The sequence below is a fragment of the Nakamurella flava genome, assembly GCF_005298075.1.
Classification (GTDB): domain Bacteria; phylum Actinomycetota; class Actinomycetes; order Mycobacteriales; family Nakamurellaceae; genus Nakamurella; species Nakamurella flava.
Map to the genome: position 1 here is coordinate 1,436,649 of NZ_SZZH01000001.1, position 57,537 is coordinate 1,494,185.

Annotated in this window: 52 protein-coding genes and 4 tRNA genes (2 of these 56 running past the window's edge); 18 read left to right on the forward strand and 38 right to left on the reverse strand. The window is 71.4% G+C overall.

Annotated features, from left to right (window positions below; translation table 11 throughout):
* From FDO65_RS06465 to FDO65_RS06480, 4 genes are all read left to right on the forward strand, one after another.
* Positions 1-990 carry the 3' portion of a hypothetical protein gene (locus FDO65_RS06465; protein WP_137448562.1) on the forward strand. The gene continues 381 nt to the left of window position 1, outside the view, so 990 of the gene's 1,371 nt are visible here — the last part of the coding sequence; its start codon lies beyond the left edge, outside the window; the stop codon is at positions 988-990.
* A gap of 210 nt (positions 991-1,200) precedes the next feature.
* Positions 1,201-2,856 (forward strand): DEAD/DEAH box helicase, encoded by a 1,656-nt coding sequence (locus tag FDO65_RS06470; RefSeq protein WP_240757459.1) that lies wholly within the window; start codon positions 1,201-1,203, stop codon positions 2,854-2,856.
* Positions 2,857-2,922: 66 nt separating this feature from the next.
* Positions 2,923-3,813, forward strand: a complete 891-nt coding sequence (locus tag FDO65_RS06475; protein ID WP_205849815.1) for a putative protein N(5)-glutamine methyltransferase — start codon at positions 2,923-2,925, stop codon at positions 3,811-3,813.
* A 4-nt stretch (positions 3,814-3,817) separates the two neighbouring features.
* Positions 3,818-4,636: a shikimate 5-dehydrogenase gene (locus FDO65_RS06480; RefSeq protein ID WP_205849816.1), complete on the forward strand. Its 819-nt coding sequence runs from the start codon at positions 3,818-3,820 to the stop codon at positions 4,634-4,636.
* Positions 4,637-4,660: 24 nt separating this feature from the next.
* Here the strand turns inward: FDO65_RS06480 and FDO65_RS06485 are convergent, their stop codons facing one another.
* Entirely contained in the window at positions 4,661-5,215 is a 555-nt protein-coding gene (locus FDO65_RS06485; RefSeq protein WP_166442058.1) for a single-stranded DNA-binding protein, read from the reverse strand.
* A 214-nt stretch (positions 5,216-5,429) separates the two neighbouring features.
* On the opposite strand from FDO65_RS06485, the gene FDO65_RS06490 reads away from it, so the two are divergent.
* Complete coding sequence (locus FDO65_RS06490; protein ID WP_137448564.1) at positions 5,430-7,397, forward strand: acetoacetate--CoA ligase; 1,968 nt, start codon at positions 5,430-5,432, stop codon at positions 7,395-7,397.
* A 146-nt stretch (positions 7,398-7,543) separates the two neighbouring features.
* Here the strand turns inward: FDO65_RS06490 and FDO65_RS06495 are convergent, their stop codons facing one another.
* The 6 genes from FDO65_RS06495 to FDO65_RS06520 all read right to left on the reverse strand — a co-directional run bounded on the left by FDO65_RS06495 (position 7,544) and on the right by FDO65_RS06520 (position 13,796).
* On the reverse strand, positions 7,544-8,170 hold the full coding sequence (locus FDO65_RS06495) for a GNAT family N-acetyltransferase (RefSeq protein ID WP_205849817.1): 627 nt from the start codon (positions 8,168-8,170) through the stop codon (positions 7,544-7,546).
* Positions 8,167-10,224 (reverse strand): bifunctional copper resistance protein CopD/cytochrome c oxidase assembly protein, encoded by a 2,058-nt coding sequence (locus FDO65_RS06500; protein WP_137448565.1) that lies wholly within the window; start codon positions 10,222-10,224, stop codon positions 8,167-8,169. Before FDO65_RS06500 ends, FDO65_RS06495 begins: the two co-directional genes overlap by 4 nt.
* A 240-nt stretch (positions 10,225-10,464) precedes the next feature.
* Positions 10,465-10,538: transfer RNA gene (locus tag FDO65_RS06505), tRNA-Arg, on the reverse strand.
* Positions 10,539-10,595: 57 nt separating this feature from the next.
* Complete coding sequence (locus tag FDO65_RS06510; RefSeq protein ID WP_166442059.1) at positions 10,596-11,075, reverse strand: ArsR/SmtB family transcription factor; 480 nt, start codon at positions 11,073-11,075, stop codon at positions 10,596-10,598.
* Positions 11,059-11,859 carry a hypothetical protein gene (locus FDO65_RS06515; protein WP_137448567.1) on the reverse strand — a complete coding sequence of 267 codons (801 nt, stop codon included), beginning with the start codon at positions 11,857-11,859 and terminating at the stop codon, positions 11,059-11,061. Before FDO65_RS06515 ends, FDO65_RS06510 begins: the two co-directional genes overlap by 17 nt.
* Before the next feature lie 149 nt (positions 11,860-12,008).
* Positions 12,009-13,796 carry a helicase HerA-like domain-containing protein gene (locus tag FDO65_RS06520; protein WP_137448568.1) on the reverse strand — a complete coding sequence of 596 codons (1,788 nt, stop codon included), beginning with the start codon at positions 13,794-13,796 and terminating at the stop codon, positions 12,009-12,011.
* A gap of 275 nt (positions 13,797-14,071) precedes the next feature.
* Between FDO65_RS06520 and orn the strand changes: the two genes are divergently transcribed.
* The gene (orn, locus tag FDO65_RS06525) at positions 14,072-14,698 is read left to right on the forward strand and encodes an oligoribonuclease (RefSeq protein WP_166442060.1); all 627 of its coding nucleotides are present in this window, start codon (positions 14,072-14,074) and stop codon (positions 14,696-14,698) included.
* A gap of 56 nt (positions 14,699-14,754) precedes the next feature.
* Here orn and FDO65_RS06530 read toward each other — a convergent pair.
* Together FDO65_RS06530 and trpS are read right to left on the reverse strand one after the other, a co-directional pair.
* Positions 14,755-14,827 (reverse strand) — tRNA-His (locus FDO65_RS06530).
* Between the two features lie 106 nt (positions 14,828-14,933).
* Entirely contained in the window at positions 14,934-16,001 is a 1,068-nt protein-coding gene (trpS, locus tag FDO65_RS06535) for a tryptophan--tRNA ligase (RefSeq protein WP_137448570.1), read from the reverse strand.
* Positions 16,002-16,330: 329 nt separating this feature from the next.
* On the opposite strand from trpS, the gene FDO65_RS06540 reads away from it, so the two are divergent.
* Complete coding sequence (locus FDO65_RS06540) at positions 16,331-16,777, forward strand: hypothetical protein (protein WP_137448571.1); 447 nt, start codon at positions 16,331-16,333, stop codon at positions 16,775-16,777.
* 65 nt (positions 16,778-16,842) lie between these two features.
* Here FDO65_RS06540 and FDO65_RS06545 read toward each other — a convergent pair.
* A tRNA-Lys gene (locus FDO65_RS06545) sits at positions 16,843-16,915 on the reverse strand.
* A 213-nt stretch (positions 16,916-17,128) separates the two neighbouring features.
* Between FDO65_RS06545 and FDO65_RS06550 the strand changes: the two genes are divergently transcribed.
* The 4 genes from FDO65_RS06550 (at position 17,129) to FDO65_RS06565 (ending at position 22,520) form a co-directional block, all read left to right on the forward strand.
* Complete coding sequence (locus FDO65_RS06550) at positions 17,129-18,778, forward strand: sigma-54-dependent Fis family transcriptional regulator (protein ID WP_137448572.1); 1,650 nt, start codon at positions 17,129-17,131, stop codon at positions 18,776-18,778.
* Positions 18,779-18,970: 192 nt separating this feature from the next.
* Positions 18,971-20,452 carry an aldehyde dehydrogenase family protein gene (locus FDO65_RS06555; RefSeq protein WP_137448573.1) on the forward strand — a complete coding sequence of 494 codons (1,482 nt, stop codon included), beginning with the start codon at positions 18,971-18,973 and terminating at the stop codon, positions 20,450-20,452.
* A gap of 251 nt (positions 20,453-20,703) precedes the next feature.
* The gene (locus FDO65_RS06560; RefSeq protein WP_166442061.1) at positions 20,704-21,948 is read left to right on the forward strand and encodes an acyl-CoA dehydrogenase family protein; all 1,245 of its coding nucleotides are present in this window, start codon (positions 20,704-20,706) and stop codon (positions 21,946-21,948) included.
* 65 nt (positions 21,949-22,013) lie between these two features.
* Complete coding sequence (locus FDO65_RS06565) at positions 22,014-22,520, forward strand: PGPGW domain-containing protein (protein ID WP_137448575.1); 507 nt, start codon at positions 22,014-22,016, stop codon at positions 22,518-22,520.
* A gap of 90 nt (positions 22,521-22,610) precedes the next feature.
* Here FDO65_RS06565 and FDO65_RS06570 read toward each other — a convergent pair whose 3' ends face one another.
* The 8 genes from FDO65_RS06570 to FDO65_RS06605 all read right to left on the reverse strand — a co-directional run bounded on the left by FDO65_RS06570 (position 22,611) and on the right by FDO65_RS06605 (position 32,745).
* On the reverse strand, positions 22,611-23,741 hold the full coding sequence (locus tag FDO65_RS06570) for a glycerol dehydrogenase (protein WP_137449551.1): 1,131 nt from the start codon (positions 23,739-23,741) through the stop codon (positions 22,611-22,613).
* Between the two features lie 166 nt (positions 23,742-23,907).
* Complete coding sequence (locus FDO65_RS06575; RefSeq protein ID WP_137449553.1) at positions 23,908-24,792, reverse strand: DMT family transporter; 885 nt, start codon at positions 24,790-24,792, stop codon at positions 23,908-23,910.
* 96 nt (positions 24,793-24,888) lie between these two features.
* Positions 24,889-25,266 (reverse strand): hypothetical protein, encoded by a 378-nt coding sequence (locus FDO65_RS06580; protein ID WP_137448576.1) that lies wholly within the window; start codon positions 25,264-25,266, stop codon positions 24,889-24,891.
* A 71-nt stretch (positions 25,267-25,337) separates the two neighbouring features.
* Positions 25,338-26,258: a ParA family protein gene (locus FDO65_RS06585; protein WP_137448577.1), complete on the reverse strand. Its 921-nt coding sequence runs from the start codon at positions 26,256-26,258 to the stop codon at positions 25,338-25,340.
* A 247-nt stretch (positions 26,259-26,505) separates the two neighbouring features.
* Positions 26,506-28,029 carry a catalase gene (locus FDO65_RS06590; protein ID WP_137448578.1) on the reverse strand — a complete coding sequence of 508 codons (1,524 nt, stop codon included), beginning with the start codon at positions 28,027-28,029 and terminating at the stop codon, positions 26,506-26,508.
* A gap of 116 nt (positions 28,030-28,145) precedes the next feature.
* Positions 28,146-28,634, reverse strand: coding sequence for a Fur family transcriptional regulator (locus FDO65_RS06595; RefSeq protein ID WP_137449555.1), 489 nt, complete (start codon positions 28,632-28,634; stop codon positions 28,146-28,148).
* A 112-nt stretch (positions 28,635-28,746) separates the two neighbouring features.
* The gene (locus FDO65_RS06600; RefSeq protein ID WP_137448579.1) at positions 28,747-30,732 is read right to left on the reverse strand and encodes a S9 family peptidase; all 1,986 of its coding nucleotides are present in this window, start codon (positions 30,730-30,732) and stop codon (positions 28,747-28,749) included.
* 33 nt (positions 30,733-30,765) lie between these two features.
* Positions 30,766-32,745 carry an ABC1 kinase family protein gene (locus FDO65_RS06605; protein WP_137448580.1) on the reverse strand — a complete coding sequence of 660 codons (1,980 nt, stop codon included), beginning with the start codon at positions 32,743-32,745 and terminating at the stop codon, positions 30,766-30,768.
* A 145-nt stretch (positions 32,746-32,890) separates the two neighbouring features.
* On the opposite strand from FDO65_RS06605, the gene ppk2 reads away from it, so the two are divergent.
* A complete protein-coding gene (gene ppk2 / locus FDO65_RS06610) occupies positions 32,891-33,757 on the forward strand; it encodes a polyphosphate kinase 2 (RefSeq protein ID WP_137448581.1) in 867 nt (288 codons plus the stop codon).
* A 33-nt stretch (positions 33,758-33,790) separates the two neighbouring features.
* Positions 33,791-34,747: a DUF389 domain-containing protein gene (locus FDO65_RS06615; protein WP_137448582.1), complete on the forward strand. Its 957-nt coding sequence runs from the start codon at positions 33,791-33,793 to the stop codon at positions 34,745-34,747.
* A 13-nt stretch (positions 34,748-34,760) separates the two neighbouring features.
* Here the strand turns inward: FDO65_RS06615 and urtE are convergent, their stop codons facing one another.
* The 8 genes from urtE to FDO65_RS06655 form a co-directional block, all read right to left on the reverse strand.
* Positions 34,761-35,453, reverse strand: coding sequence for an urea ABC transporter ATP-binding subunit UrtE (gene urtE, locus FDO65_RS06620; protein WP_137448583.1), 693 nt, complete (start codon positions 35,451-35,453; stop codon positions 34,761-34,763).
* On the reverse strand, positions 35,453-36,328 hold the full coding sequence (gene urtD, locus FDO65_RS06625; RefSeq protein ID WP_137448584.1) for an urea ABC transporter ATP-binding protein UrtD: 876 nt from the start codon (positions 36,326-36,328) through the stop codon (positions 35,453-35,455). Before urtD ends, urtE begins: the two co-directional genes overlap by 1 nt.
* Positions 36,328-37,470, reverse strand: a complete 1,143-nt coding sequence (urtC, locus tag FDO65_RS06630) for an urea ABC transporter permease subunit UrtC (protein WP_137449557.1) — start codon at positions 37,468-37,470, stop codon at positions 36,328-36,330. The genes urtD and urtC overlap by 1 nt, the downstream gene beginning before the upstream one ends.
* The gene (gene urtB / locus FDO65_RS06635) at positions 37,470-38,354 is read right to left on the reverse strand and encodes an urea ABC transporter permease subunit UrtB (protein ID WP_137448585.1); all 885 of its coding nucleotides are present in this window, start codon (positions 38,352-38,354) and stop codon (positions 37,470-37,472) included. The genes urtC and urtB overlap by 1 nt, the downstream gene beginning before the upstream one ends.
* A 102-nt stretch (positions 38,355-38,456) precedes the next feature.
* Entirely contained in the window at positions 38,457-39,716 is a 1,260-nt protein-coding gene (gene urtA / locus FDO65_RS06640; protein ID WP_205849958.1) for an urea ABC transporter substrate-binding protein, read from the reverse strand.
* A gap of 483 nt (positions 39,717-40,199) precedes the next feature.
* The gene (locus FDO65_RS06645; protein WP_137448586.1) at positions 40,200-41,534 is read right to left on the reverse strand and encodes an amidohydrolase family protein; all 1,335 of its coding nucleotides are present in this window, start codon (positions 41,532-41,534) and stop codon (positions 40,200-40,202) included.
* Positions 41,535-41,556: 22 nt separating this feature from the next.
* Entirely contained in the window at positions 41,557-42,849 is a 1,293-nt protein-coding gene (locus FDO65_RS06650) for a L,D-transpeptidase (protein ID WP_137448587.1), read from the reverse strand.
* 133 nt (positions 42,850-42,982) lie between these two features.
* Positions 42,983-43,204 carry a DUF3618 domain-containing protein gene (locus FDO65_RS06655; RefSeq protein ID WP_137448588.1) on the reverse strand — a complete coding sequence of 74 codons (222 nt, stop codon included), beginning with the start codon at positions 43,202-43,204 and terminating at the stop codon, positions 42,983-42,985.
* 165 nt (positions 43,205-43,369) lie between these two features.
* On the opposite strand from FDO65_RS06655, the gene bcp reads away from it, so the two are divergent.
* The 4 genes from bcp to FDO65_RS06675 all read left to right on the forward strand — a co-directional run bounded on the left by bcp (position 43,370) and on the right by FDO65_RS06675 (position 45,546).
* On the forward strand, positions 43,370-43,855 hold the full coding sequence (gene bcp / locus FDO65_RS06660; RefSeq protein WP_137448589.1) for a thioredoxin-dependent thiol peroxidase: 486 nt from the start codon (positions 43,370-43,372) through the stop codon (positions 43,853-43,855).
* A 99-nt stretch (positions 43,856-43,954) separates the two neighbouring features.
* Positions 43,955-44,028: transfer RNA gene (locus FDO65_RS06665), tRNA-Leu, on the forward strand.
* A gap of 67 nt (positions 44,029-44,095) precedes the next feature.
* On the forward strand, positions 44,096-44,716 hold the full coding sequence (locus FDO65_RS06670; protein WP_137448590.1) for a trimeric intracellular cation channel family protein: 621 nt from the start codon (positions 44,096-44,098) through the stop codon (positions 44,714-44,716).
* Positions 44,717-44,835: 119 nt separating this feature from the next.
* A complete protein-coding gene (locus FDO65_RS06675; protein WP_137448591.1) occupies positions 44,836-45,546 on the forward strand; it encodes a hypothetical protein in 711 nt (236 codons plus the stop codon).
* Positions 45,547-45,608: 62 nt separating this feature from the next.
* Here the strand turns inward: FDO65_RS06675 and rdgB are convergent, their stop codons facing one another.
* From rdgB to clpS, 12 genes are all read right to left on the reverse strand, one after another.
* Entirely contained in the window at positions 45,609-46,223 is a 615-nt protein-coding gene (gene rdgB / locus FDO65_RS06680; protein ID WP_137448592.1) for an RdgB/HAM1 family non-canonical purine NTP pyrophosphatase, read from the reverse strand.
* Positions 46,220-47,002 carry a ribonuclease PH gene (gene rph / locus FDO65_RS06685; RefSeq protein ID WP_137449561.1) on the reverse strand — a complete coding sequence of 261 codons (783 nt, stop codon included), beginning with the start codon at positions 47,000-47,002 and terminating at the stop codon, positions 46,220-46,222. The genes rdgB and rph overlap by 4 nt, the downstream gene beginning before the upstream one ends.
* Before the next feature lie 55 nt (positions 47,003-47,057).
* Positions 47,058-47,870 carry a glutamate racemase gene (gene murI, locus FDO65_RS06690; protein ID WP_137448593.1) on the reverse strand — a complete coding sequence of 271 codons (813 nt, stop codon included), beginning with the start codon at positions 47,868-47,870 and terminating at the stop codon, positions 47,058-47,060.
* Between the two features lie 29 nt (positions 47,871-47,899).
* Entirely contained in the window at positions 47,900-48,523 is a 624-nt protein-coding gene (locus tag FDO65_RS06695) for a dihydrofolate reductase family protein (RefSeq protein ID WP_137448594.1), read from the reverse strand.
* 64 nt (positions 48,524-48,587) lie between these two features.
* Positions 48,588-50,081, reverse strand: coding sequence for a flavin-containing monooxygenase (locus FDO65_RS06700; RefSeq protein ID WP_205849822.1), 1,494 nt, complete (start codon positions 50,079-50,081; stop codon positions 48,588-48,590).
* Between the two features lie 26 nt (positions 50,082-50,107).
* Complete coding sequence (cofG, locus tag FDO65_RS06705; RefSeq protein ID WP_476739043.1) at positions 50,108-52,444, reverse strand: 7,8-didemethyl-8-hydroxy-5-deazariboflavin synthase CofG; 2,337 nt, start codon at positions 52,442-52,444, stop codon at positions 50,108-50,110.
* Between the two features lie 49 nt (positions 52,445-52,493).
* Entirely contained in the window at positions 52,494-53,237 is a 744-nt protein-coding gene (locus tag FDO65_RS06710) for a rhomboid family intramembrane serine protease (protein WP_205849823.1), read from the reverse strand.
* Positions 53,238-53,345: 108 nt separating this feature from the next.
* Positions 53,346-54,308, reverse strand: coding sequence for a PLP-dependent cysteine synthase family protein (locus FDO65_RS06715; protein WP_137448596.1), 963 nt, complete (start codon positions 54,306-54,308; stop codon positions 53,346-53,348).
* 46 nt (positions 54,309-54,354) lie between these two features.
* A complete protein-coding gene (locus FDO65_RS06720) occupies positions 54,355-54,633 on the reverse strand; it encodes a MoaD family protein (RefSeq protein WP_137448597.1) in 279 nt (92 codons plus the stop codon).
* 104 nt (positions 54,634-54,737) lie between these two features.
* Positions 54,738-55,169 carry a M67 family metallopeptidase gene (locus FDO65_RS06725; RefSeq protein WP_137448598.1) on the reverse strand — a complete coding sequence of 144 codons (432 nt, stop codon included), beginning with the start codon at positions 55,167-55,169 and terminating at the stop codon, positions 54,738-54,740.
* A gap of 77 nt (positions 55,170-55,246) precedes the next feature.
* Complete coding sequence (locus tag FDO65_RS06730) at positions 55,247-55,789, reverse strand: DUF2017 domain-containing protein (protein ID WP_137448599.1); 543 nt, start codon at positions 55,787-55,789, stop codon at positions 55,247-55,249.
* A gap of 12 nt (positions 55,790-55,801) precedes the next feature.
* Entirely contained in the window at positions 55,802-56,146 is a 345-nt protein-coding gene (gene clpS / locus FDO65_RS06735) for an ATP-dependent Clp protease adapter ClpS (protein ID WP_205849824.1), read from the reverse strand.
* A 161-nt stretch (positions 56,147-56,307) separates the two neighbouring features.
* On the opposite strand from clpS, the gene FDO65_RS06740 reads away from it, so the two are divergent.
* Positions 56,308-57,537: the 5' portion of a nicotinate phosphoribosyltransferase gene (locus FDO65_RS06740; RefSeq protein ID WP_137448600.1), read on the forward strand. 69 nt of this gene lie beyond the right edge of the window; only the first 1,230 of its 1,299 coding nucleotides appear in the window; its start codon is at positions 56,308-56,310; the stop codon falls past the right edge of the window.

The window sequence follows — 57,537 nt, forward strand, 5'->3', positions numbered from 1 at the left end:
CCGGCCCTGTCGGCAGACGGCGGCCGGGTGTTCAGCCTCGTCTACGGCAGCGGCATCGCCGACGAGGACCTGGTGACCAAGTACGACGCTCTGGTCGCCACGGTCCGGCCAGACGAGGTGACCTTCTTCGGCAGCAGCATGGGCGGCGACATCGCCCTCAACCTCGCTGCCCACGCCCACAAGCTTCGGCAGCAGCAACTCGACGCCCGGGCGGCCGAGCGCCTCCGGGCCTCCGCCGGGCCCTTCGCCGACGCGCCGGTCCTCGACGGCGCCGCCCTCCGCGCCCCGGCCACGGGCGGAGTCTCCCCGGGGGACGCAGCCCCCTCGACGGACCCGTCCGCCACCACGCAGGGCACCGCCGGCCCCGCACCGGCCCCCCGGGTCAGCACGGTCTACCTGGACTGCTCGCCGTTGGCCGCGGACGACGTCCGCGATCGCAGCCGGACGTCCGCCGACATCCTGACGACGTTGACCGAGGCCGCCGGGACCGACGGCGGCGCGGCGACCCGTGTGGTGGTCGAGGTGATGGCCCAGCGTCGGCAGTGGTCGTCGGGACTGCTGCCCGCGGTGTCGGTCCGCGGCGACGATCTGCTCTTCAAGTACCGGCAGGTGATGAGGGAGAAGATCAGCTCGCCCGGCATCTCGACCGCACTGGTCAAGGACCAGTACGGGGTGATCCGGCGGATGGACGCCGAAGCCCGCTTCGCCGAGTTGGGGGCCGGTGCGGAGCCTGTCCGCATCGTCTACTTCCGACCCGTCGTCGCGGCCGCGGACACGGTGGTGGCGGTCGAACGGGTCACGCGGGAGCTGGGGCGGTTGGCCGCGGCGCACGGGGTGGAGGTGCGCGCCGTCGGGGTTCCCGACGGTCATCACGCCAGCGCTCAGACGGTCCCGCAGGCCTACCTCGCTGCGCTCGCCACGCCGTTCCCCGGAGTCGAACTGATCGGGGAACCCACCCAGGTCACGGTGCTGGCGGCCGGTCGTCGATGAGTCCCGGGTAAGATGTGAATCGGACCCGTCGACGCCGACGGTCGTCCGAGGTCGTTTGCTGTGACGCCCAGCCTGTGGCGTCGTCTCCCTCTTGACCCCCCTCGTCCTGTTCGAGGTCTTCGAGTCGGCCAGCACCGCGGCCAGTCCGTCCGCCTTCGCTGCGCCTTCGCGCAGCTGCCTGCGGATTCCTCGACAGCGACAGGAACCACCATGCCTGCACCCTTGTTCTCCGCCCCCGGCCAGACCGGCGCACCGTCCGCTGCCCGTGAGGACGGTCGCAGCGGCGACCGCCGCCGCCGGCCGTCCCGTTCCGGTGGCCAGGGCGCACCCGCCCGCCGGGAGGCCGACGGCGCTCGCCGCGACCGCTCGGCCGCCGATCGCTTCGACACCACCGGCACCGACCGACGTCGCGGTGGGGACGCCGGCGGTCGTTCCCGCTCGGACCGTTCTTCCTCGACCGGGACCTCCTCCCCTTCGCGGAACGCCCGATCGGGCGGCGAGCGCACCCCGGGGGCCGGGGCGCGGTCCGCTCCCGCCTCGGGCCGTTCCGGTCAGGACCGGATGGACGACGGGTCGGCCCGCCGCCGGCCCCGTCGCCGACGCCCCGAGGGCGCCGTTCGCGGGGCCGCCCCGGCGGCCCGCACCGCGCCCGTCGATGCCGCGGACACGATGATCGCCGCTGCGGAGCCCGCCTTCGCTCCCATCACCGCCGTCACGTCCACGGAGTCGTTCGCCGAACTGGGCGTCCCCACCACCCTGCTGCCGGCGCTGACCGGGCTGGGTGCGGTGTCGCCGTTCCCGATCCAGGCCGCCACCCTCCCGGCCACCCTGGCCGGGCGGGACGTCCTGGGCCGCGGCCGCACGGGTTCGGGGAAGACGATCGCGTTCGCCGTGCCGCTGGTCGCCCGCCTCGCCGGCCGGCGCAGCCGCCCCCACCAGCCCCGGGGACTGGTCCTGGTGCCCACGCGTGAGCTGGCAACCCAGGTCGCCCGCACCGTGGAGGCGCTGGCCACTCCGGCGGGCCTCAAGGTCGCCGTGGTGTTCGGTGGGGTGGGCTACGGCCCGCAGACCGACGCCCTGCGGCGCGGGGTGGACATCCTCGTGGCCTGCCCGGGTCGACTGTCCGATCTCGTCGAACAGGGCTCGGCGGATCTGGGTTCGGTCGAGATCACGGTGCTGGACGAGGCCGATCACATGGCCGATCTGGGCTTCCTGCCCGGCGTCCGCCGGCTGCTGCGCCGTACCCCGGCCGGGGGCCAGCGACTGCTGTTCTCCGCGACCCTGGACAACGGCGTGTCCGTGCTGGTGGACGAGTTCCTGTCCGATCCGGTGCGTCATTCGGTCGACGAGGGCAGCACCCCGGCCGCGGCCATGACCCACCACGTCTTCGCCGTCACCCGCGACGACCGGGCCCAGGTGGTGCGCGAGATCGCCACCGGAACCGGCCGTCGGGTGCTCTTCACCCGCACCAAGCACGCCGCCCGCAAGTGGGCGCGGCAGCTCACCACCAATGGCATCCCGGCCGTCGACCTGCACGGCAACCTGTCGCAGAACGCGCGCACCCGCAACCTCGCGGCCTTCGCCGACGGGTCGGCACGCGTGCTGGTCGCCACCGACATCGCCGCCCGGGGCATCCATGTCGACGACGTGGAACTCGTCGTGCACATCGACCCGCCCGCCGAGCACAAGGCCTACCTGCACCGCTCAGGCCGGACCGCTCGGGCCGGGGCGGCCGGCACCGTGGTGACCATGATGCTGCCCGAGCAGTCCGACGAGCTGCGGATTCTCATGCGGCAGGCCGGGATCCGCCCGTCCACGACGACGATCACCCCGGGGCACCCGATGATCGCCCAGGTCACCGGCTGACTCTCGATTCACCCGTGCCGACCGGTCCTGGTGCGGGACACCAGGACCGACCGGCAGGATGAAGCCGTGGCACCCCGCGGATCGGCCGATCCCGAGCCGGCCCGCGGACCGGGTGAGCCGCCCGCCGGGGCGATGGCATCGGCGCAGCTGATCGGCCGCCTGCGGGCGGCCGGCTGCGTGTTCGCCGAAGAAGAGGCCCAGATCCTCGTTCGCGCCGCCCGGGATCGGGCCCAACTCGAGGCCTGGTGCACCCGACGGGTCGCCGGCGAACCCCTGGAACACGTCGTCGGTGAGGTCGCCTTCGCCGGCAGGACGTTCCTGGTGGGACCGGGGACCTTCGTTCCCCGGCGGCGATCGGAGTACCTGGTCGAACGGGTCCTTCGTGCGGCCGCCGCACCGACCGGTGCTTCGCTCACCCTCGTCGAGATGTGTTGTGGGGTCGGTGCCATCGGCCTGTCGGCCGCACAAGAACTGCACCGCAGGGGTGTCCGGGTGGACCTGCACCTGGCCGATGTCGATCCGGTCGCCCTGTACTGGGCCGAACGCAACGCGCATCGAGCGGGGCTCCCGGCCGTCCGTCTGCACCGGGGCGACCTGTGGTCGGCGCTGCCACCGGAGTTGCGGGGCGCCGTGGATGTGGTGATGGCGAATGCGCCCTACGTCCCGACCAGCGAGATTGTTCTGTTGCCCCCGGAGGCCCGGTTGCATGAACCCGTCGCTGCGCTCGACGGCGGGCCGGACGGCACCGATCTGCACCACCGTCTCGCCGACGACGCCCCACGATGGCTGCGACCGGGAGGCGTTCTCGTCATCGAGACCTCGGACGGGCAGGCTGCGGTCACCGCCGAGCTGATGGAAGCGGCCGGGTTGCGCGCTCGTATCGACCGCGCTCCCGCCCGCTGGGGCACCGCGGTCACCGGGCGGCAAGCCGGTCCGGGGAGCGGTAGGCCAGGATGAACCGATGCGGATGATCACCAAGGACACCCAGTTGTGCATCTCGCTGGCTGCCCGCCCGAGCAACATCGGTACCCGCTTCCACAACCGGCTCTACGAGGAGCTGGATCTCGACTTCGTCTACAAAGCCTTCGCCCCGGCAGATCTCGCCCAGGCCATCGCCGGCATCCGCGGTCTGCCCATCCGCGGGGCGGCTGTCTCCATGCCCTACAAGTCGGACTGCATGCCGCTGCTCGACGAGATCGACCCCTCGGCCGCCGTCATCGAGTCGGTCAACACCATCGTGAACACCGACGGTCACCTCGTCGGCTACAACACCGACTACCTCGCTGTGGCCGCACTCCTGCAGACACACGGCGTCCCGGCCGACCGCGAAGTCGTCGTCCTGGGCAGCGGCGGGATGGCCAAGGCCGTCGTGGCCGCGCTGCGCGACCACGGGGTCGAACACGGCACGGTCGTCGCCCGGAACGCCACCACCGGCTCGCAGCTGGCCGACCAGTACGGCTGGCGGTGGGCGGCGGAACTGGCCGATCGGCGCCCGGCCGTCCTGGTCAACGCCACACCCACGGGCATGGCCGGCGGCCCCGACGCCGAGCGTTCGCCGGCACCGGAGCAGACCGTCGCGGCCGCGACGGTCGTCTTCGACGTCGTCGCCTTCCCGTCCGAGACCCCGTTGATCACCACCGCCCGGCGGAACGGAGTCGCCGTCGTCACCGGAGCCGAGGTGATCGCGCTGCAGGCCGCCGAACAGTTCGCGCTCTACACCGGTGTCCGACCCTCCGCGGAACAGGTGGCCGCCGCCTCCGCCTGGTCGCGTGAGACCTGACGGAACCGCAGTCGACCTCTGCGATCACCCGGTGACCACGGCCGGCTCCGGGCGGGCAGTGGCGATCAGCGCGTCCTCGTGGTCGCCGTCGTAGGAATCGGCGGGCGGTTCACCCGACTCCAGTTGGTCGGCCCAGTCCTCGGATGATGGACCCCCGGAGTGGTCGGCCGTCCCGGTGTCGCCGGGAACCCGTTCGTCGCCGCCAGACCGCTCGGCGATCGGGCGGCGCATCCACCGTCCCGCGCCGCCCCGACCGAGGTCGAGAGCGACCGCATCGGCACGGATGTCGGTCCAGTAGTCGGTGCCGCCGGTCGATCGCTCGAACTGTCGTGAGCTGATGCGCCCGATGACGATGACCGGGTCGCCCTTGCGGACCAGCCCGATGACCGACGTGGCCAATTGCCCCCAGCACACGACGGTGACGCCGAACTGGTCGCCGTCCACCCACTCCCGGGTGTCCGGAACGAAACGGCGCTCGGTGGACAGGATCCGGAAGGTCACCCGGTCACCGCGCTCCCCCAGGCTGACCGTCGGATGAGCCGTCACCCGACCGGCCAGCCGAACCTCTGCCGCGTTCATGTCAGTCCTCTCCGCCGACGGTCGCACACCGCCGCGCTGGCCACCACGGTCGCGGTCGGACGGTGAAGCCGGTAGAGCGGGAAAACAGATGTGGACAGATGTACGAGATGTGGATCGATCGCGCGGTGATGGCCCCTCGCCGGGACGGCCGTCGGAGCCGGAGGGCATCATCGACCCACCACGCCCCACCGTCGGGGCCAGGAGGAGGCAACCGATGCAGCAGCAGGACCCGACCGTGCTCTGGTCTCCCACCGATGCGCAGCGGGCCGGCGCCGCCATCACCGACTTCGCCGCCGTGGCCGGCGATCGTTCGGGGCAGGACCTGTCCGATTACGCCGATCTGTGGCGGTGGTCGACCGAGGACCTCGAGGGGTTCTGGGGGACCCTGGCCGAGTACGTGGACCTCATCTGGCACGACCGTCCGACGGCGGTCCTGCCCGAGGCGGTCATGCCCGGCGCGCACTGGTTCCCCGGCGGCACGCTGAACTACGCCGAGCACGCGCTGCGGGACACCGGACCGGCGGACACGGTGGTGGTCATCGCGGTGGCCGAGGACGGCTCCGAGGTGACCCTGACCCGTTCGCAGCTGCGCGCCCGGGTGGGGGCGGCCCAGGCCGGTCTCGCCCGACTGGGCGTCGGCGCGGGCGACCGGGTGGTCGCCCTGGTACCCAACTCGATCGAAGCGGTCGTCGGTTTCCTGGCGACCGCGGCCCTGGGTGGCGTGTGGTCGTCGTGTTCACCGGACTTCGGCGCCCACGCCGTCCTCGACCGCTTCACCCAGATCGAGCCCACCGTGCTGCTCGCGGTCGACGGATACCGCTACGGGGGCCGCGAGTTCGCCGTCGACGCGACAGTCGCCGCGCTCCGCGAGCGGCTGCCGTCCCTCGCCGGGGCCGTGCACATCCCCACCCTCGGCTCGGACACCCCGGACGGGATGGTGCCATGGTCGGAGTTGACCGCCCAGGCCGCGGAACCGACGTTCACACCGGTGCCGTTCGAGGCACCCCTGTGGGTGCTCTACTCGTCCGGCACGACCGGACTGCCCAAGCCCATCGTGCAGTCCGTCGGCGGCATCCTCGTCGAGCACTACAAATCCCTGCGGCTGCAGTGGGACATCGGACCCGGTGACCGGTTCCTGTGGTTCACCACCACGGGCTGGATGATGTGGAACTTTCTCGTCGGTGGTCTGCTGGTCGGGGCGGGCGTCGTCCTGTACGACGGCAGCCCCGGCCACCCGGACCTGATGACGCTGTGGCGGGTGGTCGAACGACACCGGGTGAACGTCTTCGGAATGTCGGCGGCGTTCGTCGGGGCCTGCGCCAAGGCAGGCGTGACGCCGGGCCGGGACGCCGACCTGTCGTCGGTCCGGGTGCTGGGCTCCACCGGTTCTCCGCTGGACGACAACGGGTTCCGCTGGCTGGCCGACAATCTCGGACCCGATGTCCCCATCGTCTCGTTCTCGGGCGGCACCGACATCTGCACCGGCATCGTCGGTGGGGCCCCGACCGTTCCCGTCTGGCTCGGCGAGATCTCCTGCCGGGCGCTCGGCGCGAAGGTGGAAGCGTTCTCCCCCGAGGGCACACCACTCATCGGCGAGGTCGGCGAACTGGTCATGACGGCCCCATTGCCGTCCATGCCGGTTGCCCTCTGGGGTGACACCGATGGCTCCCGCCTGCGGGAGGCCTATTACGACGACTTCCCCGGGGTCTGGCGGCACGGTGACTGGATCCGCATCACCGGTCGCGGGTCCTGTGTCATCGAAGGCCGGTCCGACGCCACGCTGAACCGGGGCGGCGTGCGCATGGGCACCGCCGAGTTCTACCGGGTGACCGAGGGGGTGGCCGAGGTCCGCGATTCACTGGTGGTCGACACCTCAGGACCGCATGGCGAGGGCGATCTGATCCTCTTCGTGGTCCTCGACGGCGCCGGCGACGAGGAACAGGTGCGGCAACGTCTGCGCGCCGAGATCAAGCGGGAGCTGTCCCCCCGGCACGTGCCCGGCCGGATCATCCCGGTGCCGGCGATCCCCCGCACCCTCAACGGCAAGAAGTGCGAGGTACCGGTCAAGCGCATCCTCGCCGGCACGCCCGTGGAGTCGGCGATCTCCCGGGACGTGCTGTCGGACCCGGAGGGTTTCGACGCGTTCCTCGCGGCGGCCTCGTCGGCGTTGAACGGGAGCTGAACCGTTCCGCCCGCCGCGCGGCCCGCGGACCCGAGCGACGGGCGGACCGGAGCAACGGTTTGGCCGTCGGGGCTCGCCGCGCGCCGAGGCTCCCGCCGCCCCCTCCCGCCCGGGTGCCCGGGCGGCGCGCCACACTCCGGCGTCGGTCAGAGATCGTCGAACGGTGGGGCGTACCGGTACCGGCCGACCATGGTCGGTACGTGACTGCCCAGCGTGCGGACCTGGAAAGCGTCCCCCCAGCCGTCGTCGGGCGCGAGGATGCCGGCAGGGGCTGCGGGCTCGAAGCCGAACCGCGCGTAGAAGTCCGGCTCGCCCAGTAGCACCAGAGCCGGTTCGTCCAAAGCCTCCGCGGCACCGATGACCGCGTGAAGCAGCGCGGACCCGACGCCCCGCCGCTGGAACCCGGGGTCCACCGCCAGCGGCCCCAGCCCGACCAGGGGGAGGTCCGGGGCGCCGTGCGGACTGACCAACGCGCCCCGGCTGGCGGTCAGCTGGCCGACCACGACCCCGTCGACCTCGGCCACCAGAGTCAGTCGCGCCTCGAAGGCGGGGTCGGCCCGCAGCGCGTCGACCAGGATCGCCTCTGCGGCGAGCTCGTCCTCGGCGATCTGCTCGACTTCCCCCTCCTGCACGCCGACGTACTCGATGTCCAGGACGTCCGCGTCGGGCTCACGGTGCGAACCCGCCGGCGGAAGGGCGCGAAAGGCGGCGTCCATCAGGTCCCGGACGACGTCGACGTCGGCGGCCGCCTCGCGGCGCAGACGCAGGATCACGGCTCCACCCGGCGGTCCGGACGATCGTGGTCGCGTACGGCCAGCTCGGCCAGCATCCGGTTGTAGGCGTTCAGTTCGGCGTCGGAATCCCGGTCGGCCTGCCGATCGGTCCGGTCGGCCTCCCGCTGATCGCTGCGGGCCCACTGCGCGACCAGCGCGATCAGGACGATGAGCAGGGGAATCTCGGTCGCCCCCCACGCGATGGCGCCGCCCAGGCGTTGGTCACCGACGAGGTCGGTCACCCACGGCAGTCCCAGCCGGTTGTAGTGGTCGGCGGCCAGCGCGTTGCGCCCGTTCATCAGGGCCAACCCGAAGAAGGCGTGGAACGGCAGGGCACCGATCAGCAGGGCCAGTTTCGCGTAGGGCGGTACCCGCCGCGGTGTCGGATCGACGCCGATGATCACCCAGTAGTAGAGGTACCCGGTGATCAGGAAGTGCACCTTCATGAGCAGGTGCCCGAGGTGGGCCTCCATCAGCGTGCCGAACAGCGGGCTGAAGTACACCGCGTAGAACGACCCGATGAACAGGACGAACACCACCAGCGGATGGGTGATGAACCGGGAGAAGCGGGAGTGCAGGGCGCTGACAATGCCCTCCCGCAAGCCCGGCGGCTGGCCCCGCCCGGCCGCCGGAAGAGCACGCAGGGCCAGGCTGACCGGTCCGCCGAGCACCAGCAGGATGGGCGCCACCATGCCCAGACCCATGTGCTCGATCATGTGGATCGAGAACTGCGCCGCGGAGTAACGGCCCAGACCGGACGAGGTGGCCACCAGCAGGGCGGCACAGCCCAGCAGCCAGGCGACGGTCCGGCCGACGGGCCAGCTGTCCCCCCGCTGACGGAGGCGACGCACCGCCACCAGGTAGAGCGCGGCACCGACGAGCGCGGCGGTGCCGAGCACCCAGTCGAACCGCCACTGGGTCAGCAGCGACCAGAACGTCGGCGGACCGTCGAGGTCGTATCCCAGGGTCAGGGCGATGTCGCTCGGCGCCGCCCCGCTGGGCGGCGGCGTGGCGGTCCGACCCAGGGTGGCGGCCACCCCGATGGTCGCGGCCATCACGAGCACCTCACCGGTGGCCCAACGGATCAGCGGTCCACGCTCGCCGGAGGACACGGCCGGCAGGGTGCGACGGCGGTGCCACCATCCGACGGCGCCCAGCCCGACCAGCAGCACGAACTTGGCCAGGACCAGCCGCCCGTAGGGGGTGGTCCACAGGTCGGACAGGTAGGCGATCCGGATCCAGGCGTTGGCGACCCCGGAGACCGCCACGACGACGAACGCCACCAGGGCGATCGCCGAGTACCGCCGGGCCACGACGTCCAGATGCTTCACCCGTTGACGCGCCAGCCCGAGGAACGCGATCAGGCCACCGACCCAGACCGTCACCCCGATGAGGTGGTAGATCATCGAGTCGACGGCGACGTCATGATCGCCCGACTGGGACGAGTGGCCGGTGTCGGCCAACGCGAGCATGGCTGCGGCCGCCCCGGCGAGCAGCACGGCGGCCCACCCCGGGGCCAGCACGATGCGGGCCAGCACCGCGATCAGGGCGGCGACGACGGCGACGATCAGGTAGGCGCGCAGCGACCCGAGGACGGACAGTCCGCGCAGGATCCACTCCGGCGTCATCGCGACGTCCAGGGACCGCCCCATCGTGTCGGACAACGTCAACGGGATGAGCGCGAGCGCGGCGGCCGCCCAGACGGCGGCCGCGGTGGACGCCGCCCGCACCGCACGGTATCCCCCGACGTCCAACACCCCGCTGCGTTGCGGCGGCACGAGGAACGCCGCCGCCAGCAACCACCCGACGGTCGCAGCAGCGGCCAGATCGAAGAGGGCCTTCACCGCGGGCAGACCCACCGCGGTCAGTTGCCCGGCACTGGGCAGTCCCGGGATCTCGGTGCGGGCGGGAACGAGGGCGGACAGCCCCATCGCCAGGCAGAACGCGGTGACCCCGGCCGTGACGACCACCGTCGCCACCGACCAGGCTCCGGCTGGACTGTCGGTGGTGACGGAGCCGGACGGCTGCTTGCCCGGGGCGCCGGTGGCGGGCATCGGCGGCGCCGCGGAGCCGGGAGCGAGCGAGGCCGATGATGCTGCCCCGGCCTCGAGCCCACCAGGCTGCGCCGACGGTTCGGCGGGGATCGAGGGGAACGAAGAGGTGTCCCCGGAGGACCTGCGCACACTCACTCTGGGGCACATCCCCGCACGTCGGACATGTCGGCCACGATACTGCGGCGCCAGAGATGCGCGGCCGCCGCGAAGCGGGCACCACGTTCCCAGACCTGCTCAGAGCGCGCCCGGCAGGATTCGAACCTGCGACCGGGAGATTAGAAGTCTCCTGCTCTATCCAGCTGAGCTACGAGCGCCTGACCGCCGCGAGCCTAGCGAATCCGCAGCGCGACTCCGCCCGTCGCCACGAACGGTCAACGAGAGGGTCCGTCCGCCGACCCCTCTTGTTGCCGCGCCGCGGCCTGCTCGTCCAGGCGGCGCAACGCCGCGGCGACGGCCGGGTTGGTCCACGCAGCAACGGACGGCGTGCGCCGTCGACCCGGTGTCGACAGCGATCCCTGGCCGGCGGGCGATGCGGTACCGGCGGGTGTGCCCGGGCCCGGCCCACGGCGCAGGCGTCGACCCAGAGCCCGGATGCCGGTGAGCGCACCGCCGTCCCAGCGGTACTCGGTCGGGCCGGTCGGCACCCGTGGGCGTTCGGTGACGACCAGCCCGGCCGCGACCAGACGGTCCAGTTGCCCCTGCACCTGCGGCTCGGTCAGGTCCAGGTAGGCGGCCAGCGATGGCGCGGTGGTCGGCCGGGACCGCAGTCCTTCCAGGACGCGGCGGGCGGTCGGGTCGGCCAGGACTACGACCGCGTCATCGGGCGCCTCGTCGTCAGAAGTCGAACCCACCGCCGAAATCTCCTCCGCCGTCGAAGCCACCACCGTCGAAGCCGCCACCGTCGTAGCCGCCCGGGTCGTAGCCCGGGTCGTAGCCCCCGCCGTCGGCGGCATAGTCGCCGCCGTCGGCCCCGCCGGCGTCGGCCATGCCGGCCTCGTAGCCGGCGTCGTAGCCGCCGTCCCAGTTCATCCCGGCCATCCCGCTGAACAGCGTGGACGCGACCAGGTAGGTGCCGACACCCCACGCGCCGGCGACCAGCGCCGGCTTCCACCACGGCTCGGAGTACCAGCCCCGCGGCACGGGCTTGCCGGCGACCATGCCACCCGGGTAGTAGTGCCGGGTCCGGTCACCGGGCTGCGGGGACGCCTCGTACTGGTGCCCCTCGACGTCGACCCGCCGGTCCTCGGTGACGGCACCGGCCTGCTGTTGGCCGGGCATGGCCGGGATCTCCGGACCGGGATCCAGACCGAGCGAGGTCCGGGCGGCCCGCACGTAGTACAGCCCCTCGTAGGCGGTCTGCTGGGCGAGCCGGTACTGCTGCACCGACTTGGCCTGTTCCACCTGGGAGCCGGCAGCGGTGTAACGCTCGGAGGCATCGGCGATCGCCTGCTTGGCCGCCGGGTCGTCGCGCGGGTCCAGGGCGTACACCTGGCCGCCCAGGCGTTCGACCCACCGTCGGGCCTCGGCCGCGGCGTCGTCGAGATCGGTGGACGATGACTTCCCGCGTTGCTGGCTCCACCACACCGCGGCGCCGATCAGCGCCACGACGATCACGATCCACAACAGCGTGCTCACGACGCCCTCCGATCTTCCGTGCGCGGGTGCAACGGCCCCGCTTCGTCGAATGGTGAACGACCCGCCCGCCGCGATCGTTCCACCCGGCGGCTCTGGAAGCCGCTTCTCGCCGGGGCCGGCGACCCCGCGGACGCGCTACCCGCCGGGCGTCAACGCCGTCGGCGGGTCGGCTTGCTACGGGTACCGAAGATCGAGCGCCCCAGGGCGCCGCCGGCCGCCGTACCGAGCGAGCGGAAGAACGACGTCACCATCGGGCTCTCCAGGACATCGGAGATCGTGGACCGCGGCTGTGGCTCCGGGTAGTCGGCCGGGGCGGGCCGACGGGTCTTGGCGGTACTGCGCGACCGGGTCCGGACCGGCGGTTGGGGGTCGAGAGTCGGGTAGGTCATGGCGATGCCCGGATCGAGCGTCGGCCAGCCGTCGGCCCCCAGTGACGGCGCGGACGGTACCCGGGCCGGGGCCGCCGGCCCGGTGGAGACGGGCCCGGTCCACGGCGCGGTCGGTGGCAGCGGCACGGTGGGGACGGAATTCGGCGCCTCCTCGGGCGTGGTGACCCGGGCGGCGAGGATCTCGTAGGCCGACTCGCGGTCGACCGCCGTGCCGTACTTGGCGGTCAGCGCGGAGGCGGCGACGGCCTGCGTGAGGAGTTCCGCCGGGGCGGGGGCCATCAGGGATCGGGGCGCGCGCACCCGGGTCCAGGCCACCGGGGTGGGCGCACCGCGCTCGGACAGCACCGTCACGATCGCCTCACCGGTCCCCAGGCCGGTCAATGCCGTGGACAGGTCGTAGTCGTCGGTGAACGGGTAGGTCTTGACCGTCGCCGAGAGGGCCTTCTGGTCCTCGGGGGTGAACGCGCGCAGGGCGTGCTGGATCCGGGCACCAAGCTGGGAGAGGACCGGCCCGGGCACGTCGGTCGGCATTTGGGTGCAGAAGAAGACGCCGACGCCCTTGGAGCGGATCAGCTTCACGGTCTGCTGAACCGCCTGCAGGAACGCCTTCGAGGCGTCCGCGAACAGCAGATGGGCCTCGTCGAACAGGAACACCAATTTGGGCGCGTCGACGTCACCGACCTCGGGCAGGGCCTCGAACAGTTCGGCGAGCAACCACATGAGGAACGTCGAGAACAGCACCGGTTTGGTCTGCAGCGCGGCGCACTCGAGCAGGGTGATGACCCCGCGACCGTCCGGCGCCTGCCGGAGCAGGTCGGCGATGTCCAGCTCTGGTTCGCCGAAGAACTGGTCCCCGCCCTGGGCGTCGAGGTTGGTGACATTGCGCAGGATCACCCCGGCGGTGGCCTTGGACACCCCGCCCAGTTCCTTGAGGTCGGACTTCCCCTCGTCGCTGGTCAGATACATGATCACGGCCCGCAGGTCCTTCAGGTCCAGCAGCGGCAACTGCCGGGCGTCGGCCCAGTGGAAGATCAGGCCGAGGGTCGACTCCTGGGTCTCGTTGAGCCCCAGCACCTTGGACAGCAGGATGGGTCCGAACGAGTCGACGGTCGCCCGGACCGGGACCTCCGCTCCCTGGCCGGCCAGGGTCAGGAACTCCACCGGGTAGCCGGTACCGACCCAGTCGTCACCGGTCTCGGCGGCGCGCTGCTCGATCCGGGTGTTCGGAGACCCGGGGAGGGCCAACCCGGTGAGGTCGCCCTTGACGTCGGGGAGGAACACCGGCACCCCAGCCGCGGACAGCTGCTCGGCGATCACCTGCAGGGTCTTGGTCTTGCCGGTCCCGGTGGCCCCGGCGACCAGCCCGTGCCGGTTGAACATCGACAACGGCATCTGCACCAGCGCCGTGGGGTCGACCGTTCCGGCGTCGCTGGTCCCGGAACCGGTGACCACCGAGCCCAGGACGACCGACGCCGAGGTCGTGGCGTACCCGGCGGCGATGCGCTGGGCGGCGGTCGGCCCGGTTCCGGAACCCGTCGGTGTCGTCATCTGCCGTCTCCTGCTCGGTGTCCGCCGCGTGCTGCGGGGGCGCTGGCTGACCTGTCGCCCGGTCGCCGGGCGAGCGCCGGTCCCGGTTCTCACTCCGGGCGGGCCGGTCGCCCGGAGCGTAGCGACCACCGACCGGATCCGTCGGGAGGGGCACCGTCCGGTCCCCTTATCGGGTCCCCCGCCCCCGATCGGCGGGCCGCCCCTCGCCCGCGGGTCGTGCGGACATCGGAACCGGGGCGCGCACGGCATTTCGGGCACTGTCGGACCCCGCGGCTATGGTCGGACCCGTGAGCGACAGACTGGTATGGATCGACTGCGAGATGACGGGCCTGAACCTGGGTTCGGATGCCCTCATCGAGATCGCGGCCCTGGTGACCGACAGCGACCTGAACATCCTGGGAGACGGCGTCGACGTCGTCATCCACGCGGACGAGGACGCCCTGACCGGCATGCCGGACGTGGTGAGCGTGATGCACGCCAAGTCCGGGCTGACCGAGGCGGTCCGGCAGTCGACCGTCACGCTGGCCGAGGCAGAGCAGTTGGTGCTGGCCTACGTCAAGGAGCACGTCCCCGACCCGCGGTCGGCGCCGCTGTGCGGCAACTCGATCGCCACCGACCGCGGCTTTCTCACCCGGGACATGCCCGCCCTGGACGGCTATTTGCACTACCGGATGATCGACGTGTCCAGCATCAAGGAACTGTCCCGCCGCTGGTATCCCCGCGTCTACTTCGCCCAGCCCCAGAAGGGCATGGCGCACCGGGCGCTGGCCGACATCAAGGAATCGATCCGGGAACTGGCCTACTACCGGCGGACGGTGTTCGTGCCCCTGCCCGGTCCGACCACCGATCAGGCCGTGGCCGCCGCGGCCGAGGTCTCCGCCGAAACCCCCGCCGGGAATTGATCGAGCGGAACGACGAAGGCCCGGCCCTGGAATCCAGGGCCGGGCCTTCGCACCGGGGTGAGCGACGGGACTCGAACCCGCGACAGCCGGCACCACAAGCCGGGGCTCTACCAACTGAGCTACGCCCACCATTGCCGCGTTCGGAAGCCGGGGCTCCGCGATCAGGGCTGTGGAAGTCTATCCGATCCCGGAGAGTGCTCGTGCACCAGTCCGGACCGGTCGGGTGGGTGAGCCGTCACACCACCGGCGACAGGTAGTCCATTCCCATGGCGGCCCGCACCCGGTCGAGTACCCCGGTCACCTGCTCGGTGGCGGCCGCGATGCCGTCGACCAGGACCGCGTCCAGGTAGGACGGATCGGCCAGCAGCTCCGCGCGGCGGGCCCGGATCGGGGCGAGCGCCGAGTTCACCACCTCGGTGGTCACCTGCTTGAGCCGGGCCGCTCCCCCGTCGCCGATCTCCGCGGCCACGTCCCGCGGGTCGCGATCGCTCAGGGCGCCCACGATGGTCAACAGGTTCCCGACCTGCGGCCGTCGCGCCGGGTCGAAGGTGATGTGTCGCTCGGAGTCGGTGCGGGCCGCTCGGATGACGGCGGCGGTCTCGTCGGCACCGGCCCCGAGGGCGATGCTGTTGTGCCGTGACTTGGACATCTTGGCGCCGTCGGTACCCAGGACGACCGGCGCACTGGACAGCAGCGCCGCGGGCGGGGTGAAGAGCGTCTCCCCGCCCGCGTACCGGTCGTTGAACCGGCGGGCGATGAGCCGGGCGACTTCCAGATGCGGGAGCTGGTCCTTGCCCACCGGGATGAGAGTGCCTCCGCAGCCGAGGATGTCGGCAGCCTGATGGACCGGGTAGGTCAGGAGCAGACCACTCGTGGAGTTCTGACGGGAGGCCATCGCCTCGGCTTTCACCGTCGGGTTGCGGCGCAGCTCGCCGTCACTGACCAGCGAGAGGAACGGCACGAGCAGCTGGTTGAGGGCCGGTACGGCGGAGTGCGGGAAGATCACCGTGCGCTCGGGGTCCAGACCGACGGCCAGGTACTCCGCGACGAGCGTGCGGACGCGGTCGCGCAGCGGGCCGATGTCGTCGCGATCGGTGATGACCTGATAGTCGGCGATGATCACCGTCACGGGGATTCCGAGATCCTGGAGGCGGACCCGGTTCTGGAGGGTGCCGACGTAGTGGCCGAGGTGCAGGCCGCCGGTGGGGCGGTCGCCGGTGGCGACCCGCTCGGCCGGCCCGAGGGTGGTCTCGCCGGTCAGGGTCGGGGCGAGCTCGGTGCCGAGGGTGAGAGTTGCGGTCATGGTCAGCTCCAGGGGGCAGTGGTCACCGCGGAGGAGCTGGGTCGGGCGCCGTCAGGCAAGCCCGGAGGGAACGACCCGGCCGCTGCGCGGCGGCCGGAGGTCGAGGACATCACGGAACGCCGTCAGGCGGTCCGCCACCAGGACAGGTGCAAGGACGTCATGGGTCCAGCGTAACAACCTCGTCCGGACGGACGGACGTCCGCCGCGAACCCGGTCCGGTGAATCTGACCGGTGAACCTCCGGGGGCTCGGAGCGCGCTCTGATACTCGACGTGCGGGCGACGGCCGAGCCGTCCATCTCACGCCTGCTCAGCGGATTCGGGGGGATCCATGTCGACGGCGTCCACACCGTGGTCGGCCCAACGGGCCGCCGCAGAATCGGTACGGCCCGCGTCGGTTCTGGTGTGGCCGTGGTTCGCCGCGCTCGCCCTGTTCCTGATGGGCATCGGCGCGACCCTCGGGGGCATCGGGGGCGCCGCTGAAGGGTCGAAGCGTCCGGCGGCGGTGGTGGACGCCGCCGCGCAACAGCAGGCGCGGTCGTTGTCGGGCCCGTTGACGGCGATCGAGCCGGGCCTGGCCGGACTCAGCGCCGAACGCCTCTCCGCGTCGGCGGCCCTGACGTGCGCCGATCTGCAGGCCGGGTTGGCGTCCCAGGATCTGACGTCACGGACGATGGCCCGGTTCGGTGGGAGCGGGTACCTGCTGACCGAGCAACAGGCCGGGCGGATCATCGCGACCGTGCGGGCCGAGTCCTGCGGGTCGCCCGCCTACGGGTGACGGTCAGCACAGACCGGGCCAACGACAAGACCCCCACCGGGATCCGGTGGGGGTCTTGATCTGTGTGCGCCATCAGGGACTTGAACCCCGAACCCGCTGATTAAGAGTCAGCTGCTCTGCCAATTGAGCTAATGGCGCCCGGCCCGACTTCCCGGGCCGCAGAGAACTTTACATGGCGCCAGCACGGAAACTGAAATCGGCAGCTCAGAGGCCTACGGCACACCACCTGGCCTGGTCCCGACCCGCTCCCGTGCACCGTCGTCTCGCACGCACACAGCCCCGGTTCGCTTGCGTCCAGCTGTCATCATCGGCGGACACGGCAACGACGCCGATCACGTGGAGGTAAGACCGATGGCCCGCGACGAGGGCGACGAGGTGACGGTCCGACCGGAGATCCGACAGTCCTGGCGACGGTCCGAACTCCACGGCGTCGGCCAGGACTCCGTGGTCTCGGTCGTCGTCCGAGACGTCAACCGGGGTAGCCGGCTGATGGCGGCCGCGCAGCCCGTCCTCGACCACCTGATGACAGAGATCGGCTCCGAACCCGTGTCGCTGATGCTGGCCGACCGGGAATGCCGCGTGGTCTACCAGCGTTCCGGCGCGCGGTTCCTCGGCGCGTCGTTGGAGTCGAACGGTGTCCTGCCGGGGGCCACCCTCGACGAGGGCGTGGCCGGGACCAACGGCCTCGGCACCCCGTTCGAACTCGGCCGCAGCGTGGCCATCAATGGGGACGAGCACTACCTCAACGCGCTGAAGGGCTTCTCCTGTTTTGGCCACCCCATCCGTCACCCGTTGACCGGACGGATCGAAGGTGTGCTCGACCTGACCTTCGTCGCGGCTCGGCCCGGCGACACTCATGGCCTGGGCCCGCTGGTCGCGCCATTGGTCGCCCACGCCGCGCACGACATCGAGACGCGACTGTTGGAGGGGTCGCGGGCCGCCGAGCGCCGCATGTTCCTCGCCTTTCAGTCCGCGGTCCGCAAACGGTCCGCCCCGGTGGCGGTCCTGGGCGGTGACGTCGTGCTCGCGAACCGTTCCTGCCTCGACCGGCTCGGTTCGCAGAGTCCGACGGTGTTGCGTGTCCTGCTGGCCGACCTCGGCACCCGGTCACGGATGACCCAGCAACTCGACCTGGGATCGGCGGGCCGGTTCTGGGTGGATACCGAGCGCATCGACGGAACCCCCGACGGCGTGCTGTTCCGCCTCGACGAAAGCGTCGAGACCCCCGGTGGCCGACCCCGCGCGTCGACGCCGGTCCGCTCCCGCGGCCCGTTCGTCGTCGCCGGCGAACCCGGCACGGGTCGTACCCACGAGGCGGACCGGCTGGTCGGGTCGGCGTCGGCCGATCGCTTCGACACCCTCGACGCCGTCGTCGGGGATGCCGGCGAGTGGCTGTCCCGGGTGGTCGCCGCGGCCGCCCGGCCGGGGGGCTTGATCGTCGAGAACGTCGAGGCGCTCGACGACACGTCGTGCGCGGTGCTGCGGCGGGCCCTGGCGACGTCACCGCGGATACCGATCGTGCTGACGTCGGCTCCGCTGGCCGAGTTGTCCGTCGCCGTCTCGGCTCTCGTCTCGGCGTGTACCGACCGTATCGAACTGGTGCCGGTGCGCGAGCGACTCCCCGAGTTGCCAGCGTTGATCGCCGCGCTGGCCTCGGAGGGTGACGCAGGCCCCGCGTTCACCGTCAGCGCCCAGGCTCTGGAGGTGCTGGCCGGCCAGCCCTGGAGCGGCAACATGGCCGAACTGGCCCAGCTGGTCGGCGAGCTCCGAGCCCGGCCACTGGCCGGCCGGGTCGGTGTCGACGACCTACCGAGCCGGTACCGCCAGCGGACCCGAAGTGGGCTGTCCGGACGGCAACGGGCCGAGCGGGGGGCCATCGTCGCCGCTCTGCGCGAGGCCGGCGGCAACAAGCGGGACGCGGCGCAAGAACTCGGGATGAGCCGAACAACCCTCTACCGCAAGATGCGCGAGTTCGACATCCCGGGCACCTCTCGGGGGTAGCGCGGCTGCCGCGTCGACCGGTGTGAACCAGACCCCAGGTGTCCAGAAACGGAACACGCACCACGCACGCACGGGACGACCCTGACTGTCGTTGACGCCGGGGCGCCCGCCCCGACCTCTGCATTCCGGATCCGGGATCGCCTGCGTCCCTGGGTGACCCGGATGACCCGAGCGTGTGGAAAGGAATCACGGATGCCGCACTACCAGCTGTTGATCGGCGGGGATTTCGTCGACACCGCCGAGCATTACGACGTGGTCAGCCCGGCTGACTCCGAGGTCATTGCCACGCTGGCCAAGGGCACGGTCGAGCACGTCGATCTGGCGGTCGCCGCCGCCGAGAAGGCTTTCAAGGAAAGCGGGTGGCGGGAGACGCCCGCCCACGTCCGCGCCGAGGTGGTCGCCAAGGCCGCCGATTTGATCATGGCTCGTGCCGCGGAGGTCAGCGGGTTGGCGTCCCGCGAGAACGGCACCCCCATTCGGCTCGCCGCCGGGCTGTCGGTCGGCTTCCCCGTCATGCACATGCAGTACTTCGCCGGGCTGGCCCGCGCCTTCGTGGCCGACCGTCCCGCCTACGTCAACGGTTCCGTCAGCAGCGTCATCCGTCGCGAACCCATCGGCGTGGTCGCCGGCATCATCCCGTGGAACTTTGCGCTGCTGCTCGCGGTGTGGAAGGCCGTGCCGGCGATCCTGGCCGGTAACAGCATCGTGCTCAAGGTGGACGAGAAGACCCCGTCGACGGCGTTCGTGCTGGCCGAGGTCCTGACCGAGTGTGGCCTGCCGCCTGGCGTTCTCAACATCATCACCGGTGACGGCGAAACCGTCGGCGGGTACCTGACGGCCCACCCCCGGGTCCGCAAGATCTCCTTCACCGGGTCGACCGCGACCGGCCGGACGGTCATGCGCAACGCGGCCGCCAACGTCAAGCAGGTGACTCTCGAATTGGGCGGCAAGGGCGCCAACATCGTGCTCGCGGACGCCGACCTCGAGCTGGCCGTCGACGGCACGCTGTGGGGTTTCCTGATGCACGCCGGACAGGCGTGCGAGTCCGGTACCCGGCTGTTCGTCCACGACTCGATCTACGCCCAGTTCATCGAGCGGCTCGTGAACCGAGCCGCCGAGCTGACCGTGGGCGACCCCGCGAACGCGGCCACCGACGTCGGTCCCGTCATGAACGCCGCACAGAAGGCCCGCATCGAGTCGTTCATCGACAGCGCGGTGGCCGAGGGTGCCAAGCTCGAGTACCAGGGCAAGGTCTCCGAAACCGCCCATGAGAAGGGACATTTCGTCCCGCCGACCATCTTCACGAACGTCACCCCCGAGATGCGGGTGACCGTCAACGAGGTGTTCGGTCCGGTGCTGGCCGTCATGCGGTTCAACGATGTCGACGCGGTCGTCGACGAGGCCAACAACTCCGAGTTCGGCCTCTCCGCCGGCGTGTGGACCCGGGATCTCGCCACGGCCAACGACATCGCCGGACGCCTGGAATCCGGCACCGTCTGGATCAACGACTGGCACGCCCTGCCGGGCCCGCTGCCCTTCGGTGGTTACAAGCAGAGCGGCTTCGGGCGGGAGATGGGTCCGAACGCCATCCTGGCGTACACCAACGAGAAGGTCATCAGCGTCGACCATTCCGGCCGGAGCGCCCGAGCCGCATGGGGCCTGGTCCTGCCCTAGCCCCTCGCCCACGAACGTGATGCCCGGTACTCGCTCCGCGGGTGCCGGGCATCGCACTGTCGACGGTCCCACTGCGCATCCGCCAAGGACCAAAGACCATCGAGTACTTTCAGTAGTACTGCCGCATGTCCTGCAGTACTGTTGATCATCTCAGGACCGGTCCGGCGCCCAGCCTCCGGTTCTGCCCGACAGATCCGCTCGGCCCGTGTGAGACGCCGGCCGGTCCCCGCGACGACGATGGAGATGCCGCGATGTCCGTATTGGACCAGTCGACTGCGATACCCGCCCCGGCCGACCAATCGCCGTCGTCCGCCGACCCCGTCGCCGACCGACCCACCCAGCAGACCCACTACGTGAGCGAATTGCTGGGTGTGGAGAACCTGCTCGACGCATCGGACCGCGCGGTGCTGGACCGGGTACGTCGCTATTGCGAGGAGCGCATCAGGCCCGTGGCGGATGCATTCTGGTTGCGGGGCGAGTTCCCCCGGGAAGTCTTCACCGGTCTGCATGAGCTGGGCATCGTCGGGTTGGGATCCCGAGGGCAGCACCTGCTCGCCGGCCTGGTCACCATCGAGCTGGCGCGGGCCGACCTCTCTCTGAGCACCGCCTTCGGTGTCCACGACGGGCTGCACGTCGGCGCCATCAGCCGGTACGGATCGGCCGACCAGAAGGAAAGATTCCTGCCGGACGCGCAGGCGCTCCGCACATTGGGCGCGTTCGCCCTGACCGAACCCGACTCGGGATCGGACATCTCGCGCTCCATGACGACCACGGCACGACGCAACGGCGACCAGTGGGTCCTCAACGGCCGCAAACACTGGATCGGTAACGGCACCATCGCCGACAACCTCGTCGTCTGGGCGGCCGTCGAGGGTGAGAAGGCCGTGCACGGCTTCATCGTGCCGAGCGACGCGCCGGGGTACTCGGCGGTCGCCATCGACGACAAGATCTCGGCGCGCATCATCCAGAACGCGGAGATCGAGCTGACCGACGTCCGGGTCGGTGAGGACCGTCGACTCCCGGGCGTGATGACCTTCCGCGACGTCAACACCCTGCTCCTGCACTCCCGCATCTGGGTCGGCTGGCAGACCGTCGGTCTGCAGTTCGCGGCACTGGACACGGCGATCGCCCGGGCCCGCACCCGCAGCCAGTTCGGGCGACCCATCGGGTCGTTCCAGCTGACCCAGGAGAAACTCGCCCGCATGATCGGGAACGCCTCGTCGTCGTTGTCGCTCATGATCCAGCTCGCCCGGGCGCAATCCGACGGCACGGCCACCATCGAGCTCGCGGCGGTGGCCAAGTCGTCACTGAGCCTGCGGGCCCGCGAGACGGCTGCGCTCGGGCGCGAGATCAGCGGCGGGGACGGCATCCGGGTGCGGTCGGGGGCGGCCAAGGTCTTCGCCGACACCGAGGCGGTCTACACCTACGAAGGCAGTTACGACATGAACTGCCTCATCGTCGGGCGCCACGTCACCGGGCATTCCGCTTTCGAGTGACGGCAGGGCCGGCCGGCGGGTCGCCCCACGGATTATCCGGCCGGCCGACGGGGCATTCTCATGTCATGACTGCATCGACGGGGACCCAGCAATCGAAGGCGTCCCGCATCGCCTGGGAGATCGCCGGGTGGGTGCTGGTGGTCGCCGGCATCGCGGCCCTCATCCTGCCCGGTCCCGGCCTGCTGCTGCTGGCGCTGGGCCTGTGGGCGCTGGCCAAGAACTACGCGTGGGCCGACCGTCTGCTCGACCCGGTCAAGCGTGCCGCGTACAAGGGGGCCGCAGAGGGGGTCCGCACCTGGCCGCGCATCATCATGTCGACGGTCCTGGCTCTGGTGCTCATCGGCCTCGGCATCCTCTGGGGCATCCGGCCGGCGGCGCCCGGGTGGTGGCCGCTGGCCGAGAAGTGGTGGCTGTTCGGCGGGTGGGGCACCGGCGTGTTCCTGATCTTCTCCGGTCTGCTGGCCCTCGGTCTGCTGGGGTGGAGCATGAAGAACTTCCGCTACGGCGACATGACGCTCGACCAGCTGTACGAGAAGCAGGATCTGCGATCCCGGCCAGGCGCGGGCCGCTGACCCTCACCGCACCGACGAATGATGGGCGGGCCCCCGATCGATCCGGGGGCCCGCCCATCTCCGTCTGCGCGGACGGTGTACCGCGGTCGATCAGTGGTGGTCGGCCGCCACGTACGGCCGCGGGGCCGGCAGACCCGCCCGTTCCCGGATGCCCGCGGACATCCGCTCGATGGACGCGAGGGCGCTGGCCACGTCGCCGGCCGACACCTCGAACGGCATGGAGTGGATCGTCTCCCCCGGCACCGTGGCCGCCTCGGCAATGATCGCGAGTGACGCCGCGTCATCGGCCCGCAGCCCGACCTCGGACAAGGTGTTGGGCAGGCCCACCCGGGTGGTGAACTCCACGAAGTCGCGGATGTCGCTGGACGGCGCGCCCTCCAGGACCAGTTGGGTCACCGAGCCGATGTTGACCTTCTGCCCGTGGGCCAGACCATGGGTCTGCGGCACGGCGGTCAGGCCGTTGTGGATGGCATGCGCGGCGGCGAGGCCACCCGACTCGAAGCCGAGGCCCGAGAGCAGCGTATTGGCCTCGATGACCTTCTCCACCGCCGGGGTCACCTGCTTGTCCTTGACCGCGTCGACCGCCTCGATGGCGTTCTCCCACAACACCTCCCAACTGAGCTTGGCCAGGGCGGTACCGGTGACCGTCGGCACACCGCCGGCCATCGTCTTGGAGTTCGACCGGGAGGTGGCCCGGGCCTCCAGCCAGGTGGCCAGCGCGTCGCCGACTCCGGCGATCAGCAGGCCGACCGGCGCATTGGCCACGACCTGGGAATCGACGAGCACCAGGTCGGGGTTGCGCGGGAAGAAGCGGTACTCCTCGAACTCACCGGTCTCGGTGTAGATCACCGACAGCGCACTGCAGGGCGCGTCGGTCGAGGCGACGGTCGGGCAATTGGCCCACCGAATGTCGGCGAGGAACCCGGCCGCCTTGACCGCGTCGATGGTGCTGCCGCCGCCGACGGCGATGGCGACATCGCTCCCGGTCTCCTTGATGACACCGACCAGGCGGTCGATCTCCTTGGCGCTGGGGATGCCGTTGAACTTCTCCCGGCGCACCGGCAGACCGGCGGCCTTGAGGGAGGCCTCGATGTCGTGGCCGACGAACCCCCACACCAGGTCGTCGGCGACGATCAGCGGTGCGTTGCCCAGCTGCTTGGCGTAGGTGCCCAGCTCCCGGATCGCCCCCTTGCCCTGCACGTAGCGGCCGGGACTGATCATGGTGCGCACGGCAGGGGTCACGAAAGCTCTCCTCGGTGACGGTGGACCTCGATGTCCGGTCGTCGGTGCCCTGGTCGGCGCCGACAGGGTCGACCTTCCCAAGATCGAAAGCTGCGCGGCCAGCGCCGTTGTCATCTGGTGAGAACACGGCGGCTGTGGCATCGATTCAGCGCCGCCGGGTCAGCCCCACCCCGACCAGACAGACCACTCCCCCGACGACGGCCAGCACCGGCGGCCATTCCTGCAGGACGAGAGCGGACAGCACGATGGTGATCGGCGGGACCAGGTAGGTGGTCACGCCGAGCCGACCGGCGTCCATCCGGGCCAAGGCGTAGGCCCACGTCACGAACGCGAAAGCCATCGGCACGACGCCCAGGTAGACGAGCCCGGCGATGGCTCCGGGATGGGCGGTGCGCAGGTCGTGGACGAGGGTCCCGGCGAACGGCAGACAGGCGGTGGCTCCGATGGCGCAGGCCAGGAACGTGACCTGCAGGGCGGGCAGTCGGCGGAGCGTCGGCTTCTGGGCGAGCACGCCGACGGCGTACGTCAGCGCGGCCGCGAGGGCGAGGGCGACCCCCCACAGGTCGGTCGAATCGGCGGTGCGGGTGCCCAGTCCGACGAGGACCGCGCCGGCGAAGGCCACCGCCGCCCCGACGATCAGCCACCGGGGAAAGCCCTCGCCCAGGAGGACCCCGGCCAGCAGGGCGATCAACACCGGGCCCACCCCGACGAGCAGGGCCGTGGTGCCGGCGTCCAGGCGCTGTTCGGCGGCGTTGAGCACGACGTTGTACGTCGCGAACCAGGCCAGACCGCAGAGGGCGATCAGCATCCACTCGCGGCGGGTCGGGCGGATCCACGTGCGGCGAATCGCCAGGAACGTCCCGAGCACGAGTGTTCCGATGCCCAGGCGGCCCAGGGCCAGCGCGCCCGGTGAGAGGTCGGTGCCGACCGCCCGGATGGCCACGAAGGCCGACGCCCAGGCCAACACGGTGAAGACGACGGCGCCGAGGGTCAGTCCCGCGCCACGGCCGACGGCGGGCGAGGCCGTCACAACGGCCGGAACGGGAGGGCGGGACAAGGACGGTTCGCTCACCCGCCCACCCTGTCACCCGCCGCAGCGGGAACGGGCGCGGTGGGCGGCCGAGCCTCAGTCCTCGTCGGGGCGGGGACGGCCGATGGCCGTGGCGGTCGCGCCGAGCACCATCCGGCGGCTGGTGTCCAGGACCGACTGCCAGAAGTCGAAGTACTGCGCGGCCAACACCAGCGGATCGAGCCAGCCGCCCGCCGACCAGGGCGTGGGACCGGGGCTCATCGTTCCGGCTCCGGGGGCCGGGCTACCGGCGTCGAGCATGACCCGCGGGGCCGGCGGCTTCCCCGGCCGGCCCGGGGCGGACGTCGGAGGCTCGGCGGCCGGGTCGGCGTGGTCGGAGACCGCGCGCAACCGGGCCGCGGCGGACGGACGGTCCGTCGCCGGCCCGTCGCCACCGAAGAGCGCCCCGAGCTGGGGCCGCTTGCGTGTCGCCATGTCCATCACTCCCGGGTCGCGCCGTCCCTGATCACGTCCACCGTCGGTCCGGTGGATGGTCGCCTCCACTGTCACACGGCGATGCCGGAACGCCGCGCGCGCTTGCCGGAGGTCCGGCCGATGGCGGCGGTGACCTCGTCCGCCAGGGCGGCGTAGTCCGCGGCCAACCCGATCACGGACGACTCCCGGGACAGCAGGGCCTGACCGTCGTCGGTGCTCGCGCCCGAACGCAGCCGGCCGATCCGGTCGGCGGTGTCACCCTGGTGGGCAGCTGCCAGCTCGTCGGGCAGCAGACCACGGCTGCGCATGTCGACCGCCGCGCTCTCCAGGTACCGGATGCTGGTGTCGAAGACCGGAGCGACGCCGCCGAGTGTCTCGTCCAGGGCGGCGCGGACCCGGCCGTGCAGGCGGGTGCTCCCCGGCCGCACCCCGAACAGGGCGACGCCCAGCAGGGTCAGACCGGGATTGACCCGGCGGGCGGCGGCGAACCGTTCGGCGACCACCACCAGACCGTCCAGGCTGGCATCGTCCGATCGCGTCGGGATGATGAGGTGGTCGGCGGCGGCGAAGACGAGGTCCTGGAGAACCGGTTCACCGGGCGGGGTGTCGACCAGGACGATGTCGTAGTCGCCCCGGCCGCGCGGTGACGCGGTGCCGAGCGCAGCACCCAGACCGGGCAGCGTCTGGCCGCGAGCCCCCCGCGCGGTGAAGGCGGCGCCGACGTCCCACAGGGCGGGGCCGCCGGGGACGACATCCAGCCGCTCGCGGACATCGCGCACCACGGTCAACGGCATCCCGTGGGTGATGGCCAGGGCCAGGGAGGTGCCGTCCTCGGACTCGTAACCGAGGTCGCGGGCCAGGTTGCCCTGCGGGTCGGTGTCGACGACGAGCACCCGGGATCCGGCGGCGGCCAGCCGGCCGGCCAGCGACGCGGTGAGCGTCGTCTTGCCCACGCCGCCCTTGCCGTTGGCGATCGCGATGACCCGTCGCATGGAGTACCTCCCGTTCGGCCCCCACGCCGACCACCGGCGGTGGCGGTCAGGGCGTGGCTGTGCGTGCCCATCGTCCCGGGTGGGACGCTCGAACGGGTGGTGCCACGCCGCTCCCGGCCCGCCCACCTGCGCCGATCGGGGCCAGGAACGACCGAGAGACCCGTCGATGGCGGTTCGACGGGTCTCTCGGATGGTGCGGCGGGGAAGGTCACGCCGCCCGCAGGGGCGCGGACGGCTCAGCGGACGATCAGGCCTTGGCCTGCATGCTGGACCGGGCCGGGTTGGCCTGCTCGGCCGCCTTCGGGTCCTTCTCGTCCTGCTTGGCGCGCACGCCCTGCTCGATACGGTCGCCGATGTTCTTGTCGACGTTGCGCCAGTAGTCGAACGCCCGGAGCAGAATCGGCTCCTTCACACCGTTCAGCAGGTGCCCGACGACATTGTCGACCAGGCGGTCCCGCTGGGCGTCGTCGAACACCTCCCGGACGAGAGTGCCGGCCTGGCCCCAGTCGTCGTCCTCGGCCCGCAGGGTGTAAGCGGTGCGGACCATCTCACCGTCGGCGTGCCAGGTGCCGCCGTCGTCAGTGCGACTCGGGTCGGCCTGCGGCCCGCCGTAGGAGTTGGGCGCGTAGACCGGGTCGGACACCGGGGTGATCCGCATGGCGCCGTCCTTGGAATAGCTGTGGACGGGCGACTTCGGCGCGTTGACCGGAATCTGCTTGTAGTTGACCCCGAGCCGGGCGCGGTGCGCGTCGGCGTAGGAGAACCCGCGGGCCAGCAGCATCTTGTCCGGCGACAGCCCGGTGCCGGGGACGGCGTTGTTGGGTTCGAACGCGGCCTGCTCGATCTGGCTGTGATAGTCGGTCGCGTTGCGGTTCAACGTGAGTCGTCCGACCTCCTGCAGCGGGTAGTCGCTGTGCGGCCACACCTTGGTCAGGTCGAACGGGTTGAACCGGTAGGTCTTCGCGTCCTCGAACGGCATGATCTGCATGTGCAGCGTCCAGCTGGGGAACTCCCCGGCCTCGATGTGCTCCCACAGATCCCGCTGGTGGTAATCGGTGTCGACCGCGGCCATCTGGTCGGCCTCGTCCTGGGTGAAGCACTCGATGCCCTGGTCGGTCTTGAAATGGTATTTCACCCAGTACTTGACGCCTTCAGCGTTGATCCACATATAGGTGTGGCTGCCGTAGCCGTTCATGTGCCGCCAGGTGCGCGGGATGCCGCGGTCGCCCATCAGCCAGGTGACCTGGTGGGCGGACTCGGGGACGAGGGTCCAGAAGTCCCACTGCATGTCGTGATCACGCAGGTTGTTGGAGGCACGCCGCTTCTGGGACCGGATGAAGTGCTGGAACTTCATCGGGTCGCGCAGGAAGAACACCGGGGTGTTGTTGCCGACGAGGTCGAGGTTGCCCTCCTCGGTGTACAGCTTGAGCGAGAAGCCGCGCGGATCGCGCCAGGTGTCGGGCGATCCCCGCTCCCCGGCGACGGTCGAGAAGCGGATCAGCGCCTCAGTTTTCACGCCGGGCTGGAAGACCGCGGCCCGGGTGAAGGCGCTGACGTCCTGCGTCACCTCGAAGTGCCCGAAGGCGCCGCCACCCTTGGCGTGCGGCTGGCGCTCGACGATGCGCTCACGGTTGAAGTTGGCCATCTGCTCGAGCAGGTAGTGGTCCTGCAGCAGCAGCGGACCGTCGGGTCCGAGGGACAGCGAATGCTGGTCGCTGGCGACCGGGATGCCGGCGTCGGTGGTGGTGGCGGGTCGTTCGGTGGCGGTCAAGTGCGTTGCCCTCCTGGTGGTGCGGTAGTTGGCGTCCGGTCGGCGGAACTGGCACAACCGCGGCACGGACGCCGATGTCGCGGTTCGGGTACGCCCTCGGCATCGAGGGCGGGGCTTCAGGGAGACGGGTCGGTGGCGGTTCGGGGAGCGGCGCAAGCGGCGCAGCGACCCCAGAACACGATCTCGGCCTCCTCGACGAGGAAGCCGTCCGATCCGACCGTCTCCCGGTCCTGGTCGGCCGGGTGCAGGCACGGCGCGGCGCCGATGGCGCAGTCGACGTCCGCGGTGTGCCCGCAGATCCGGCAGATGAGGTGGTGGTGGTTGTCGCCCGTGCGGGTCTCGTACCGGGCCGGCGAACCGGCCGGCTCGATGCGGCGGAGCAGACCAGCGGTCACCCCGGCGCTGAGGACGTCGTAAACGGCCTGCCGCGAGATGCGCGCCCCGGGAGCGGTCGGCTCGGCCACCGCCGTCCGGCCCGGCGCCACCAGGTCCAGCACCTGATCGGCGGTGCTGTGCGGATGGTCGGCCACGACTCGCAGGACGGCGAGCCGCTGACTGGTGACCCGCAGTCCGGCCCGGCGCAGGCGGTCCGCGAGATCCGGCATGGCCGTCTCCCGCACACCGTCGGTGCCGAAGGTCTGACTGTGGGCTGTCATCGAGACCAGCTGACCATCTTTTCTGGACTGAGTCAAGAAAAGCGCCGGACGCTCATCGAACTCACCGGGCGGGCAGGTGCCGCCCCCACCAGTCGAGGATGACCTCGAACCGCTGCCGTCGGTGGCGGGGTCGGCCGCTGCGCGAGAGTTCGTGTCCCTCACCGGGGAACAGCACCATCTCCACCGGTACGCCCCGTCGCCGCAGCGACACGAACAGCCGCTGGGCCTGCTCCACCGGGCACCGCCAGTCGTGCTCGGAGTGCACGATCAACAGTGGCCGGTCGATCGCGTCCGCCGCGGCCAGGGGCGATGCCGCCCACTGGGTGTCACGCTCGGCCCCCACGTAGGTGTCGGTGAAGTACCACCCGATGTCGCTGCTGCCGGCGAACGAGTCCCACGCGTTCACCGCCCGCTCGCTGATGCCGGCGACGAACCGATCGGCGGCGTGCCCGAGCAGCCAGCTGGTCATGAAGCCGCCGTAGGAGCCGCCCATCACCCCGACCCGATCCGCCGCACAGTCGGGCCGCGCCCGCACGACGTCGAGCAGCGCGAGCAGATCATCGGCGTCGACAGTCCCCAGCCGGTGCAGCACGGCGCGGGCGTGCGCCTGCCCGTATCCGGCCGAGCCCCGGGGGTTGCCCAGCACCACCGCGTACCCGGCGGACGCGTAGACCTGGGCCTCGTCGAAGAAGGCGGCCGAGTACGCGGCGTGCGGCCCACCGTGGACGACCACCAGCACCGGGTGCGGGCCCGGACCGGGGGGAAGGACCAGGAAACCGTGCACCGGGTACCCGTCGGGCGCGGTGGCCTCGATCTCCTGCAGCGGGCACACACCGCGCCGGTCGCGTAACTCGGCCCCGAAGTCGGTCAGCACCGCCTCCCGGCCGTCGGTACCGACCAGGACCACCTCGCCCGTCGACGACGGGTCGGCGACGACCACGGCCAGGGCGCCGTCCCGAGCCGCGAAGGAGCGCACCAACCGGCCCCGACCGGCGATCTCAGCCAGATCGTCCATTGTGCGGGCAATGTCGGGATCGAACGGCACGGCCCGCACCGACACCGTCCCCCGGTGCAGGGCGGCGACCAGCACGCGGTCACCGACCGGGACGGCCATTCCGGCAGCCGGGTCCAGGTCCACCGTCTCCTCGTCGGTCAGTCGTCGCACCACCCGACCGTCGACCGGATCGGCCCCGACGGCGGCCCACCAGAGCCCGGTGGTCCGGGCGGCCGCATCGTTGCGGGTGAAAGCGGCGCCGTAGTAGAGGATCCCGCCCGCGTGCGGAACCGGCCGGGCCGCCGAGCCCGCCGCCCGGACGACCGGTCTCCCGACCCCCGGGGCCGCATCGACCGTGATCGTCGCGATCTCGTCGGTCAGCTCGTCGAGCCCGGTCGGGCGCACGTAGAAGACGGTGCTGGAGTCGGGGCCGACCACCGGATCGCGCACCCCGAGGGGCTCGTCCGTGAGCTGCCGTACCGGTGCCCCCGGCGACTCCTCATCCAGCTCGACGACGAACAGTTGCGGCAGGCGGTCCAGCACGAAACCGGTGCCGTCCGCGCGGTAGGTGAACCGGTCGATCCGCCGACCGGGTTCGGCGTCGGCACCGACGTCCGGATCGGTGCCGTACCGGCCGGGCTCCGGAACGGCCGCCGGGTACACGAAACGGCGACCGTCCGGCGAGAAGACGGGGACTCCCGCACCGAGCGGATGGTCGGTCAGCCGGCGCGCCTCGCCGCCGTCGAGCGGCAGGGCGTGCAGCTGTGGGTGGCCGTCCGCGCCGCTCGCTCCCGGGTCCACCGTCCGTCGGAAGATCAGCAGGCGACCGTCCGGGGACGTCACCGGGTCGGTGTCCACCGGGCCGTCGGTGAGGGCGACGGCGCGACCGGTGGACCGGGCGGGCGGACCGTCACCCGGCCGCAGCCGCACGATGCGGGAGGTGTTCCGGTCGGCCGTCAGGTCCGGGACGGACAGCGCGACCAGGACGGCGCCGTCCACGGTCAGGGCCGGCGGGCCGGGGGTGCGGAGCAGGTCGAGATCGTCGGGTTCCACTGCACCGACGGTAACCGCGGCCCGGACCCGCGGTCAGCCGGACCGGCGGAAAGTCGTTCCCAGACCACCCAGACCCTCCAGTTCGCCGTCCCGGCGCAGGATCTGGGCGACCACCCGCATCAGCATCACGCCGGAGAACACCAGGCCGAGCCAGCCGACCACCCGCAGCGCGTCGAGCCCGATGTTGTCCTGCGCGGGGTCCGCGGCGATCGCCGCGCCGACCAGCAGCACCGACGACGCCACCAGCCCGAGGCCGGCGATGACGGTGAAGAGCGCCTGGTCGATCCACCGGGTGACCTGGCTCTGGGTCCGCCCGGCGACCGGGTCCAGCTGGACGTGCAACCGGCCGGACCGGACCTGCAGGCCGATGTCCTCCACCAGCGCCGGCAGGGCCCGCAGCGACGGCAGAGCCCGCAGGAACTCGGCCTGGGCGACCGCGCGCACGTCTCCCTGGGACTTCATCGCGGTGCCCAGTTGCTTGGACGCGGCCGCCGCGGTGTCCAGGCCGGGGTCCAGGGTGCGCAGGGTGCCCTCGAGCGTGAGCAGCGCCCTGGCGAGGACGGTGAAGGTGGCGGGAACCGGCAGCTCGTGCCGGCGCATGACGTCGATGATCTCCTGCAGGCCCTTGGGGTCGAACCCGCCGGCGCGGAGCCGCTCACTGAGCACGACGCTGATCTCGGCCTCGAGGGCCTGCGGGTCCAGACCGTCGGCCGCGGAACCGGCCAGCACCCGTAGCGCCCGGGCCAGCAGGGCCGGTTCCCGCGTCATCAGGCCCGCGCCCATCAGACGGAGCGCGTCCATGCTGACCGGGTCGACCAGCCCGACCGCGCCGAAGTCGATGAGCCACAGACCGCCGTCCGGGTCGATGAGGATGTTTCCCGGGTGCGGGTCGGCGTGATACACACCCGCGTTCATCAGCTGCTCGAGGAAGGTGCCGAGCAGATCGGCCGCCAGGACCGCGCGGTCGACTCCGGTGGCGTCCACCGCAGCGGCGTCCGAGACCGGCCGGCCGTTCACCCGCTGCATGACCAGCAGCCCATCGGTGGAGTACTCGGAGTAGACCGCCGGGATCTTCACCCGACCGGCCGGAGTCGCCCCGGCCAGGGTCCGGGAGTTGCCCGCCTCGTGGATGTAGGACAGCTCCTGCTGCACGGAGCGGATGAGCTCCTCGGAGATCCCCTTCAGGCCGATCGAGCGCGCCGCCTCCGAGCGGCGCAGCAGCGCCCGGGTGCCCCACCGCAGCACGGCCGAGTCGCGGGCCACACCCACCTCGACGTCCGGGCGGCGGACCTTGACGACCACCTGACGGCCGTCGACCAGCTCGGCCAGGTGGGTCTGCCCGATGGAAGCGGCGGCCAGCGGCTGGTTGGAGAACGAGGCGAAGGTCCGTTCCAGTGGCCCGTCCAGTTCGTCGTCCAGGATGCGGCGGACGGCCTCCCACGACACCGGGGCGACGTTGGCCTGCAGCTCGCTGAGCGCGTCGACCAGGGGCGCGGGCAGGACGTCGCTGCGGGTCGAGGCGATCTGCCCGAACTTGATGAACATGCCCCCGCAGTCCTGCAGGAACATCTTGACCCGCAGCGCGTTCTCCGGGTTGGCCAGGGCCGACCGGTTGGTGACCCGGGTGCCGACCCCGTTGCGCCGCGCGATCCGCGCCACGTCGAACAACCGGCCGCCGACGGTGAAGAACGTGCGGACGCGGGTGCGCAGGCGGGGCCGGGGCCCGGTGCGGCGCGGTCGCAGCAGCACGTCCAGCACGATGCTCAGGACCATCGTGACGAGCAGCGAGAACCCGAAGCCGACGGTGAGCAGATCGGTCGCGTCGATGGGCCTTTCACCCTGCAGGATCAGCACGCCCAGGGCGAGGCCGACGAGGCTGCCAATCAGTCCGGCGATGGTGGCCCGTAACCACCCGCGCCGCACGCCGAGGATGCGGCCGGAGACCACCCCGACCAACAGGACGTAGACGATCGCCCAGAACACTTCCCACACGGAGTCGAATTCGATGACCACCCGGTCAGCGTCGCTGCCCGTACGGGCGCTGTCCACCGACCCGGGTCCACTCTCATCCGGGCGTGTTACGTGATCCGGTTCGCGGCGACGTCCAGCGATCTGCGTGCCAAGCTGCACGGCAGGATCGAGCGAGCGGAGCGGACGGATGTCCTCATCGGAACGGGAACGCGAGCAGGCGGCGGCTGCGGAACCGGTCGCCGGGGGCGACCTTCCCAAGCTGTCGAAGAAGGCCTACGAGAAGGAGGTCCAGCGACTGCAGGCCGACCTCGTCTCCATGCAGCAGTGGATCAAGGAGACCGGCTTCCGCCTGGTGGTGATCTTCGAGGGACGCGACGCGGCCGGCAAGGGCTCGGCCATCAAACGCATCACCGAGTACCTCAACCCCCGGACCGCCCGGATCGTCGCGCTGCCCGCCCCGACCGAACGACAGAAGACGCAGTGGTACTTCCAGCGGTACGTCGAGCATCTGCCCGCGGCCGGGGAGATCGTCCTGATGGACCGCAGCTGGTACAACCGCGCCGGGGTCGAACGGGTCATGGGTTTCTGTACCACCGCCGAGTACCGCCGCTTCCTGCAGCAGGCGCCCATCTTCGAACGGCTGCTGGTGCAGGACGGCATCCTGCTGGTCAAGTACTGGTTCTCGGTGTCCGATGTCGAGCAGGAGAAGCGGTTCCGCTCCCGGCAGACCGACCCGATGCGTCGCTGGAAACTCTCCCCGATGGACGTCCAGTCCATCTCCCGCTGGGCCGACTACTCCCGGGCCAAGGACGAGATGTTCATCCACACCGACATCGCCGAGGCGCCCTGGTACACCGTGGAGAGCGAGGACAAGAAGCGTTCCCGGATCAACGTGATGTCGCACCTGCTCTCGATCGTGCCGTGGGAACCCCGGGAACCCCCGGTCGTCGACATCCCGCACCGGCCGGAGAGTGTCGAGTACCAACGCCCGCCGCGCTCGGAGTTCACCTACGTGCCGGACGTCGCCTCTCGGCTGGTCAGGGACGGCAAGTAGGACCCCGGACCGCCGGCACGGTAGGAACGGCGTGTGCTCCTGCATCTGCGCGTGACCTGCCCGACCGACCGCAGCGACGAGGTGCGGGCACTGTTCGAGGCCGATCCCGGCACCGCCCACCTCGCGGTGGTGCCCGGCGGTTCGGTGGTGCCGCCGGGCGACCTGTTCCTCGCCGACGTGGCCCGGGAAGCGGCCGACGGCCTCGTCCGCCGGTTGCGGGACCTGCACGTCGACCGGGACGGCGGCATCGCCCTGGAGTCGGTGGACACCGCGGTGTCCCGCAGCGCCGAGGTCGCCGAGGACCGTGCCCCCGGGGACGGCGCCGATGCCGTGGTCTGGGAACAGGTGGTGCGCACCACGGCCTCCGACAGCACGCTGTCGGTGGCTTACGTCGCCTTCCTGACCATCGCCACGCTGCTGGCGGCGGTGGCCATCGTCAACGACTCGGCGATCCTGGTCATCGGCGCGATGGTGCTCGGACCGGAGTTCGCTCCGATCGCGGCGCTCGCCGTGGCGGTGGTCGGCGGCCGCCGGTCGATCGCCCGGCAGGCGCTGGTGACGCTGGTGGCGGGCTTCGCCATCGCCATCGGCGTCACCGCGCTCGTGGCGCTGCTCGGGCGGGTCGCCGGCTGGTACGGCAGCGACCTACTGGCGGCCGACCGGCCGGCCACCGGGTTCATCACCCAGCCCGACCGCTGGTCGGTGGTGGTCGCCGTACTGGCCGGCATCGCCGGCGTGCTGTCGTTGACCTCGGCCAAGTCGGGCGCGCTGGTCGGGGTGTTCATCTCGGTGACCACGGTGCCGGCCGCCGGCGACATCGCCCTGTCGTTGGCCCTCGGCGACGGTCGCGAGGTGGGCGAGGCGGCCGCGCAGCTGGGGATCAACCTGGTCGGCATCCTGCTGGCCGCGTTGGCGACCCTGGCCGTCCAGCGCGCGGTCTGGCGCCGGGTGCCCCGGGTCGTGCCGGACGTCCCCCGTCCCCGGCGGTGACGGACCCGACCGGTCAGATGGCCATCGCGGACAGCACGTCGACCGCGGCGCCCGCCCCACCGGCACCGGACGAGGAGATCCGCCCGGACGCCAGGACGCAGTACACCGACGCGGCGCCGAGCGCGAACCCGACGTGCTGCTCGACCAGCAGCACCGACAGCCCCCCACGGCTGGTGAGATCCAGGATGGTCTGCTCGATCTCGGCGACCACCGACGGTTGGATGCCCTCGGTCGGCTCGTCCAGGATGAGCATGCGCGGCTCGGTGATGAGTGCCCGGGCGATGGCCAGCTGCTGACGCTGACCGCCGGAGAGCAGGCCGGCCTTGCGGGACAGCAGCCCCTTCAGGGCCGGGAACAGATCCAGCGCCTCGCCGATGAGCTCTGTGCCGCGGGCCCGGCCGTCGGCGACCAGTTGCAGGTTCTCGGCCGTGGTCAGCTGGCCGAACGACTGCTGGCCCTGCGGCACGTAGGCCAGACCGCGGGCGACCCGCTGATTGGGGGCGAGCCTGGTGACGTCCTCGCCGTCCAGCAGCACCCGCCCGGACCGCACCTTCAGCAGCCCAACCGCGGCCCGCAGCAGGGTCGTCTTGCCGGCCCCGTTGTGGCCCATCACCGCGGCCACCCCGTCCTTCGGGACGGTCAGGCTGACCCCGTGGATGACGTCGGTGCGGCCGTAGCCGACGTGCACGTCCTGCAGTTCCAGCATCAGCCGGTCCCCTCGCTCCGGCCGACCCCGGCGGACGCCTGCGCGCCGGCACCGTGGTCGGTGACCTCGACCAGTTCCTCGACCTGCGCGGCCTGCGCGGCGATCAGCGCCGCGGCGTCCTCGGTGGGCGCACCCGCGGCGTGGGCCGCGGTGCCCAGGTAGACCTCCTGCACCTTCGGGTCGGCCTGGACCTGCGCGACGGTGCCCTCGGACAGCACCTTGCCGGCCGCCAGCACGGTCACCGACTTGGCGAACGCGCGCATGAAGTCCATGTCGTGTTCGACGATGACGACGGTCCGCTCCTGCGCGATGCGCTGCAGCAGCCGACCGGTCTGGTCGCGTTCGTCGGCGCTCATGCCGGCGACCGGCTCGTCGAGCAACAGCAGCTGAGCGTTCTGGACCAGCAGCATCCCGATCTCCAGCCACTGCTTCTGGCCGTGCGCGAGGATGCCGGCCGGGGTGTCGGCCAGCTCGGTCAGGCCGATGGTCTCCAGCGCCTCGGCGACGGTCGGGGGTACCCCGCGGCGGCGACGCAGCAGCGACAGGGGCCCCCGGCCGGCGCCGGCGGCGATGTCGAGGTTCTGGACGACAGTGAGTTTCTCGAACACGGTGGCGGTCTGGAAGGTGCGGCCCACGCCCATCCGGGCGATGCGGTGCACCTTCCGGCCGGACAGCTGCTGTCCGGCGAACTCGACGTAGCCGGTCGACGGGACCAGCCCACTGACCGCGTCGACCAGCGTGGTCTTGCCCGCGCCGTTCGGGCCGATGAGAAAGCGCAGGTCGCCCTTCAGGACGGTCAGATTGACCTTGTCGACGGCCACGAATCCGTCGAAAGTGACCGTCACATCGGTGATCTGGAGATAATCGGTGGCCATCAGGCGGGTCCCTTCACCATCGCGGCGTCACTCACGCCGGGGGCGTCGGCCGCGACCGGGCCGCCGGGATCAGGCGGGCCGGAGCGGTGGCGGCCGGCCAGCCGGTCCCGCAGGCCCGTCAGGCCACCGCCCAGCGAGGCCAGCCCACCGGGCAGGAACGCGACGACGAGCATGAACAACGCACCCTGGAAATAGACCCAGAACGACGGGAAGCTCTCGGACAGACTGGTTTCCAGCCAGGCGACCGCGATCGTGCCGAGCACCGGCCCGAACAGGGTGGTGCGGCCGCCGATGGCGACGCCGATGAGCATGCCGATCGACGGGACGATGCCGACGTCGGCCGGCGAGATGATGCCGACGATCACCGTGAACAGCGCGCCGGCGATCCCGGCCATCACCGCGGCGATGACGTAGGCGACCGTCTTGACGTTCGCCGGGTCGTAGCCCAGGAAGCGGACGCGTTCCTCACTGTCGCGGCAGGCGACCAGCAGCTCGCCGTACCGGCTGGTCATGAGCTGCCAGGTGAGCGCCATCATCACGAGCAGGACGATGGCGATGAGGAAGTAGACCATCTGCCGGTTGGCCGGGTCACTCAGGTCGTAGCCGAAGAACGACCGGAACCCGTTGAGCCCGTTGGTGCCTCCCGTGGTGGCCTGGTTGCCGATCAGCAGGATGGCGAACGCGGCCGCCAGCGCCTGCGACAGGATCGCGAAGTAGGCGCCGCGGACCTTGCGCTTGAAGGTGGCCAGGCCCAGCACAACGGCGAGCACGGCCGGGACGAGCGGGATCGCGAGCAGCGTCACGACGCCGCTGCGGAACGGCTCCCACCAGCCCGGCACCTGACCGGACCCGTAGAGCTGCAGGAAGTCCGGGACGCCGGACGGGCCGGCGTCGTCCAGCTTCATGTGCATCGCCATCACGTAACCACCGAGACCGAAGAAGACACCCTGGCCGAGGGTGAGCATGCCGCCCCGCCCCCAGGCCAGGCCGATCCCGACGGCGACGATCGCGAAGCACAGGTACTTGCCGAGCAGGCCGAGCCGGAAGTCGCTGAGCAGCGCGGGGGCGACCCCGAGCAGCAGGACGGCCAGCACGGCCAGCCCGATCCACACCCGGGTGGAGGACGAGGTCAGCAGCTTAATCACGCCAGGCTCCGGGTCCGCACGTTGACGATGCCCTGCGGCCGTACCTGCAGGAAGATCACGATGGCGACGAACACGAGCACCTTGGCGATCGACGCCGACGTCTCGTACTCGAACCCGGCCCGCAGCAGGCCGAGCGCGAAGGCGGCGATGACGGCGCCCTTGATCTGGCCGATGCCGCCGACCACGACGACCAGGAAGGCGTCGATGACGTAGTTGGTGCCCAGGGTGGGGCCGATCGAGCCGACCTGGGAGAGCGCGACACCGGCGATCCCGGCCAGGCCGGAGCCCAGGAAGAAGGTCATCCGGTCGGTGGATCGGGTGGAGATGCCCGAGGTCTCGGCCAGTGGGCGGTTCTGCACGGTGGCCCGGATGCGCCGGCCGAGCGACGTGCGGACCAGCACCAGGGTCAGCCCGATCACCGCGGCCAGCGACAGCGCCAGGATGAACAACCGGGACAGCGGCAGCGCGACTCCGAAGAAACTGACCGAGCCGGACAGGAACGACGGTGCCGGCACGTCCACGTTGGGCGCCCCGAACACGTCCCGCGCGACCTGCTGCAGGATCAGGGCGACACCCCAGGTGACCAGCAGGGTGTCGAGCGGCCGGTCGTACATCCGGCGCAGCAGGGTGGCCTCCAGCACGACGCCCAGCAGGCCGGCCAGCGCGAACGCGACCGGCAGCGAGATCAGCAGCGAGACACCGGGATTGGTGAAGACGAACTGCATCACGTAGGCGGTGTAGGCGCCGGCCATGATGAACTCGCCCTGCGCCATGTTGATCACCCCCATCTGACCGAACGTCAGCACGAGACCAAGGGCGATCAGCAGCAGGATCGAGCCGACCGACAGGCCGGCGAACACCTGGGAGATCAGCGTCTCCATGCGGGTGTCCTTTCTCCAGGGGGCAGGGCGCGAACAGGGGCGAGGCGCACCGGCGCCGGGCCGCCCACCGTCATCGGGTGGGCGGCACGACGCCGGGACGGCTCAGTTGCTGGCCAGGCCCTGGGCCCACGGGTAGCCGGTGAGGAACGGGTCGGGCTCGATCGGCTGCCCCGAGCTCCACTCGGTGTAGAGCAGCCCGTCGGGGCCGATCTTGCCGATCAGCGCCGTCTTGGAGATGTGGTGGTTCTCCCCGTCGACCGTGACGGTGCCCTCCGGGGCGTCGAAGGTGACTCCGTCGGCCGCACCCTGGATCGAGGCGGTGTCGAACGCCTTGGCCTTCTCGGCCATCGCCTTCCACAGGTACAGCGAGGTGTAGGCGGCCTCCATCGGATCGGAGGTCACCCGGTCCTGGCCGTACTTGGCCTTGAACGCCTCGACGAACTTCTTGTTGGTCGGGGTGTCGATCGTCTCGAAGTAGTTCCAGGCGGCGAGCTGGCCCTGGACGTTGTCCAGACCGATGCCGCCGACCTCCTCCTCGGCGATCGAAACGCTCACCACGGGCATGGATTCCGGGGTCAGGCCGACGCTCTTGTACTGCTTGAAGAACGCCACGTTGGAGTCGCCGTTGAGGGTGTTGAAGACCGCGTCGGCGTCAGCGGACTGCACCTTGTTGACGATGGTGGAGAACTCGGTGTCGCCGAGCGGGGTGTACTCCTCACCCTTGATCTCCATGCCGTTGGCGGCGGCGTAGGCCTTGATGATCTTGTTCGCGGTCCGCGGGAACACGTAGTCGCTGCCCACCAGGAACAGGCTCTTGACGCCCATCTCCTTGAGGTAGTCCAGCGCGGGGACGATCTGCTGGTTGGTGGTGGCCCCGGTGTAGAAGATGTTCTTGCTGGCCTCCAGCCCCTCGTACTGGACCGGGTAGAACAGCAGCGAATTGTTGCCCTCGAAGACCGGCAGCATGGCCTTGCGCGAGGCCGAGGTCCAGCCGCCGAAGACGGCGGCGACACAGTCGGCCTGGATGAGCTTCTGGGCCTTCTCGGCGAACGTGGTCGGCTCGGAGGCGCCGTCCTCGCTGATGACGTCGAGCTGCTTGCCGTTGACCCCGCCGGCCGCGTTGATCTCGTCCGCGGCCATCTGCAGGGAGTCGTGCACGGTCTTCTCGCTGATGGCCATCGTCCCGGACAGCGAGTTCAGGAACCCGATCTTCACCGTGCTGCCCGAGGTGTCGACGCAGGACTTCCCGGCCGAGGTGGCGGCCACGGTGGCGCCGGCCGACCCACTGGACGCGGATTCGCCGACCTTGGACCCGCAGGCGGTCAGGGCCAGACCGGCGGTGAGCAGGGTGGCGACGGCCACGCCGCGGCGGCGGGTGGACCCGGTCCGTCCGGGACGGAGGAGGGCGGCCAGTCGACCACCGGTGGACTCGATTCCCACGGCGACTTCCCTTTCGTCCGGGGGGCCGCGGCGCGTTCACGGCGCGGGCCCGGGAGGTCATGTCAGCCACCCTCGTACGAGGGGGCCGGCGAAGTGTTGACGCTGGAGTGCCGGTGCGGGACACCGGCGCGGAGCGGACTGTGGCACGGACGACGCACGGCTCCGTCGCCGCACGGACGAGCGGCAGCAACCGGCGGCTGACTGCGACATGCTCGGTGGGACAGCCGGTCTCACAGTTCGGACGACCAGGCTCAGGCGCGACGACCGGGTGGTGACCGGAACCGCCGCTCGGGCAGGACAGTAGGCACGCTGTGTTTCCGTCGGCACCCTGACGAGTTACGAGGGCATTGCCGCAAAGTCGCGAAAGCGTCACGGACCGTCACGCAACGCCCCGCCGCGGCCGGGTCAGGAGCGTCGATCGTCCCGCTCGGGGTGGGAGGTCGCCCGGAGCCGGTCCACCCGGTGGGCGGCATCGGCGCGGACGGCGGCCTCGTCGAGCGTGGTCAGGCGGCCCGCCCGCAGCAGCCCGCGCCCCGCGACGAACAGATCGGTCACCGCCGCGCCGGTGGTCGCGAAGGCCAGCAGGGCCACCGGGTCACCGAGCGGGACGCCCGCGGCCCGGTCCGTGCCCACCATCACCAGATCGGCCGGCTCGCCGACGGCCAGCCGGCCGGACAGCTCCGGGTGCAGCGCCGCCGCCCCACCGGCGGTCGCCATCCGCCAGGACGTCGCCCCCGACACCGCCGCCGGGTCCAGCGTGGTGCCGCGCGGCAACAGGGCGGCGAGCTTGAGTTCCTCGAACAGGTCCAGCGAGTTGTTGGACGCGGCCGAATCGGTGCCCAGACCCACCCGGACACCGCCGGACAGATACTCGGCGAGCGGGGCGATCCCGGCCCCCAGCTTGAGGTTGGACACCGGGTTGTGGGCGACGGTCACCCCGGCCCGGGCCAACAGCCCGACGTCGTCGCCGACCGGGTGGACGGCGTGCGCGACCAGCAGCCGCCCGTCGGTCAACCCGGCGTCCACGGCCCGGCCGATCGGTGACCGCCCGGTGTCGGCCACCGAGGCCCGCACCTCCGCCCGGGTCTCGGACAGATGGATGTGCACGTCCAGCCCGTCGCGGGACGACCGTCTGGCGACCTTGGCGATCAGCTCGTCACCGGCCGTGTAGAAGGCGTGCGGCCCGTACGACACCCGCACGGTCCGCTCACCGCGGAACGCGGCGGCCAGAGCCGCCGTGCGGTGCAGGACGTCCGCGCCGGTCTCCGTCGTGGCCGCCGGATAGCCCACCGCATCCGCACCGAAGATGGCGGTGGCGGCGTTCACCCGCAACCCGGCGGACACCACGTCACCGAGCAGCGTCTCGTCCCACAGGTACATGTCGCAGAAACCGACGGTGCCGCTGCGGATCATCTCCGCCATGGCCAGGGCCAGACCGGCCCGGACGTCGGCGTGGGTCATGCCCACCTCGAGCCCACGGACCGCGGCCAGCCAGCTCGGAAAATCGGCGTCGTCGCTCGCGCCGCGCAGCAGGGACATCGCCGCGTGCCCGTGGGTGTTCACCAGGCCGGGCGCGACGATGCGGTCGCGCCCGTCGATGCTGTCGACCCGACCCGGTCGCGTCGGCCCCAGATAGGTCACGCGACCGCTGCCGGCGTCGAACGCGATCTCGGCATCGGTCACCACCGTGTCGGCATCGACCACCACGGTGGTGCCGACGATCCGGGTCTGCTGCGCCATCAGGCGTCCCTGGACCCTCGGGTCAGGCGGTCGGGACCGACATGGCCTTCCACTGGTCCCACGGCATGGCCCACAGGTACCAGTCGCCGTCCTCCGGACCGAGCTGCACGTCGGTGCCGCTGATCTCGACCGGGTCGCCGTAGAGCGCGGTATTGAAGTACTTCTCGCCGTTCTCCAGCGAGAGGTTGATGCAGCCGTGGGTGACGTTGGTGTTGCCCTGGGCGTCGACGCTGTTGGGGTTGGAGTGGATGAACTCGCCGTTGTTGCTGATGCGGACGGCCCACTTCTGCAGGCTGTTGGTGTAGCCGTACCGCGGGTTGTTCATCAGGTATTCGGCGTCCTTGCTCATCACGACGTGCGTGCCCGAGCGGGTGATCAGGTTCGGGTCGGGCTGGCCGTCCGGGCCGACACCGCGACCGTAGGAGGCGGGGTAGGTCGCCACCACGTTGCCGTCCTGCTTGACGATCATCTCCTTGGAGTTCACGTCGGCGACGACCACCTGGTTGCGGCCGATGGTGAAGTCACTGGTGATGTCGGAAGCGCCGTAGGCGTCGTCGGTCAGCTTGGCGCCGTAGAGCTTGGCCTCCACGTGCACCTTGGTGCCGGCCGGCCAGTAGTCCTTGGTGCGATAGACCATCGCCCAGCGGCCGTCGTCCAGCTTCAGCCAGGCCCACGCGCCCTCGACCGCGGGCTCGGTGGTGATGCTGACGAGCTTCTGGATGGCCGCCCGGTCCTGCGGCTCGGCGCCGAAGCTGATGGAGATGGGAACCGCCACACCGACCTGCTCGTCGTCGGACGGGCGGATGGTGTTGCGGACCTGGGTGTCGGTGCCCACGGTGGTGTACGTGCCGGAGATCGGCACCTGACGCCCGTCGGCACCGGTGGCCATACCGGCGACCGTGTACACCTTGCCGAAGCCGAGCGGCTCGCCGACCGACCAGGACGCGCCGTCCGCGGCGATCGCGCCGGCCACCACCTTGCCGTCCGGATTGGTCATGGTCAGGTCGGTGATCTTGCCGTCGGTCACCGACACGGTGATGGGTTCCGCCGGGGAGACCCCGGTGGAACCGAAGGCCGGGGTGGAGGCGATCTGGGCGGCCGGCTGGGCCGACGAGGACGTGATCGGTGCGGCCGAGGACGATGCGTCGGCCGACGTGGGCGGCTGACCAGCGGTGCTGGTGACCGTCACGTCGCCACCGAGGGAACCGGAGCTGCACCCGGCGACCAGGGTGACGGCCAGCAGCAGCGACGCCGCGCCCGCCAGCAGCGACCGGCGCCGCGACGCGACCCGACGACGTGTCGAAAGCAGATGCATGGTGTTCCCAGCCCCCGAGTTCCCGGCGCGCACGGTTGTGACCGCCCGGTTCAGGGTAACGGCGCGCGACCGGTAGGCCGGGGAACCGCGAACCCCACGCGCGCCCGGCGGCTCGACCGGGCGCGCCGGGGGGTCAGCGGAAGAGGCGACGGATGGTCAGCAGGCCGATCAGCACGCCCACCGCGACGAGGGAGTACTTCACCTTCGGCTCGGCGAAGGTCGCGGTCAGGCTCTGCTTGCCCTGTTCGACGACCCGCGCCGGGTTCGCCCGGTTGGTCAACTCGTCGACCGCGCTGGCGAGCGAGTCACGTGCCCGCTCGATCTCGGCCTGAATGGTTTCCGCGTCGCGGGCCACCGCGCCTCCCAAGTACTCGCTCTTCGCCGGTCGCACGGACGGCGGTGATCTGGACAGTCCACGGGTGAGACGGCTCGTCAGTACCCGGAACCCGGGATCCCAGCGGACCGGTTCCGATCCGACTGGATCGTCCGGTGAGCCACCCGCCGCACTACCCTAGCCGCCATGACGACCACCGATGTCGGTGGTGTGGCCATCGGCGACACCGCTCCCGCCTTCACCCTGCCCGACGCCGACGGCACCGACGTGTCGCTGTCCGACTTTGCCGGACGGCGGGTGATCGTGTACTTCTACCCGGCCGCCATGACCCCCGGCTGCACCACCGAGGCCTGTGAGTTCTCCGGAGCGCGGGAGTCCCTCGACACCGCCGGTTATGCGGTAATCGGCATCTCGCCGGACGCACCCGGCAAGCTGGCGACCTTCCGGACCAAGGAGGACCTGCAGATCACCCTGCTGTCCGATCCGGACCGGGATGTGCTGCGCGCCTACGGGGCGTTCGGCGAGAAGAAGCAGTACGGCAAGACCGTTCAGGGAGTCATCCGATCGACCTTCGTCATCGGGCCCGACGGCCGCATCGAGCAGGCGTGGCGCAACGTCAAGGCGACCGGACACGTCGGCCGGGTGCTGCGGGAGCTGGGCATCTCCGCCTGATCGGTCCCCGGTCCGGCCGGGACCCGCTGGGGGCCACGCGCCGGGCGGTCGCCGCTAAGCTGCGGTGATCGCGCGGCGCGTCCCCTCTCGCCACGCAGCGGGGCCGTAGCCCAATTGGCAGAGGCACACGGTTTAGGTCCGTGCCAGTGTGGGTTCGAGTCCCACCGGCCCCACCCCGCCCTCGACACCTCCTGGTGACGCAACGGCACCACGCGCTGACCGAGTGTTACGTTCCGGCGCGTGCGACTGACCCGGGCCCACCTGTTCTCGGTCTGCGACATCGCCGCCACCGGCCTGTTCGCGGTCGAGGGCGCGATGGTCGCCGCCCGCGCCGGCCTGGATCTCTTCGGCATCCTCGTCATCGCCTTCGTGAGTTCGCTGGTCGGCGGGATCACCCGTGATCTGCTGCTCGGGGACACCCCGCCGGCCTCGCTGCGCCGGGCCACGTACCCCATCCTGGCGCTGGTCGCCGCGGTGACCGTGGCCATCGGATTCCACGTCATCGAGTCCGTGCCCCGGCTCGTCCTGGTCGTCCCGGACGCGGCCGGTCTCGGTCTCTTCGCTGTTCTCGGCGTGACGAAAGCCCTCGACTTCAAGGTCATCCCGGTGGCGGCCGTTCTGCTGGGTACCGTCTCGGCCGTCGGCGGCGGAGTCGTGCGGGATGTCCTGCTCGACCAGGTTCCGGGCATCCTGCGCGAAGACATCTACGCTCTCGCCGCCGCCGCTGGAGCGATCACCACCGTGCTGGCCCTGCGAGCCGGCGCGCCCCGCGGGTGGGCCATGACCATGGGGTTCGCCGTCTGCTTCGCGTTGCGCCTGGCCTCCGTGCTGCTCGGGTGGCAGCTGCCCCGCCTGCAGTAGGAGATGGCATCCACCCCCGACACGCCGTCACCGCTGCGAGTCGGACGGTGACCGGCAGCCGACGATGGACACCACGCACGGCAGCCGTCCCGCTGCCCCGGTTCCTCGGAGGGCTTCCCATGACCACCTCGGACACCTCCCGGACCTCCAGCGGCTCCGGCACGGACCACTCGACCTCCTTCCCGTCCCATCTCTCAGGCGAGGGGTCGGCCGACGACACCCGCACGTCAGCCTGGTCGGGAAGCCCGTACGAGCCGCTGCCCGCGGATTCCACCTACGCCGACTACAGCTCGAGCGGCTCCACCGACACGGCCTACTCGCCGAGCGTCTACGTCCCCCCACCCGCCGACGCCGAGACGCCCACCCCCACCGGCGGCCGGCGGACCAGGGCCCGCTTTGTCGCCGCCCTCGTCGGCGGGGTCGCCGGTCTGCTGCTCGTCGCCGGCGGGCTGTACCTGATCGGCCGGTTCGGTCTCCAGGTGCACGACGCCATGGTCACCAGCCGCGGAGCCACCGACCCCTGGGACGTCACCCTGACCATCCTCGGCGGCGGCCTCATCCTGCTGGCCACCCTGCTCAACGGCTGGACGCCGTGGGCGACCCTCGTCCCGGGACTCGTCCTCACCGGGGCCGGCGTGTGGTCGCTGGTCACCTACGACGGCGCCGACCGGGTGGCCACCACCATCGACACCGTCTTCGCCCGCCCCGAGATCGTCCTGTGGGGCGTCAACGGGTGGGTCCTCGGTCTGGGCGCCGTGCTGCTCGCTTCTTCCGGGGCCGCGATCATCGCGCGGGCGGCCGGTCGTCGCCGAGGTCGCCCCGGGCAGTGACCCTCGGCATAGCACACGACAAAGGAGCGGCCCCGGGTGACCGGGGCCGCTTTCTCGTTCCGTCAGGACAGCAGCGCGACCCGCAGCTGCGGCAACAGCGCCCGGATGGCCCGACCCCGGTGCGACAGGCGGTCCTTCTCGGCCGGGTCCAGTTCCGCCGACGTCCGGCCGTCGCCGGCCTCGTCGCTCTCGGTGGGGACGAACAACGGGTCGTAGCCGAAACCGTTCACGCCGGTCGCCGAACGGACGATCCGGCCCCGCCACTCGCCCCGCACCACCACGGGCTTGCGCCCGGGGACGGCCAGCGCCAGCGCGGACACGAACCCGGCACCCCGGCGTTCGTCGGGGACGTCGGCCAGCTGGGCCAGCAACAGGGCATTGTTGGCCTCGTCGGCGCCGTGGGTGCCAGACCATCGGGCCGACAGCACCCCGGGCATCCCGTTGAGCGCATCGACCTCGAGACCGGAATCGTCGGCCAACGAGATCTCGCCGGTCTCCCGGGCCGTCTGCACGGCCTTGATCAGCGCGTTCTCCTCGAAGGTCGCCCCGTCCTCCGGGAGCTCGGGGAAGTCCGGCACGTCGGCCAGGCCGAGCACAGTGACCTCCGCGCCCACGATGCGCTGCAGCTCCCGCAGTTTCTTGGCGTTCCGGGTGGCCAACAGAACCCGACCGGTCATCGGGCCGACCCGCCCTTCACCACGTCCGCAGCGACGATGCTCAAATTGCCGAGCGGCTCGGCGAGCGCCGCGCGCTGCAGCTCCGTGAGGCGTTCGATGCCGGCCAGCGCCAGATCCACCATCGTGTCGAGGGTCGAGCGTGCGAACGTCGCCCCCTCCCCCGTGCCCTGCACCTCGACCAGGGTCCCGGCATCCGTGGCCACCACGTTCATGTCGACCTCGGCCCGGGCATCCTCCTCGTAGGGCAGGTCCAGCCGGACCCGGCCCCCGACGACGCCGACCGAGATGGCGGCGATCTGGCAGGACAGCGGCTGCGGGTCGGACAGCAGCTTGCGCTCCCGCAGCAGGGTCACCGCGTCGGCCAGGGCGACGTACGCGCCGGTAATCGCTGCGGTGCGCGTGCCGCCGTCGGCCTGCAGGACATCGCAGTCCACCGCGATCGTGTTCTCCCCGAGCGCCTTCAGGTCCACGCACGCCCGCAGCGACCGGCCGATGAGCCGAGAGATCTCGTGGGTGCGACCGCCGACCCGGCCCTTGACCGACTCCCGGTCGCTGCGCTCGTTGGTCGCCGACGGCAGCATCGCGTACTCGGCGGTCAGCCACCCCAGGCCCGAACCCTTCCGCCAGCGCGGGACCCCCGGGGTCACCGACGCCGCGCACAACACCTTGGTGTCGCCGAACTCGACCAGCACCGACCCCGCCGGGTGCTTCTGGAACGCCCGGGTGAAACGCACCGGGCGCAGTTCGTCGTCCGCTCGACCGTCCGCTCTCGTCATGATCTGCAGGCTAGTGCCCGGGACCGACAGCACCGGTCGGACCCAGGCCGGGGAGGGGTCAGACCCGGGCACCCAGCCCGGCGACGGTCCCGATCTCCGGTCCGAGGAACCGCCGGCCCAGCCGGGTGAACGGCTCGGGGTCGCCGGTGGCCAGGAACTCGTGGGGCCCGTTCGGTGTGGCGCCGTCGGCCAGCAGGTCGAGCTCGGTCAACTTCCGGTACACGTCCTTGGCGGTCTCTTCGGCACTCGACACGAGCGTCACGCCCTCGCCCAACACCAGCGACAGCGCGCCGGTCAGCAGCGGGTAGTGGGTGCACCCGAGCACCACCGTGTCGACCGCCGCGCCCTGCAGCGGAGCCAGGTAGGCCTGGGCCAGCCCGATGACCTGCCGACCCGAGGTGATGCCACGTTCCACGAAGTCCACGAACGACGGACAGGCCAGGGCGTGCACGCGGACCGGGCTGGCGTCGAACGCGTCCTGGTAGGCCCCCGAAGCGATGGTCGCGGACGTGCCGAGCACCCCGACCTCGCCGGAGCGGGTGACCGCGACGGCCCGTCGCACGGCCGGCCGGATCACCTCGATGACGGGGACGTCGTACCGTTCGCGGGCGTCGGCCAGGCACGCGGCCGACGCGGTGTTGCAGGCGATCACCAGGGCCTTGACGCCGCTCTCGACCAGCTCGTCGGCCACCGCCAGGGCGTGCCGGCGGACCTGCGCGATCGGCAGCGGACCGTAGGGGCCGTTGGCGGTGTCGCCGACGTAGCGGACCCGCTCGGCCGGCAGCTGGTCGATGATGGCCCGGGCGACGGTCAGTCCGCCCACCCCCGAGTCGAAGACCCCGATGGGCGCCTGCTGACGCGCGCTGCTCACGGTGATCGACGGTACCCGGCGGCGGACCGTCAGCCGGGTTGCCGCCGGCGGTAGCGGACGTGGGTCGTCAACGGCGAGTGCAGGACCTCCACCGGTTCGAAATCGAAGTCGCGCACCCCGTCGAAGAGGCTCTCGCCGCCGCCCAGCAGCACGGGGGCGATGTCCAGGGTGAGTTCGTCGACCACGCCGGCGTTCAGGGCCTGCCGGACGGTCGAGGCACCGCCGGCGATGTCGACCCCGCCGTCCCCACCACCGGCCGCCGCCGCCTCCCTCGCCTGGGCGTAGGCGGCGTCGAACCCGTCGGTGACGAAGTGGAAGGTCGTGCCGCCCTGCATCTCGATCGGCTCCCGCTCGTGGTGGGTGAGGACGAAGACCGGTGCGTGATAGGGCGGCTCGGGTCCCCACCAGCCGTCCCAGGGCTCGTCCCACCCGCCGCGGATCGGCCCGAACATATTGCGGCCCATGACGTACGCGCCGCGGGGGCGCATCAGCCAACTGGTGGCGGTGCGGTCGGCCTCGGTGGCCCGGGGGTCCCCGATGTGCCAGCCGTGCAGCTCGTGCCCCCGCACACCCAGCGGGTGGTCACGACTCTGGTGGGGACCGGCACAGAACCCGTCCAGCGAGATCGACATGTGGCAGGTGGTGTCCGACATCGGCTGCTCCCGTGGGTGGTCGTCGGGCCATCCTGGCAGTGCCCACCGACAACCGGTATCCGCGCTACTCGAACTCCGATCCGTCCGTGACGGCGAGCCGGTCCCGGAACGCCTCCACCGTGCCCGGCCACAGCAGCGTCAGCCGACCGGAACGCCGGTCGACGTACCAGTTCTCGCAGCCCCCACGGACCCACGGCGTGTCCGCCGCGGCCGCGTCGATCTCGGCGGTCCAGGTCCGCTCGGCCTCCGGGCGGACCCGCAGCACCCCGTCCGCGCCCCGACGGTCCAGACAGCGCACGAGGTACCCGGCCTGCTCCTCCAGCATGAGTACCGACGAGTTGTGACCGAGCGAGGCGTTCGGCCCGTTGAGCACGAACAGGTTCGGGAAGCCGCTGACCACGGTGGACGCGAACGCGGTCATCCCGGTCGACCAGTGCTGGGCCAGCGTCTCGCCGCCTTCGCCGGTCACCAGCTCGGCATAGGGCTGACGGCTGGAGGCGAAACCGGTGGCCAGCACCAGGACATCGGCCCGGTGCCGGCGCCCGCTGTCGGCCACCAGGGTGTCCCCCGCCACCCGCACCAGCGCCGACGGCTCCAGCCGGACGGAGCCGTCGGCGAGCACCGGGTAGAAGTCGTCGGACAGCAGGACCCGTTTGCAGCCGAACGCATAGTCCGGGGTCAGCGCGGCCCGCAGAGCCGGGTCGGCGACCTGCGCGGCCAGGTGGGCCTGCGCGACCGCCTGGGCCCGGGCGGCGGCGGCCGGGTCGCCCGAGCGGGACGCGAACCGGTCCTCGCCCTCGGCGTAGAGCTCGGCGCGCAGGGCGGCGAGAGCCTGCGGATCGTCGTCGAAACGGTGCCGTTCGTCGTCGGTGTAGGGGCGGGCGCCGCGCGGCACGATCCAGGCGGGGGTCCGCTGGAACAGCGTGACCCGCCCGCCGGACGCGGCGGCGGCCCGGGCCAGTGGCGGCACCAGCTGCACCGCGCTGGCCCCGGTCCCGACGACCGCGACCCGGGCGCCGGCCAGGTCGACCGCGTGGTCCCAGCGGGCCGAGTGGAACGACGGCCCGGCAAAGCCGTCCAGGCCGGGGACGTCCGGGACGGTGGGCTCGGTCAGCCGCCCGCAGGCCAGCACCAGCACCGCGGCCCGGACCACCCGGGGACGGGCCCCGCCGACGGTGAGCCGCCAGTGCCGCTCGCTCCCGTCCCAGACCGCCGACCACAGGGGTGAGTCCAGTGCGGGGCGAATGCCCTCGGCCCGGGCGACATCCTCCAGATAGGAACGGATCTCGTCACCGGGCGCGTACACCGCCGACCAGTCCGGGTTGGGGTGCGCACGGAACCCGTACAGGTGGCTCGGCACGTCGCAGGCGATCCCGGGATAGGTGTTGTCCCGCCAGGTACCTCCCACGGCCCTCGCCCGCTCTAGCACCAGGACGTCGTCGTGGCCGGCCCGGCGCAGCGCCATCGCGGCGGCCAGGCCGGCGAAACCCGCACCCACCACCACGATCTCGGCCCGGTCGACCGAATCCGGCGGCGCGAGTCCAGCTTGGCCGGCCACACCCGCACAGGGGTCGCAGATCGCCGTCACGACACCCGGATCTTGCGGTCGGCGTCGGGTTCGCGGTAGTCCGTCGTCCGCTGGCGGAACGGCCGCAGCAGCCGCCCGGCGATCGCAGCGGCGTCGGGAAGCGGCAATTCGTGGCCGTGTTCGATGCCGGCGTCCGGCCGCACCCGGCCGTCCAGCAGCGTGCCGCCCAGATCGTTGCCGCCGGCACCGAGCAGCAGCGCCGCGACGTCCCGGCCGAGCCGGGTCCACGGGATCTGGATGTTGGCGATGCTCCCGGACAGGGCCAGCCGGGCCACCGCGACCATGGCCCGGTGCTCGTCGACCGCGGAACGCCCGTCGACCAGCGGCACCCCGCCGGCCGGACCGGGCAGCGGGATCGGCACGAACTCGGAGAACCCGCCGGTCGACCCCTGGATGTCCCGCAGCTCCCGCAGGTGGGCCACCCGCTCGGCGGCGGTCTCGACGTGTCCGTAGAACAGCACCGCGGTGGAGCGGAAACCGGCCCGGTGGGCCGCGGTGAGCGTCTCGCGCCAGGCGGCGATCTCGAGGTCGCCCGGCGCCACCAGACGACGGACCCGCTCACTGAGCACCTTGACCCCCGTACCGGGGACGGTGTCGACCCCGGCCTCCCGCATCGCGGCGAGCGCACCGGTGAGCCCGAGACCGCCGCGATCGGCCAGGTCACGGACATCCTCCGGGCGGAGGGCGTGGACATGCATCCGCGGCGTGGTAACCCGGATGGTGCGGACGATGTCCAGGTAGCCGGACGGGTCCTCACTGTCGGGCAGCCGGCCCTGCGTGCAGATCTCCGTGCAGCCCAGGTCCCAGGCGTCGGCGGCGATGGCGGCGACCTCGTCCCGGGTGAACTCCCCCGGGCCGTCGGCGACCCCGCCGCGCCGGTACCCCGACGACGTCAGGTTGCGGTTGACGACCAGGCTGACCGCCTCACCGACGGTATACCGCCGGACGTCGTCGGCGACCGCGGTCAGCGCGTCCAGCTCCGGGCCCTGGGCCTGCAGCAGGCGGACCCACCCGTCGTCGTCCAGGGCCAGCGGGTCGGTCGCCGCCGTCTCGGCCAACGTCCCGACCGTGCGCGCGGGGCGACTCCCGGAGCGAGCGGCGGCGGAGTCGGACGACACCGGTCCAGCATGCCCCCGGATCGCGGCCAGGCCGGTGGTCGGATCGGCCAGCTCCTGGACCGGCGGATGCAGCCGGGCGTCGATCCAGGCGTCGGCCTCCAGCACATAGGGCGGCTGGGCGGTCAACCGCTCGGTCAGCGTGAAACCCAGGTCGGCCGTCCGAGCGGCCAGATCGTCCAGGTGTGGCCACGGCCGTTCCGGGTTGACGTGGTCGGCCGTCAGCGGTGACACCCCGCCCCAGTCGTCGGCCCCGGCCGCCACCAGGAGGGCGAACTCGGCCGGGTCCGACAGGTTAGGGGGGACCTGGATCCGCATGTCCGGGCCCATCACCAGCCGGGCGACGGCCACCGCGGCCAGGTACTCGGACAGCTCGGCGTCCGGCGCTCCACGCATGGCCGTCCGCGGTTTGGCCCGGAAGTTCTGGACGATGACCTCCTGGACGTGCCCCCACTGTCGATGCACGTCGCGGATCGCCAGCAGCGATTCGGCCCGGTCGCGCAACGTCTCGCCGATGCCGACCAGGATGCCGGTGGTGAACGGGACGCGGGCCCGGCCGGCGTCCTCCAGCACTTGCAGCCGGACGGCGGGATCCTTGTCCGGTGAGCCGAAGTGCACCTGGCCGGGCTCGGTGAACAACTCCCGGGAGGTGGTCTCCAGCATCATGCCCATCGACGGTGCGGTCGGCCGGAGCGCGACCAGTTCGTCGTAGGACAGCACGCCCGGGTTGAGGTGGGCGAGCAGCCCGGTCTCGGCGGTGATTGACCGGGCGATGTGGGCGACGTAGTCCAGGGTCGAGGCGTAGCCGTGCTCGTCGAGCCAGGCCCGGGCGGCCGGCCAACGGTCCTCCGGGCGGTCCCCCAACGTCAGCAGCGCCTCCTTGCAGCCCAGGGCGGCGCCCTGCCGCACGACGGCCAGCACCTGCTCGGGCGACATGTACACGGGTTTGTGCAGCTTGAGCAGCTGGGCGGGGGTGTCGACGAAGACGCAGTAGTGACAGCGGTCCCGGCACAGCGTGGTCAGCGGGACGAACACTTTCCGCGAGTAGGTGATGAGCCCCGGTCGGCCGGCGGCGGCCAGCCCGGCGTCGCGCACCCGGCCGGCTCGAGCCAGTAGTGCGGTCAGGCTGTCCCCGGTCGCGGCGAGCAGCTGCTCGGCCTCCTCGACCGTGTGGATGAGATCCGCCGGCGGGCCGGACGCACCTGCGGGGTGGGTCAGTGGATCGATGAACACACCCCGACGATAGGCCGCTCGGCGACCGGCCCGATCAGACGGCGATGGCCTTGCGTCGCGCCCGGTCCGCCCCGCTGACCAGGAAGGCGGCCAGCACGCCGGCCAACGCCCCACAGAGGTGGGCCTGCCAGGAGATCGTGACGACCGAGGTGAGGTCGGCCGCGGCCGGCCGGACGATGCCCGTCCAGAACAGGCTGCCCCACACGGCGAGAAGCACGATGCCGAGCAGGATGTGCTTCCAGGACCGGGTGAATACCCCACGAGCGATGAGGAACGCCAGCCACCCGAAGACGACACCGGACGCGCCGACGGTCACCGAGTTGGACGGCGAGATCAGCCAGACCCCGAGCCCGGACAGCAACCACACCAGCACGGTGACGGCGACGAACTGCTTCATGCCGCCGACCGAGATGAGCACGCCCAGGATGATCAGCGGCACGATATTGGCCAGCAGGTGCTGCCAGTTGTAGTGCACCAGTGGTGCGGTGAGAATGCTCCACAAGTCGCTGAGCGAGCGCGGCTCGATCCCCCAACTCGTGGCGAGCCGGCCGCCCATCGCCCAGTTGACGATCTGGATGACCACCATCGCCAGGGCCAGCACGCCGACGGTGATCGCGGCGGCGCGCAGGTTCTCCGGCAGCAGCCCGGGCTTCTTCGCCGGGGCGGTGGACCCCGTCGGCACGACCGGTGCCGAGAAACCACCGGGCGGACCGGCCGAGTAGCTCCCGGGCGTGGACCCGTACGAATCGGCGGGCGGGAAACCGGGCGACGAGGTCATACCTCCCAGGCTACCGACGCAGCGTGGACCGGGGATCAGGGACAACCCTGAACGGGCGACCCCCGTCCGGAACGCCGCAGAGCCGGTCGTTCGCGCCGCTCCGTGGCCTCAGGCCCAGAGCTGGCCCTCCAGGCCCTTGGCCGCATCGGCGTCGTCGGCTGCCCCGTAGGCCCCGGTCGACAGGTACTTCCACCCGGCGTCGCACACCACGAAGGCGATGTCGGCACGGGCGTCCGCGCCACCGTCGCGCACGATGCGTGCCCCGATCCCCAGGGCGGCGTGCAGGATCGCCCCGGTCGAGATGCCGGCGAAGATGCCCTCGACCTCCATCAGCTCCCGGGTCCGTCGCACGGCGTCGTCCGGGCCCACCGAGAAACGGGACGTGAGGATGTCCGGGTCGTACAGCTCGGGGACGAACCCCTCGTCGAGATTGCGCAGCCCGTAGACCAGCTCGCCGTACCGCGGTTCGGCGGCGACGATGCCGATGTCCGGCACCTTCTCGCGCAGGAACCGGCCGACACCCATCAGCGTGCCGGTGGTGCCGAGACCGGCCACGAAATGCGTGATGGTCGGGAGATCGGCCAGCAGCTCTGGACCGGTCGTCTCGTAGTGCGCGGCCGCGTTCGCCGGGTTGCCGTACTGGTACAGCATCACCCAGTCCGGGTGGTCGGCGGCCAGCTGCTTGGCCATCGCCACGGCGGCGTTGGAGCCACCGACCGCGGGCGAGGAGATGATCTGCGCCCCGTAGGCGCGCAGCAGCAGCCGCCGCTCCTCGGAGGTGTTCTCCGGCATGACGCAGATCAGCCGGTAGCCCTTGACCTGGCAGACCATCGCCAGCGAAATGCCGGTGTTGCCGCTGGTGGGCTCGATGACCGTGCAGCCGGGCCGCAACAGCCCGGCCCGCTCGGCGTCGGCGACCATTTTCAGCGCCGGACGGTCCTTGATGGACCCGGTCGGGTTGCGGTCCTCGAGCTTGGCCCACAGGCGGACCGTCGGGGACGGCGACAGCCGCGGCAACCCCACCAGGGGGGTGCCGCCGACCGAGTCGATGAGGCTGTCGTACCGGGTCATCAGGACTCCAGGCGAAGTGACGATCGAGTGGCGGGCCGGGCCTCGCTCAGACAGACCCGCCGGCAACGGCGGGGAGGATGGTGACGGCGTCGCCCTCGGACAGCGTCGTGTCGAGGCCGCCGGTGAAGCGGACGTCCTCGTCGTTGACGTAGATGTTGACGAAGCGGTGCAGCGCCCCGTTCTTCACCAGGCGATCACCGAGGCCGGTGTAGCGGCTGTCCAGGTCGCTGATGACCTCGGCGAGGGTGGTGCCCTCGGCGGTGACGGTCTTCTCGCCCTTGGTGACGGGACGCAGGATCGTCGGCACGGAAACCGAGACGCTCATGGGCACTGACTCCTTGTGTGGCACGGGTGGCTGGGACTTCGGGTGGGTCGGCTTCCGCCCTGCTCGCCGGCACCGCGCACGGTGACGGCCAGCGGGGCGAGGCCCTACTCGACTGGAACGTCGGAGGGGGTCGAAATCATTTCCACCGGCTCCTCGGTGACCTGACCGTCGACGATCCGATAGGACCGGAACTCGACGTCGTCCGGGGAACGGGTGGACACCAGGACGTAGTGGGCCTGGGGTTCGCCGGCGTAGGAGATGTCCGTCCGACTGGGGTACGCCTCGGTCGCGGTGTGCGAGTGGTAGACGACCACGACCTCCTCGTCCGCGGCGGCCATCTCCTTGTACAGCCGCAGCTGTTCGCCGGAGTCGAAGCGGTAGAAGGTCGGGGACCGTTCCGCGTTGGTCATCCGCACCAGACGGGTGGGCCGGTCGGACCCCTCGGGCCCGGCGATGATGCCGCAGGCCTCGTCCGGATGATCGGCCCGAGCGTGCGCGACGATCTCGTCGACCATCGCGGTGGGGATGCGCAACACCGGCCCAGACTACCGAGGTGGCCGGTTCCCCCCGACCACGGAGCGTTGGTGGCCGCCCCGGGGGTCGGTGGGTCCGGTCACTCCAGGAGCGCCGTGACCAGCGAATCCTGGACGGCCGACAGCCAGCGGTACGTCGAGTACATGGACGCCTGCGGCGAATCGGGGTCGTCCGTCCCCGGCGGGTCGGTGTCGTCCTCGGTGATCTCCAGGCGGACCCCCAGCGCTAGGCGCACGTCGTTGAGGGCCTGAGACCAGGCCACCGCCGTGGCCTCGTCCAGCCGAACCTGTCCGCCGCTGCGCGGGAGGGTGTCCAGCAGAGTCATCGCGGCGGAGTCCTTGGCCGCGAGAAGCCCCGGCTCGTGCAACGACCGCAGACCACCGGACAGGTCGGCGTCGTCGACGGAGAAGTCGGGGAACAGCCGGGCGAGGACGGCGTCGGTCGGAGGTGTCGAACTGCCCACCGTGATCCCGGTCAGCTGGGCCAGGGGGTCGTCGGGTGAGGCGGACCGACGGTCGGCCAGGAGCTTGCGGACCTGATCGACCAGGTCGGCGATCAGAGCGGCCTCGGCGGTCTCGAAACCGGCCACGTACTTGCCGAACCGTCGGCGGAAGGGACGCATCGACCGGGCCGATCAGGAGTCCTGGGCCATGGTGGCCCACAGGCCGGCACCCTGGAGCTTGGCCACATCGGCCTCCATCTGCTCCCGGGGACCGCTCGACACCGTTGCCCGGCCCTTATGGTGCACGTCCAGCATGAGCGCGTGGGCCTTCGGACGGGGGTGGCCGAGCAACTTCTGGAACACCCAGGTGACGTACGACATCAGGTTGACCGGGTCGTTCCAGACGATGGTGACCCACGGCGCGTCCGGGTCGAGGACCGTGACCACACCGGTGACCTCGTCCTGGTCGGGGACGGCAGTCGGCGTCGCCGGGGAGGACACGCGCACCCTCGTACGGAAGGACACGTCAGCGGGCATGTGACCAGTTTCGCACGCGTTGCGGTCGGCGCGGCGCGGTCCCGACGCCCGGTGACCGCCGACCCCGACGCGGCGGCGGCTCGGCCCCGACGGTCCCCCCCAGGAGTGACAGGCCCGGCCGCTCGGTAGGCAGCTCGGGCACCCGTCATTACGGTGACCCCATGCACACCACTGCCGGTGACCGGCCGAGTACGGCGCTGCTGACCGATCACTACGAGCTGACCATGCTGCAGGCCGCGCTGGCCGACGGCACGGCCGAGCGGGACTGCGTCTTCGAGATCTTCACCCGACGGCTGCCGAACGGCCGTCGGTACGGCGTGGTCGCCGGCACCGGCCGCCTGCTCGACGCCATCGCCGACTTCCGCTTCGGCCCGGCCGAGCTGGACCGCCTGCGGGGCGTGCTCGACGACCGGACGCTGGCCTGGCTGGCCGACTACCAGTTCAGCGGCGACATCGAGGGCTACCCCGAGGGCGAGCTGTACTTCCCCGGCTCCCCCGTCCTGACCGTCCGGGCGCCGTTCGGGGTGGGCGTGATCCTGGAGACGCTGGCCCTGTCGATCTACAACCACGACTGCGCGATCGCGTCGGCCGCGGCGCGGATGGTCTCCGCCGCCGGTGACCGACGTCTCATCGAGATGGGCTCCCGCCGCACCCACGAGGAATCGGCGGTGGCCTCGGCCCGGGCCGCCTACCTGGCCGGTTTCGGCAGCACGTCCAACCTGGAGGCCGGTCGCCGGTTCGGCATCCCCACCGGGGGGACGGCGGCCCACGCCTTCACCCTGCTGCACGACAGCGAGGCCGACGCGTTCGCCGCCCAGATCGCGAGCCTCGGGGTGGGCACCACCCTGCTGGTCGACACCTACGACATCACCCAGGGCATCGCGACCGCGATCGAGGTCGCCGGCCCGGAGCTCGGGGCCGTCCGCATCGACTCCGGCGACCTGGGTGTCCTGACGATCGCGGCCCGGCGGCAACTGGACGACCTGGGGGCGACGAAGACCCGGATCGTGCTGTCCGGCGACCTCGACGAGTACGCGATCGCCGCGCTGGCCGCCGCCCCCGTCGACGTGTACGGCGTCGGCACTTCCCTGGTCACCGGATCCGGTGCGCCGACGGCGAGCATGGTCTACAAGCTCGTCGAGGTGGACGGCCGACCGGTGGAGAAGCGCAGCTCGAACAAGCAGTCGCACGGCGGTCACAAGTCGGCGTTGCGGCGCCACAAGACCACCGGGACGGCGACCGAGGAGGTCATCTTCCGGGTCGCGGGTGATCAGCCCGATCCCGAGCCGGGCGACCGCGTCCTCCCGGTCCCGCTGATGCGCGCCGGCGAGCGCGTGCCGACCGTGGCCACACTGCCGGAATCCCGCGAGCACCTGCGCTCCGCGATGGTG

Bases quoted from the DNA above. Each gene is read 5' to 3' on its own strand.
- FDO65_RS06710 (WP_205849823.1), bottom strand. From the start codon at position 53,237: ATGACCTCGTCGCCCGGTTTCCCGCCCGCCGATTCGTACGGGTCCACG.
- FDO65_RS06595 (WP_137449555.1), bottom strand. From the start codon at position 28,634: ATGCCGGATCTCGCGGACCGCCTGCGCCGGGCCGGACTGCGGGTCACC.
- trpS (WP_137448570.1), bottom strand. From the start codon at position 16,001: ATGACCGCAACTCTCACCCTCGGCACCGAGCTCGCCCCGACCCTGACC.
- FDO65_RS06695 (WP_137448594.1), bottom strand. From the start codon at position 48,523: ATGTCGGACACCACCTGCCACATGTCGATCTCGCTGGACGGGTTCTGT.
- FDO65_RS06540 (WP_137448571.1), top strand. From the start codon at position 16,331: ATGTCGACGGCGTCCACACCGTGGTCGGCCCAACGGGCCGCCGCAGAA.
- FDO65_RS06480 (WP_205849816.1), top strand. From the start codon at position 3,818: ATGCGGATGATCACCAAGGACACCCAGTTGTGCATCTCGCTGGCTGCC.
- FDO65_RS06555 (WP_137448573.1), top strand. From the start codon at position 18,971: ATGCCGCACTACCAGCTGTTGATCGGCGGGGATTTCGTCGACACCGCC.
- urtE (WP_137448583.1), bottom strand. From the start codon at position 35,453: ATGCTGGAACTGCAGGACGTGCACGTCGGCTACGGCCGCACCGACGTC.
- bcp (WP_137448589.1), top strand. From the start codon at position 43,370: ATGACGACCACCGATGTCGGTGGTGTGGCCATCGGCGACACCGCTCCC.
- FDO65_RS06720 (WP_137448597.1), bottom strand. From the start codon at position 54,633: ATGAGCGTCTCGGTTTCCGTGCCGACGATCCTGCGTCCCGTCACCAAG.
- FDO65_RS06485 (WP_166442058.1), bottom strand. From the start codon at position 5,215: ATGAACGCGGCAGAGGTTCGGCTGGCCGGTCGGGTGACGGCTCATCCG.
- FDO65_RS06570 (WP_137449551.1), bottom strand. From the start codon at position 23,741: ATGATCAGTCCCGGCCGCTACGTGCAGGGCAAGGGGGCGATCCGGGAG.
- orn (WP_166442060.1), top strand. From the start codon at position 14,072: ATGGTCGGACCCGTGAGCGACAGACTGGTATGGATCGACTGCGAGATG.
- FDO65_RS06715 (WP_137448596.1), bottom strand. From the start codon at position 54,308: ATGACCCGGTACGACAGCCTCATCGACTCGGTCGGCGGCACCCCCCTG.
- FDO65_RS06560 (WP_166442061.1), top strand. From the start codon at position 20,704: ATGTCCGTATTGGACCAGTCGACTGCGATACCCGCCCCGGCCGACCAA.
- ppk2 (WP_137448581.1), top strand. From the start codon at position 32,891: ATGTCCTCATCGGAACGGGAACGCGAGCAGGCGGCGGCTGCGGAACCG.
- FDO65_RS06500 (WP_137448565.1), bottom strand. From the start codon at position 10,224: ATGCCCGCCACCGGCGCCCCGGGCAAGCAGCCGTCCGGCTCCGTCACC.
- FDO65_RS06645 (WP_137448586.1), bottom strand. From the start codon at position 41,534: ATGGCGCAGCAGACCCGGATCGTCGGCACCACCGTGGTGGTCGATGCC.
- FDO65_RS06565 (WP_137448575.1), top strand. From the start codon at position 22,014: ATGACTGCATCGACGGGGACCCAGCAATCGAAGGCGTCCCGCATCGCC.
- urtD (WP_137448584.1), bottom strand. From the start codon at position 36,328: ATGGCCACCGATTATCTCCAGATCACCGATGTGACGGTCACTTTCGAC.
- FDO65_RS06580 (WP_137448576.1), bottom strand. From the start codon at position 25,266: ATGGCGACACGCAAGCGGCCCCAGCTCGGGGCGCTCTTCGGTGGCGAC.
- FDO65_RS06470 (WP_240757459.1), top strand. From the start codon at position 1,201: ATGCCTGCACCCTTGTTCTCCGCCCCCGGCCAGACCGGCGCACCGTCC.
- FDO65_RS06650 (WP_137448587.1), bottom strand. From the start codon at position 42,849: ATGCATCTGCTTTCGACACGTCGTCGGGTCGCGTCGCGGCGCCGGTCG.
- FDO65_RS06550 (WP_137448572.1), top strand. From the start codon at position 17,129: ATGGCCCGCGACGAGGGCGACGAGGTGACGGTCCGACCGGAGATCCGA.
- clpS (WP_205849824.1), bottom strand. From the start codon at position 56,146: ATGCCCGCTGACGTGTCCTTCCGTACGAGGGTGCGCGTGTCCTCCCCG.
- FDO65_RS06490 (WP_137448564.1), top strand. From the start codon at position 5,430: ATGCAGCAGCAGGACCCGACCGTGCTCTGGTCTCCCACCGATGCGCAG.
- urtB (WP_137448585.1), bottom strand. From the start codon at position 38,354: ATGGAGACGCTGATCTCCCAGGTGTTCGCCGGCCTGTCGGTCGGCTCG.
- FDO65_RS06585 (WP_137448577.1), bottom strand. From the start codon at position 26,258: ATGCGACGGGTCATCGCGATCGCCAACGGCAAGGGCGGCGTGGGCAAG.
- FDO65_RS06675 (WP_137448591.1), top strand. From the start codon at position 44,836: ATGACCACCTCGGACACCTCCCGGACCTCCAGCGGCTCCGGCACGGAC.
- rdgB (WP_137448592.1), bottom strand. From the start codon at position 46,223: ATGACCGGTCGGGTTCTGTTGGCCACCCGGAACGCCAAGAAACTGCGG.
- FDO65_RS06730 (WP_137448599.1), bottom strand. From the start codon at position 55,789: ATGCGTCCCTTCCGCCGACGGTTCGGCAAGTACGTGGCCGGTTTCGAG.
- FDO65_RS06520 (WP_137448568.1), bottom strand. From the start codon at position 13,796: ATGACGACACCGACGGGTTCCGGAACCGGGCCGACCGCCGCCCAGCGC.